48 protein-coding genes (2 of these 48 only partly in view) are annotated in these 57,671 nt (G+C 72.2%); 23 read left to right on the top strand and 25 right to left on the bottom strand.

Annotation, left to right across the window (positions count from 1 at the left end):
* The 3 genes from AB0C12_RS05185 to AB0C12_RS05175 all read left to right on the top strand — a co-directional run.
* On the top strand, positions 1-1,006 hold the 3' portion of the coding sequence (locus AB0C12_RS05185; RefSeq protein ID WP_360544323.1) for a sugar-binding protein. It extends 95 nt beyond the left edge of the window; the window shows 1,006 of its 1,101 coding nt (coding positions 96-1,101); the start codon falls outside the window, past its left edge; the stop codon is at positions 1,004-1,006.
* Positions 1,007-1,161: 155 nt separating this feature from the next.
* Positions 1,162-2,358, top strand: a complete 1,197-nt coding sequence (locus AB0C12_RS05180; RefSeq protein ID WP_360544946.1) for an ROK family protein — start codon at positions 1,162-1,164, stop codon at positions 2,356-2,358.
* A gap of 42 nt (positions 2,359-2,400) precedes the next feature.
* On the top strand, positions 2,401-2,802 hold the full coding sequence (locus tag AB0C12_RS05175; RefSeq protein ID WP_360544321.1) for a hypothetical protein: 402 nt from the start codon (positions 2,401-2,403) through the stop codon (positions 2,800-2,802).
* Between the two features lie 154 nt (positions 2,803-2,956).
* Here AB0C12_RS05175 and AB0C12_RS05170 read toward each other — a convergent pair whose 3' ends face one another.
* A complete protein-coding gene (locus tag AB0C12_RS05170; RefSeq protein WP_360544319.1) occupies positions 2,957-3,580 on the bottom strand; it encodes a hypothetical protein in 624 nt (207 codons plus the stop codon).
* Between the two features lie 282 nt (positions 3,581-3,862).
* On the opposite strand from AB0C12_RS05170, the gene AB0C12_RS05165 reads away from it, so the two are divergent.
* The 4 genes from AB0C12_RS05165 to AB0C12_RS05150 all read left to right on the top strand — a co-directional run bounded on the left by AB0C12_RS05165 (position 3,863) and on the right by AB0C12_RS05150 (position 10,402).
* A complete protein-coding gene (locus AB0C12_RS05165; RefSeq protein ID WP_360544317.1) occupies positions 3,863-6,166 on the top strand; it encodes an EAL domain-containing protein in 2,304 nt (767 codons plus the stop codon).
* 353 nt (positions 6,167-6,519) lie between these two features.
* The gene (locus AB0C12_RS05160) at positions 6,520-7,440 is read left to right on the top strand and encodes a sugar phosphate isomerase/epimerase (protein WP_360544315.1); all 921 of its coding nucleotides are present in this window, start codon (positions 6,520-6,522) and stop codon (positions 7,438-7,440) included.
* A 12-nt stretch (positions 7,441-7,452) separates the two neighbouring features.
* Positions 7,453-9,540: a PQQ-dependent sugar dehydrogenase gene (locus tag AB0C12_RS05155; RefSeq protein WP_360544313.1), complete on the top strand. Its 2,088-nt coding sequence runs from the start codon at positions 7,453-7,455 to the stop codon at positions 9,538-9,540.
* 94 nt (positions 9,541-9,634) lie between these two features.
* Positions 9,635-10,402, top strand: coding sequence for a hypothetical protein (locus tag AB0C12_RS05150; protein ID WP_360544311.1), 768 nt, complete (start codon positions 9,635-9,637; stop codon positions 10,400-10,402).
* 57 nt (positions 10,403-10,459) lie between these two features.
* Here the strand turns inward: AB0C12_RS05150 and AB0C12_RS05145 are convergent, their stop codons facing one another.
* Genes AB0C12_RS05145 through AB0C12_RS05110 form a run of 8 tightly spaced genes read right to left on the bottom strand, consistent with a single transcriptional unit; the run spans position 10,460 to position 18,774 of the window.
* On the bottom strand, positions 10,460-11,596 hold the full coding sequence (locus AB0C12_RS05145) for an ABC transporter substrate-binding protein (RefSeq protein WP_360544309.1): 1,137 nt from the start codon (positions 11,594-11,596) through the stop codon (positions 10,460-10,462).
* An 8-nt stretch (positions 11,597-11,604) separates the two neighbouring features.
* On the bottom strand, positions 11,605-12,369 hold the full coding sequence (locus AB0C12_RS05140) for an ABC transporter permease (RefSeq protein ID WP_360544307.1): 765 nt from the start codon (positions 12,367-12,369) through the stop codon (positions 11,605-11,607).
* Positions 12,366-13,211, bottom strand: coding sequence for an ABC transporter ATP-binding protein (locus AB0C12_RS05135; protein ID WP_360544305.1), 846 nt, complete (start codon positions 13,209-13,211; stop codon positions 12,366-12,368). The genes AB0C12_RS05140 and AB0C12_RS05135 overlap by 4 nt, the downstream gene beginning before the upstream one ends.
* Positions 13,208-14,050 (bottom strand): ABC transporter permease subunit, encoded by an 843-nt coding sequence (locus AB0C12_RS05130; RefSeq protein WP_360544303.1) that lies wholly within the window; start codon positions 14,048-14,050, stop codon positions 13,208-13,210. Before AB0C12_RS05130 ends, AB0C12_RS05135 begins: the two co-directional genes overlap by 4 nt.
* The gene (locus tag AB0C12_RS05125; RefSeq protein ID WP_360544301.1) at positions 14,047-15,042 is read right to left on the bottom strand and encodes a TIGR03842 family LLM class F420-dependent oxidoreductase; all 996 of its coding nucleotides are present in this window, start codon (positions 15,040-15,042) and stop codon (positions 14,047-14,049) included. Before AB0C12_RS05125 ends, AB0C12_RS05130 begins: the two co-directional genes overlap by 4 nt.
* A 2-nt stretch (positions 15,043-15,044) precedes the next feature.
* On the bottom strand, positions 15,045-16,529 hold the full coding sequence (locus AB0C12_RS05120) for a CoA-acylating methylmalonate-semialdehyde dehydrogenase (protein WP_360544299.1): 1,485 nt from the start codon (positions 16,527-16,529) through the stop codon (positions 15,045-15,047).
* A gap of 8 nt (positions 16,530-16,537) precedes the next feature.
* Positions 16,538-17,938 carry a dihydropyrimidinase gene (gene hydA, locus AB0C12_RS05115; RefSeq protein ID WP_360544297.1) on the bottom strand — a complete coding sequence of 467 codons (1,401 nt, stop codon included), beginning with the start codon at positions 17,936-17,938 and terminating at the stop codon, positions 16,538-16,540.
* Complete coding sequence (locus AB0C12_RS05110) at positions 17,935-18,774, bottom strand: nitrilase-related carbon-nitrogen hydrolase (protein WP_360544295.1); 840 nt, start codon at positions 18,772-18,774, stop codon at positions 17,935-17,937. The genes hydA and AB0C12_RS05110 overlap by 4 nt, the downstream gene beginning before the upstream one ends.
* A gap of 193 nt (positions 18,775-18,967) precedes the next feature.
* Here AB0C12_RS05110 and AB0C12_RS05105 point away from each other — a divergent pair, with 193 nt between their 5' ends.
* The 5 genes from AB0C12_RS05105 (at position 18,968) to AB0C12_RS05085 (ending at position 23,703) form a co-directional block, all read left to right on the top strand.
* On the top strand, positions 18,968-20,344 hold the full coding sequence (locus AB0C12_RS05105) for a PLP-dependent aminotransferase family protein (protein WP_360544293.1): 1,377 nt from the start codon (positions 18,968-18,970) through the stop codon (positions 20,342-20,344).
* Between the two features lie 17 nt (positions 20,345-20,361).
* Entirely contained in the window at positions 20,362-21,663 is a 1,302-nt protein-coding gene (locus AB0C12_RS05100) for an aspartate aminotransferase family protein (RefSeq protein WP_360544292.1), read from the top strand.
* A 156-nt stretch (positions 21,664-21,819) separates the two neighbouring features.
* Complete coding sequence (locus tag AB0C12_RS05095; protein ID WP_360544290.1) at positions 21,820-23,046, top strand: inorganic phosphate transporter; 1,227 nt, start codon at positions 21,820-21,822, stop codon at positions 23,044-23,046.
* A gap of 13 nt (positions 23,047-23,059) precedes the next feature.
* Positions 23,060-23,371 (top strand): hypothetical protein, encoded by a 312-nt coding sequence (locus AB0C12_RS05090; protein WP_360544288.1) that lies wholly within the window; start codon positions 23,060-23,062, stop codon positions 23,369-23,371.
* A gap of 8 nt (positions 23,372-23,379) precedes the next feature.
* The gene (locus AB0C12_RS05085; protein ID WP_360544286.1) at positions 23,380-23,703 is read left to right on the top strand and encodes a DUF3349 domain-containing protein; all 324 of its coding nucleotides are present in this window, start codon (positions 23,380-23,382) and stop codon (positions 23,701-23,703) included.
* A 45-nt stretch (positions 23,704-23,748) separates the two neighbouring features.
* Here AB0C12_RS05085 and AB0C12_RS05080 read toward each other — a convergent pair whose 3' ends face one another.
* Positions 23,749-25,524, bottom strand: a complete 1,776-nt coding sequence (locus AB0C12_RS05080; protein ID WP_360544284.1) for an NAD(P)/FAD-dependent oxidoreductase — start codon at positions 25,522-25,524, stop codon at positions 23,749-23,751.
* Positions 25,525-25,644: 120 nt separating this feature from the next.
* Here AB0C12_RS05080 and AB0C12_RS05075 point away from each other — a divergent pair, with 120 nt between their 5' ends.
* Together AB0C12_RS05075 and AB0C12_RS05070 are read left to right on the top strand one after the other, a co-directional pair.
* Entirely contained in the window at positions 25,645-26,838 is a 1,194-nt protein-coding gene (locus tag AB0C12_RS05075; RefSeq protein ID WP_360544282.1) for a hypothetical protein, read from the top strand.
* A gap of 137 nt (positions 26,839-26,975) precedes the next feature.
* Positions 26,976-28,094, top strand: coding sequence for a hypothetical protein (locus tag AB0C12_RS05070; RefSeq protein WP_360544280.1), 1,119 nt, complete (start codon positions 26,976-26,978; stop codon positions 28,092-28,094).
* 51 nt (positions 28,095-28,145) lie between these two features.
* Here the strand turns inward: AB0C12_RS05070 and AB0C12_RS05065 are convergent, their stop codons facing one another.
* Complete coding sequence (locus tag AB0C12_RS05065; protein WP_360544278.1) at positions 28,146-28,676, bottom strand: RNA polymerase sigma factor; 531 nt, start codon at positions 28,674-28,676, stop codon at positions 28,146-28,148.
* A 172-nt stretch (positions 28,677-28,848) separates the two neighbouring features.
* Between AB0C12_RS05065 and AB0C12_RS05060 the strand changes: the two genes are divergently transcribed.
* The gene (locus tag AB0C12_RS05060) at positions 28,849-30,159 is read left to right on the top strand and encodes a hypothetical protein (protein ID WP_360544276.1); all 1,311 of its coding nucleotides are present in this window, start codon (positions 28,849-28,851) and stop codon (positions 30,157-30,159) included.
* Here AB0C12_RS05060 and AB0C12_RS05055 read toward each other — a convergent pair.
* Positions 30,137-30,802, bottom strand: a complete 666-nt coding sequence (locus tag AB0C12_RS05055) for a helix-turn-helix domain-containing protein (RefSeq protein ID WP_360544274.1) — start codon at positions 30,800-30,802, stop codon at positions 30,137-30,139. The two genes, AB0C12_RS05060 and AB0C12_RS05055, sit on opposite strands and share 23 nt — an antisense overlap.
* A gap of 99 nt (positions 30,803-30,901) precedes the next feature.
* Between AB0C12_RS05055 and AB0C12_RS05050 the strand changes: the two genes are divergently transcribed.
* A complete protein-coding gene (locus AB0C12_RS05050) occupies positions 30,902-31,996 on the top strand; it encodes a saccharopine dehydrogenase NADP-binding domain-containing protein (protein ID WP_360544271.1) in 1,095 nt (364 codons plus the stop codon).
* Between the two features lie 116 nt (positions 31,997-32,112).
* Here AB0C12_RS05050 and AB0C12_RS05045 read toward each other — a convergent pair whose 3' ends face one another.
* The 4 genes from AB0C12_RS05045 to AB0C12_RS05030 form a co-directional block, all read right to left on the bottom strand.
* Positions 32,113-32,469 carry a hypothetical protein gene (locus AB0C12_RS05045; protein ID WP_360544269.1) on the bottom strand — a complete coding sequence of 119 codons (357 nt, stop codon included), beginning with the start codon at positions 32,467-32,469 and terminating at the stop codon, positions 32,113-32,115.
* A 169-nt stretch (positions 32,470-32,638) separates the two neighbouring features.
* Positions 32,639-34,345: a glycerol-3-phosphate dehydrogenase/oxidase gene (locus AB0C12_RS05040; RefSeq protein WP_360544944.1), complete on the bottom strand. Its 1,707-nt coding sequence runs from the start codon at positions 34,343-34,345 to the stop codon at positions 32,639-32,641.
* Positions 34,338-35,855 (bottom strand): glycerol kinase GlpK, encoded by a 1,518-nt coding sequence (gene glpK / locus AB0C12_RS05035; protein WP_360544267.1) that lies wholly within the window; start codon positions 35,853-35,855, stop codon positions 34,338-34,340. The genes AB0C12_RS05040 and glpK (AB0C12_RS05035) overlap by 8 nt, the downstream gene beginning before the upstream one ends.
* Complete coding sequence (locus AB0C12_RS05030; RefSeq protein ID WP_360544265.1) at positions 35,848-36,687, bottom strand: MIP/aquaporin family protein; 840 nt, start codon at positions 36,685-36,687, stop codon at positions 35,848-35,850. Before AB0C12_RS05030 ends, glpK (AB0C12_RS05035) begins: the two co-directional genes overlap by 8 nt.
* Before the next feature lie 127 nt (positions 36,688-36,814).
* On the opposite strand from AB0C12_RS05030, the gene AB0C12_RS05025 reads away from it, so the two are divergent.
* The 3 genes from AB0C12_RS05025 to AB0C12_RS05015 all read left to right on the top strand — a co-directional run bounded on the left by AB0C12_RS05025 (position 36,815) and on the right by AB0C12_RS05015 (position 41,388).
* The gene (locus AB0C12_RS05025; protein WP_360544263.1) at positions 36,815-37,570 is read left to right on the top strand and encodes an IclR family transcriptional regulator; all 756 of its coding nucleotides are present in this window, start codon (positions 36,815-36,817) and stop codon (positions 37,568-37,570) included.
* Between the two features lie 15 nt (positions 37,571-37,585).
* Positions 37,586-39,079: a glycerol kinase GlpK gene (glpK, locus tag AB0C12_RS05020; protein ID WP_360544261.1), complete on the top strand. Its 1,494-nt coding sequence runs from the start codon at positions 37,586-37,588 to the stop codon at positions 39,077-39,079.
* 92 nt (positions 39,080-39,171) lie between these two features.
* Positions 39,172-41,388, top strand: coding sequence for a LuxR C-terminal-related transcriptional regulator (locus AB0C12_RS05015; RefSeq protein WP_360544259.1), 2,217 nt, complete (start codon positions 39,172-39,174; stop codon positions 41,386-41,388).
* A 99-nt stretch (positions 41,389-41,487) separates the two neighbouring features.
* Here the strand turns inward: AB0C12_RS05015 and AB0C12_RS05010 are convergent, their stop codons facing one another.
* On the bottom strand, positions 41,488-42,603 hold the full coding sequence (locus tag AB0C12_RS05010; RefSeq protein WP_360544258.1) for a glycerophosphodiester phosphodiesterase: 1,116 nt from the start codon (positions 42,601-42,603) through the stop codon (positions 41,488-41,490).
* Positions 42,604-42,921: 318 nt separating this feature from the next.
* Between AB0C12_RS05010 and AB0C12_RS05005 the strand changes: the two genes are divergently transcribed.
* Positions 42,922-43,650 (top strand): hypothetical protein, encoded by a 729-nt coding sequence (locus AB0C12_RS05005; protein WP_360544256.1) that lies wholly within the window; start codon positions 42,922-42,924, stop codon positions 43,648-43,650.
* A gap of 12 nt (positions 43,651-43,662) precedes the next feature.
* Here the strand turns inward: AB0C12_RS05005 and AB0C12_RS05000 are convergent, their stop codons facing one another.
* Positions 43,663-46,599: a glycine--tRNA ligase gene (locus AB0C12_RS05000; RefSeq protein WP_360544254.1), complete on the bottom strand. Its 2,937-nt coding sequence runs from the start codon at positions 46,597-46,599 to the stop codon at positions 43,663-43,665.
* Between the two features lie 44 nt (positions 46,600-46,643).
* Between AB0C12_RS05000 and AB0C12_RS04995 the strand changes: the two genes are divergently transcribed.
* Positions 46,644-47,795 carry an acyl-CoA dehydrogenase family protein gene (locus tag AB0C12_RS04995; RefSeq protein WP_360544252.1) on the top strand — a complete coding sequence of 384 codons (1,152 nt, stop codon included), beginning with the start codon at positions 46,644-46,646 and terminating at the stop codon, positions 47,793-47,795.
* A gap of 47 nt (positions 47,796-47,842) precedes the next feature.
* On the opposite strand, the gene AB0C12_RS04990 is transcribed toward AB0C12_RS04995, so the two are convergent.
* From AB0C12_RS04990 to AB0C12_RS04970, 5 genes are all read right to left on the bottom strand, one after another.
* On the bottom strand, positions 47,843-51,817 hold the full coding sequence (locus tag AB0C12_RS04990) for a hypothetical protein (RefSeq protein ID WP_360544251.1): 3,975 nt from the start codon (positions 51,815-51,817) through the stop codon (positions 47,843-47,845).
* Between the two features lie 21 nt (positions 51,818-51,838).
* Positions 51,839-52,192, bottom strand: coding sequence for a hypothetical protein (locus AB0C12_RS04985; protein WP_360544249.1), 354 nt, complete (start codon positions 52,190-52,192; stop codon positions 51,839-51,841).
* A 304-nt stretch (positions 52,193-52,496) separates the two neighbouring features.
* Positions 52,497-53,315, bottom strand: a complete 819-nt coding sequence (locus AB0C12_RS04980) for a hypothetical protein (RefSeq protein ID WP_360544247.1) — start codon at positions 53,313-53,315, stop codon at positions 52,497-52,499.
* Positions 53,312-54,190, bottom strand: a complete 879-nt coding sequence (locus tag AB0C12_RS04975) for an ATP-binding cassette domain-containing protein (RefSeq protein WP_360544245.1) — start codon at positions 54,188-54,190, stop codon at positions 53,312-53,314. Before AB0C12_RS04975 ends, AB0C12_RS04980 begins: the two co-directional genes overlap by 4 nt.
* Positions 54,180-54,590, bottom strand: a complete 411-nt coding sequence (locus AB0C12_RS04970; protein WP_360544243.1) for a GntR family transcriptional regulator — start codon at positions 54,588-54,590, stop codon at positions 54,180-54,182. The genes AB0C12_RS04975 and AB0C12_RS04970 overlap by 11 nt, the downstream gene beginning before the upstream one ends.
* 148 nt (positions 54,591-54,738) lie before the next feature.
* Here AB0C12_RS04970 and AB0C12_RS04965 point away from each other — a divergent pair, with 148 nt between their 5' ends.
* A complete protein-coding gene (locus AB0C12_RS04965) occupies positions 54,739-55,341 on the top strand; it encodes an SAM-dependent methyltransferase (RefSeq protein WP_360544241.1) in 603 nt (200 codons plus the stop codon).
* On the opposite strand, the gene AB0C12_RS04960 is transcribed toward AB0C12_RS04965, so the two are convergent.
* Together AB0C12_RS04960 and AB0C12_RS04955 are read right to left on the bottom strand one after the other, a co-directional pair.
* A complete protein-coding gene (locus AB0C12_RS04960) occupies positions 55,241-56,497 on the bottom strand; it encodes a sugar efflux transporter (RefSeq protein ID WP_360544239.1) in 1,257 nt (418 codons plus the stop codon). The two genes, AB0C12_RS04965 and AB0C12_RS04960, sit on opposite strands and share 101 nt — an antisense overlap.
* Positions 56,498-56,527: 30 nt before the next feature.
* Positions 56,528-56,674 carry a hypothetical protein gene (locus AB0C12_RS04955; protein WP_360544237.1) on the bottom strand — a complete coding sequence of 49 codons (147 nt, stop codon included), beginning with the start codon at positions 56,672-56,674 and terminating at the stop codon, positions 56,528-56,530.
* Between the two features lie 104 nt (positions 56,675-56,778).
* Here AB0C12_RS04955 and AB0C12_RS04950 point away from each other — a divergent pair, with 104 nt between their 5' ends.
* Positions 56,779-57,671 carry the 5' portion of a LacI family DNA-binding transcriptional regulator gene (locus tag AB0C12_RS04950; protein ID WP_360544235.1) on the top strand. Its footprint extends 121 nt past the window's final position, so only the first 893 of its 1,014 coding nucleotides appear in the window; it begins with the start codon at positions 56,779-56,781; the stop codon falls past the right edge of the window.

Raw genomic sequence — 57,671 nt, 5'->3', positions numbered from 1 at the left:
GGACGCCCCGGCCAAGGGCTTCGCGGCCAACTCCCTCATCGGTGTGGCCCTGCCCGCCAAGACCTCGGAGAACTGGGTTCTCGCCGGTGACCTGTTCACCAACGGCCTGAAGGAGGCCGGCTTCCAGAGCGACGTGCAGTACGCCGGCGCGTCCACCACGGTCGCCGACCAGCAGGCGCAGATCACCGCCATGGTGACCAAGGGCGCCAAGGTCATCGTCATCGGCGCGACCGACGCCGCGCAGCTGTCGACCCAGGTCGCCGCGGCGCACCAGGCCGGCGCGAAGGTCATCGCGTACGACCGCCTGATCACCAACACGCCGGACCTCGACTACTACGTCGCGTTCGACAACTTCAAGGTCGGCCAGCTCCAGGGCCAGGCCCTGCTGGACGGCATGAAGGCCAAGAAGCCGGCCGGCCCGTACAACATCGAGCTGTTCTCCGGCTCGCCGGACGACAACAACGCCGGTGTGTTCTTCAACGGTGCGATGGACGTCCTCAAGCCGGCCATCGACAAGGGCGACGTCGTCGTCGCGTCGAAGCAGACCGACGTCAAGCAGACCGCCATCCAGGGCTGGAAGGCCGAGGGTGCGCAGGCCCGCATGGACCAGCTGCTGACCTCGACCTACGGCAACAAGGAGCTGGACGGCGTCCTCTCCCCGAACGACACGCTGGCCCGCGCGATCATCACCTCGATCAAGGGTGCCGGCAAGAAGGTCCCGGTCGTCACCGGTCAGGACTCCGAGGTCGAGTCGATCAAGTCGATCATGGCCGGCGAGCAGTACATGACGATCAACAAGGACACCCGCAACCTGGTCAAGGAGACCATCAACATGGTCAAGGCCCTGCAGGCCGGCAACACCCCGCAGGTCAACGACCAGAAGTCCTACAACAACGGCAGCAAGGTCGTCGACACCTTCCTGCTCCCGCCGGTCGCCGTGACCAAGGCCAACGCGGCCGAGGCGTACGCGAACGACCCGAAGCTCGCCCCGCTGACCAAGGCGTGACGGCTGGGTAGCACCTGACAGCGCTGGGTCCCCGGAGTCCTTCTCCGGGGACCCTTCGTCGTCTGCGGTACCGACAAAACGGACGATCGGGAGGAGGCGGGACGGTGGCGACACCCGTACGGTCCAAGCCGTCCGGCCCGGGGCGCCCCGCGGAGCTGCCGCTGCCGGCCGCGCCCGGGGCCAGCCAGGAGGAGATCCGCCGGCAGAACCTCGGCGCGGTGCTGCGCTTCGTCCACGTGCACGGCCCCACCTCCCGGGCCGAGCTCACCGGCCGGCTCGGGCTCAACCGCAGCACCATCGGCGCGCTCGCCGCCGACCTGGCCGCGGCCGGCCTGGTCACCGAGGAGGCCGAGGCGCCCACGGCCGCGCGCCGCGCCGGCCGGCCGTCGCTGGTCGTGAGCCCCCGCTCGGGACGCGTCTACACGTACGCGCTCAGCATCGAGGCCGACCGGCTGCGCGCGGCCCGCGTCGGGCTCGGCGGCCGGATCCTCGACCTGCGGGAGATCGCCCGCCCGCCCGGCATGCCGATGCTCGACGCCGTCGCGCCGCTGACCGGCTTCCTCCGCGCCATGCGGGACTCGGCCGCGCCCGACGCCCTGCCCGCGATCGGCGGGGCCGTCGCCGTGGCCGACACGAGCCGCGACGCCGAGGGCCGGACCCGGATCGGCGCCACCGACGAGCGGCTCGGTGCCGCCCTGGACGAGGCGCTGCCGGCCGGACCGGGCTTCGTCACCGGGGACATGGCCGACATCGCCGCGCTCGCCGAACACGTCCGGGGCGTGGCCGCGGGCATCAACGACCTGATCTACCTGCACGGCGACCTCGGGATCAGTGCCGGCATCATCACCGGCGGCCGGCTCGTCGCCGGCCACCGCGGGCACGGCGGCAAGGTCGGTCACATGGTGGTCAACCCGCACGGCCTGCGCTGCGGCTGCGGGTCACGCGGCTGCTGGGAGACCGAGATCGGGGAGAACGCGCTGCTGCGCCACGCCGGCCGCGGGGCGGGGGACCGGGCTGCCGTCCTCGAAGTGCTGGGGTCGGCGGCCGGCGGTGAGCCCGTGGCCCGCGCGGCGGTCCGCCAGGTCGCGGACTGGCTCGGCTTCGGGGTGGCCAACCTGGTCAACGTGGTCAACCCGGACCTGGTGGTCTTCGGCGGCTCGCTGCGCGAGGTGTACGCGGCCGGCGCCGGCGAGGTCCGCCGCCGCCTGGACGCGATGGCTCTGCCGGCCTCCCGCGAGCACGTGCAGCTGCGCGCCGCGACCCTGGGCCGCGACGCCGCCCTGATCGGCGCGGCCGAGCTCGCCTTCGAGCAGCTGCTGGCCGACCCACTGGGTGCCGGGGATGCGGGCTAGCGGCAGAATGGGCACGGTAACGGGCGACGAAGGCGGCTGCGGATGACGGAAACACCGGCTGGCGCTGCCACTCTGCGCTGGGTCGCCACGCTGGCCTGGCTGCTGCCGCCGCTGGTCGAGCTGCCGCTGCTCGCCGGGCTGTGCTCCGGCATCCCGGAGGTCGGCCGGGCCGCCGTCTTCGGCATCCCGGCCACCCGGGTGGCGGTGCTGTTCGCCCTGCTCGCCGCGCTGGCCGGGTTCGTGGCCGTCGTGCGCGGCGCGACCGGGCTGACCCGGGCGGCCGTCGCGGGGGCGCTGTCGATCGCCGCCGGCATCGTGGCCGCCCTGGCCGCGGGTTTCCTCTTCGACGGGGAGTTCCCGATGGTCGCGCTGCTCCCCGCCCACTCCGCGCTGGCACTGGCCGTGCTGGCCCGCGCCGCCCTGCGCGAGCCCGCCGAGTCCTAGCGACGGCGCTGCGCCGCCGGGCCGGCCGCAGCGACGGCCCGCCGACTTCTGACGCCGGCCGCGTGCCGCCGAGCCGGGCAGTACCGACAGCCCGTCGGCTTTCTGGTATCGGCGGCGTGCCGCCGGCCGGCCGCAGCGACGGCCCGTCGGCTTTCTAGTACCGGCGGCGTGCCGCCAGGCCCGGCAGCAGGGACAGCCCGGCGATGATGGCGCCGGCGACCATCCCCAGGTAGGCCAGCAGCACCGCCGCCTCACCCCCGCCGAAGGCGGCCGCCCCGATCACCAGCACGAAGCCGAGCAGCACCGGCAGCCCGGCCAGCACCCAGGCGGCGGTCTTCTGCGCCGGGCTCCACCGCGGCGAGCCGGACACCAGCATCAGCCCGGCCAGCGGACTGATCACCGGCAGCACCACCGAGCCGGCGGTGAGCAGGGCGATCCCCGCGTACTCGGGTCCCGCCGAGGGGGTCGCGGCCGGTGGCGGCAGCGGGGCGGGCATGACCGGCCGGCGCAGGTGGGCCGGCATCCGGCCACGGCGGGCCGCCGCCGCGAGCGCCTCCGGCGGGCCCAGCCGGTGCAGGATGTGCCGCGGGTCCTCCAGCGGGTCGGCCACCGAGGTACGCCGCATCGCGATGTAGTCCGCGACGGTGGTCATCAGCTCGTCACGCAGCTCGGGGGCGAGATCGTCGCTGGCGCCCCAGAGCGCGGCCAGGTAGTCCAGGACGAGGACGTCCGTGTGCGCCAGCGGCGTGGTGTCGTAGTGGTGCGGTACGGACGTCATCCGGATCCCCCTGAGCAGAGTGCGACAGTGCAGCCAGCATCGCGGCGGCCCACCCCGGCGCACATCTGGCCGGGGACTGATCCCCTGGCCGGCTCTCTGTCTTTCGGCCGATCCGGTCCCGCCGTGGTGCTCAGGGCCGGTCCGGGGCGATGGTCCGTTTCGCGGATGGCCCGCGGGCCGTTCGTACGGCAGCCTGGTCCGGTGGACCACGGCGATCTTGTGCGCGCTCCCGGTCAGCCCGGTTTTGCTACATCCGAGCCGTTCAGCGCCGATGCTTTCAGCATGGCCGAGGACACCCGCGCACCCGCACGCTACGTGTGGATCACCGCTAGCCTCGCCGTCGCCAGCTGGCTGTGGTACCTGCTGTTCAGCACCGTCGGCGCCGGGCACGTCGCCATCGCCTACCTGGCGGTGCCGCTGGGCGGTGTCTTCGCGGTGGTCGGGCTGTTCCAGCTCTGGCGCACCGTACGCGGCGACCGCACAGCCAGCCGCTTCTGGCTCACCCTGCTCATCGCCGCCTCGTTCATGACCGCCGGTTACGTGCTGATGGCGGTCAACGCCGCCCTCTACTCGGTCGGCGACATGCCGCCGGACATGACCCTGTCCGCCGCCGGCTGTGTCGGGCTCGGCTTCGCGCTGGCCATGTGGGCCGTCGCCCGGGTGCCGGTGGGCGCGATGGATCCGGCCGAGCGCTGGCGCATGCACCTGGACCGGCTCGTCGCCTTCCTGGGCTGCGCGACGGTGCTGTGGCACTTCGGGCTCGCCCCCATGCTGACGGCCACCGAGCGCTGGGCGCCGCAGACTCTGTCGCTGGTGGGGCTGGCGTTCCTGCTGACCGTCGGCGGCATCACCAAGGTGTCGTACCTCGGTGACGGCCCGGTCGACCGGACGGCGATGCGGCTGGTCGCGGCCATGGGCCTGACCGCCGCCGGGGTGGCCGTGCTGGCCACCACGTTCGGCAACGCCGGTGGGGTGCCGTCGCAGGCCGTGGTGCTGCCCATCGCGCCGGTGCTGCTCACCCTGGCCGTACGCGCGCAGGCCCGGGCCACGCTCGGCGGTCGCCGGGTGTCCCGCCGGTCCTCGCCGCTGCTGCCGTACCTGGCCATCGCGGCCGCGGACCTGCCGCTGGTCGCCGTGGCCGCCGGGCCGCTGCAGTGGCCCGGCCGGGTCTCGCTGATCGCCGCCGTGCTGGTCAGCGTCCTGGTCACGGCCCGGCAGTTCGTGGCCTTCCGGGACAACAAGCGGCTGCTCAGCGACATCCGTGGCCAGGAGGTGCGGCTGCAGCACGAGGTCAGCCACGACAGCCTGACCGGACTGGCCAATCGGGCCCGGTTCCGCGGCGTGCTGCACGCCGCGCTGGTCAACGGGGCCTCCGCCACCGTGCTGCTGGTCGACCTGGACGATTTCAAGACGGTCAACGACTCGCTCGGCCACGACGTCGGTGACCGCCTGCTGGTCGCGGTGGCCGACGTGCTGCGCGAGCAGTGCGGGGCCGACGGCCTGCCGGTGCGCATCGGCGGCGACGAGTTCGCCGTGCTGCTGACCGGCGGCTCCACGGTGGGGGAGACCGTCGCCCAGCGGGTGCTGGACGCGCTGACCCGGCCGATCAGCGAGCACCGGCTGCTGGTGCAGGCCAGCATCGGCATCGCGACCGCGGCGCCGGGCGCGACGCTGGACAGCGTGCTGCGCGACGCCGACGTGGCCATGTACGCCGCCAAGGGCCACGGCAAGGCCGGCTACGTGCGCTACGTGCCGGGCATGGAGGAGCCGATCCTGGCCCACATCCAGCTCGGCGGCGAGCTGCGCCGGGGCCTGGACGAGGGTGAGTTCCGGGTGGTCTACCAGCCGGTGGTCGCGCTGGCCAACGGCAAGATCGTCGGGGTCGAGGCGCTCGTGCGCTGGGACCACCCGGTGCGCGGCCCGGTGTCGCCGGTCGAGTTCATCCCGGTCGCCGAGCGCACCGGCCTGATCGTCGAGCTGGGCCGGTTCGTGCTGCGCGAGACGTGCCGGCAGATGGCCGCCTGGCTGGCCGAGTTCGGCCCGGACGCGCTGCAGAAGCCGGGCGTCAACGTCTCGGCCCGCCAGCTGCACGATCCCGACTTCGTCAGCGACGTGCTGGCCGCGCTGGCCGATTCCGGACTGCCCACCGACCGCCTGGTGCTGGAGCTGACCGAGTCCGCGGTGCTGCGCGGCAGCCAGGTGTCGCGCACCCTGCACGAGCTCGACCGGCTCGGCGTGGCGCTGGCCCTGGACGACTTCGGCACCGGCGAGTCGTCGCTGAGCCTGCTGCGCTCGTTCCCGGCGGCGATCGTCAAGCTCGACAAGTCCTTCGTGGACGGTATCGAGATCGAGGACGCCGAGGCCGGTGGCCGCGACGCCCGCCAGGCGGTCGCCCGCGCGGTCATCCAGCTGGCGAACGCGCTGGGCCTGGACACAGTGGCCGAGGGCATCGAGAACGAGGCCCAGGCCGAGCAGCTGCGCCTGCTGGGATACACCCTCGGCCAGGGCTACCACCTGGCCCGCCCGATGCCCGCCGAGGACTTCACCCGGCTGCTCGCGGCCCAGCGTCGCGCCGTCACGGCTTGACGTATACCGCTTGTCCCGGACAGCCCCGCCGGGCACGGTGAGAGATGTGACCGTCCACAACCACCGGTGAGCTGGGCGAAGCCCTTCGGAACGGGCGATGTCCGGCCTGTCCACATCGTCTGATCCACGGCTTTGGCGCGGGCTTATCGCTTGTGGCCGTAAAACTTTTGCATATTTCGAAGATTCTTTTCGCCACTTGAGCGAAACAAACCATTAACATCAGCAAGCGAACGACTTCGATGCAACAAAAGTGCTCCGACGTGGCGCAGGGCTCCCCGAGAGCCGCCGCCCGAGCGGCCGATGCCGTGCGCCCACGTCATTCCCGCACCACCTACCGGGAGGCAGTGCAAGCGATGCAGAACGAGTCCACCGTCAGCCGCCGTCATCTTCTGGGCGCCGCCGCGGCCGGTGCCGCCGTGGTCGGCAGCTCCGCCGTCCTGGCCTCACCGGCCGAGGCGTCCAAGGGCGGCCGCCGGCTCGCCCGGGTGCCGCGCGACAAGATCAGCGTGCAGCTCTACACCCTGCGCGACCAGCTCACCATCGACCTGGACGAGAGCCTGGCCGAACTGGCCGAGATCGGCTACACCCGGGTCGAGCACGCCGGCTTCGTCGGCCGCACGGCCGCCCAGTTCCGCGCCGCCCTGGACGCCGCCGGGCTGCGCGCCACCTCCGGGCACGTCGGCATCCCGCAACCGTTCAACGCCTCGACCTGGCAGGCCGCGCTCGAGGACGCCCAGATCGTCGGCAACAAGTACATCGTGCACCCGTACTTCGGCACCGACGCCAACGGCCCGATCCGCGACGGCTCCGTCTACAAAGCCTTCGCCAAGGACCTGAACAAGGCCGGTGCGCTGGCCCGCAAGGCCGGGCTCAGCTTCGGCTACCACAACCACCACAACGAGTTCCTGCCCCAGGACGGCGGCAAGCGCACCGGCTTCGACATCCTGACCCGCGAGACCGATCCCGGGCTGGTGCACTTCGAGGTCGACTTGTACTGGGCCTTCCGGGGTGCCAACGACCCGGTGGACCTGATCCACGAGAACCGGGGGCGGATCCGCCAGGTGCACGTCAAGGACATGGCGGTGTCCAGCAGCTTCGCCGACCCCGGCACCGGCCTGATCGACTTCGGCCGCATCTTCGAGCACTCCCGCGAGGCGGGCCTGGTCGAGTACATCGTGGAACGAGACGACGCCGGCACCCCGCCGCGCACCCCCGCCGACGCGCTGACCACCGCCGAGGTCGGCTTCCGTTACCTCGACAACCTCCGGTTCTGAGGGGACTGCCCTATGAAGAAGCGATTGCTGACCGCCGTACCGGTGCTGGCTCTGCTCACCACGGCCCTGACCGTCCCGACCGGGCCGGCCGCCGCGAAGGCGCCGGCCGAGCCGCCGGCCGACGCGAACTTCCAGAAGGTCACCCTGGACGACTTCCCGGGCGAGCCGATCGCGCTGGCCGTGCTGCCGGACCGCCGGGTGCTGCACACCGCGCGCACCGGTGAGGTACGCATCAACGACCCCAAGAGCGGGCGCAACATCCTGGCCGCCAAGATCCCCGTCTACCAGCACGACGAGGAGGGTGTGCAGGGCGTCGCGATCGACCCGAACTTCAAGCAGAACAAGTGGGTCTACATCTACTACTCGCCGCCGCTGAACACCCCGTCGGACAACCCGGCGACCCCCGCGGTCAACGAGGGTGACGCGCCGGAGAACGGCACCGCCGCCGACTTCGCCCCGTACAAGGGCGTGATGCGGCTGTCGCGGTTCAAGCTCAATGGCAACACGCTGGCGCTGGCCAGCGAGCAGAAGATCATGGAGGTCGGCACCGACCGGGGCATCTGCTGCCACGTCGGCGGCAAGATCGACTTCGACAGCAAGGGCAACCTGTACCTGTCCACGGGTGACGACACCAACCCGTTCGCCTCCGACGGCTACACGCCGATCGACGAGCGGGCCGACCGCAACCCGGCCTTCGACGCCCAGCGCACCGCCGGCAACACCAACGACCTGCGGGGCAAGCTGCTGCGGATCAAGGTCGGCGCCAACGGCAGCTACACCATCCCGAAGGGCAACCTGTTCAAGCCGGGCACCGCGTACACCCGCCCGGAGATCTACGCGATGGGTCTGCGCAACCCGTTCCGCTTCGCGGTCGACAAGAAGACCGACGTCGCGTACGTCGGTGACTACTCGCCGGACGCGAACAGCCCCAACCCGGCGCGCGGCCCGGCCGGGCACGGCCGCTGGATGGCCATCGACAAGCCCGCCAACTACGGGTGGCCGTACTGCGTCGCGCCCGACATGCCGTACGTCGACTTCGACTTCGCCACCCGGACCTCCGGCCAGCCGTTCAACTGCGCCGCGCCGGTCAACGACTCGCCCAACAACACCGGTAAGCGCAAGCTGCCGCCGGTGCAGAAGGCGGAAGTCATCTACACGTACGCGGCCTCGACGGAGTTCCCGGAGCTGGGCACGGGCGGCATCGGCCCGATGGGCGGCCCGGCGTACGACTTCGACGCCAAGAACAAGTCGGCGACCAAGTGGCCGAAGTACTACGACGGCAAGCCGCTGTTCTACGAGTGGACCCGCGACTACGTGCAGGAGTTCACGCTCGGCGCGGACAACGAGGTCACCGCGATCCGTGAGGTGCTGCCGTCGGTCATCTTCGACAACCCGATGGACCTGGAGTTCGGCCCCGACGGCTCGCTGTACGTGCTCGAGTACGGCGACGGCTACTTCTCCGAGAACCCGGAGGCGCAGCTGGCCCGCATCGACTACGTCCGCGGCAACCGCACCCCGCTGCCGAAGATCACGGCCACGCCGACCCGGGGTGAGGCGCCGCTGACGGTGACCTTCTCCAGCGCCGGCACCACCGATCCCGACGGCGACAGCCTGCGCTACGCCTGGGACTTCAACGCCGACGGCATCGTCGACTCCCGGGCCCCGAACGCGGTCTACACGTTCACCGAGAACGGCAACTACCGGCCGACACTGAAGGTGACCGACCCGACCGGCCGCTGGGCGTCCGCGGAGGTGCTGCTCCCGGTGGGCACGGCAGCCCCGCAGGTCACCCTGACCACCACGCCGAACCCGGACCAGCCGTTCGCCTTCGGTGACACGGTGAGCTTCCAGGTCACCGTGGTGGACGACCAGCCGGTCGACTGCTCGAAGGTCACCGTGACCTTCATCCTGGGTCACGACCAGCACGGTCACCCGCTGTCCACGGCCACCGGGTGCAGCGGCTCGATCCAGACGTTCCTCGACCCGGGTCACGCCGGGGCGGAGAACCTGAACGCGGTGTTCGTGGCGTCGTACACGGACTCCGGCACCCCGCCGCAGACCGGGACCGACGAGGTCGTCCTGGACCCGACGGAGAGCTGAGGTAACAAGCGACCGAGGTCACCGCCGTCACCCACGGCGGTGACCTCGGCCGTTCCGCCCGCATCACGGCCCCGATTGCGTCACCCTGGTAGGCGTGGGGGTGCACCTGGAGCAATGGTGGGCGCAGTTCCTCGAAGCGTCCGACCGTTTCGACGCCGCCTACCTGGTCGAGGGGCTCAGCGACCTGGTCGGCCCGTACATCAAGGCTCCGCTGCTGCGCCGCGAGGTCAAGATCGCCGCGGACGCGGTGGTCCGCCAGCTGGAGCGGCCGGCGAGCGCCGAACGCGCCGAGCACGGCCGTGAGGCCGCCGAGCGGCTGTCGCGCACCCTGGACCGGATCCGGGAACGCGCCACCGGAGCCGCGATCGCCACGGAAGAGGCGGCGATCGTCGACCTGGCCCTGCGCGGCGAGTACGCGGCAGCGGCCGCCGCGGCCGAGGCCCTGGTGGACGAGAAGAAGCTGTACCGCCTGTTCGTCACGGCGCTGCGCCTGGAACGCTTCGACATCCCGATGGCTCTGCGCCTGCTGGAGGCCGGCCAGACCCCGCGCGAGGCGATCCGCTCGGGCCACCTGCTCGGCAAGTACAGCTGGTGGCCGTCCTGGCTGCTGCGCATCGTCACGGAACGGGCCCTGGCCGGCACCCTCGACGAGGAGACCATCGCGGCGCTGGACAAGTGCGCGTACGCGGAACTGACCCCGCTGCAGGCGAACCTGGCCCGCAAACTGCTGGGCGGCAACGAGGCCCTGATCAGCACGGCGGCCCACCGCCTGATCACCCTGGGCGAGGCCGACGCGGCCGAACGCCTGCGCGAGGGCGACATCGCGGCGGTGGCGTTCGCGGCCCGGCTGAGCACGCAGTAGAGCGTGAAAGGGCCCGGCCGTCGGGTGACGACCGGGCCCGGGGGAGAGTGACAGCGACTACGCGCCGCCGGCCGTCAGGGTCACCGTCTGCGGCTGGAAGCCCGCCCCGTTGATGTCCACGCCGGCCGCCTTGGCCTGGTCCTGGGCCTGCTTGATGTAGTCGTTGGTGAACGCCAGGCCCTCCGGCTGCTTGGTCAGCACCGTGTCGCCGGTCTGGTTCTTCGTGGTCAGGGACAGGTCGACCGTCCGCTTCCAGTCGGCCTCGTTGATCGTGCCGACCCCACCGGTCGCCGGCCAGACCAGCTTGTTCACCTCGTTCATCTGCCAGAGCTGGTGGCTCTTGCCGAGCTTGGAGCCCTTGGCCACCACCAGGTCGCGGCACTTCTCGGCGTTGTCGCGGCAGTACGCCCAGCCTTTGATCGTGCCAGCCAGGAACTTCACCGTCTGCTGCTGGTACGCCGGGTCGTTGAGCTTCTCCGTGTTGGCCCACACCGCGTCCTGCAGCATCGACGAGCCTTCGGTCTTCCAGTCGATGATGGCGAAGTCCTCCGGCGTGTAGAGCTTGCCGGTCGCCGGGTTCGTCGCCTCCAGCAGCTGGGCGTACTCGTTGTAGCTCATCGCCTGGGCGGCGTCGATCTCCTTCTTGAGCAGCGCCTGCATGTCGAACTGCTGCTGCACCAGGGTGACGTCCTGGCCCGGGTCGAGCCCGGCCTTGGTCATGCCGGCGAACAGCTCGAACTCGTTGCCGAAGCCCCAGTTGCCGACCTTCCTGCCCTTGAGGTCGGCGGCCTTGGTGATGCCGCTGTCCTTCCAGGCCACCTGGTACGTGCCGGAGCGGGCGAAGATCTGCCCGACGTCGGTGATGCCGGCGCCCTGCTCGCGCGACGCCAGCGCCTTGGGGACCCAGGCCACCGCGTAGTCGGCCTTGCCCTGGGCCAGCACGGTCTGCGGCACGATGTCGACGCCGCCTTCGAGCAGTTGCACGTCGAGGCCCTGCTCCTTGTAGAAGCCCTGGTCCACGGCGGCGATGTAGCCGGCGAACTGGGCCTGGTAGAACCACTGCAGCTGCAATTTGATCGGGGTCGGGGCGCCGCCGCTGGCGCCCGGGGTCGTCGTCGTGGGGGTGTCGGCGGTGCCGCAGGCGCTCAGCGTGAGCACGGCGGCGATGAGGGTGGCGAACAAGGGACGACGCACACGAACTCCTAGGAGATGAGGCGGGTTTTCCAGGGCATCGCGATCCGCTCCAGCAGGAGCGTGGCCAGGTAGAAGAACAAGCCGAGCAGGCAGGCGCCGACCACGAAGGCCCAGGCCCGGGGGTACGCGGTGAACGCGGCGGCGGAGGTGATCCGCGCGCCGAGCCCGTCCTGCAGCCCGCCGAAGTACTCGGCGACGACCGCGGCGATGACGGCCAGCGACGACGCCTGTCGCAGACCGGTGAAGACGAAGGGCAGCGCGCCGGGCAGCCGGACCAGCCGGGTGAAGGTCCAGCCGCCGGCGGCGTAGCTGGTCATCAGCTCCCGCTGGGTCGGGTCGACCTCGCGCAGGCCGCGCAGTGTGTTGATGAAGACCGGGAAGAACACGATGATCCCGGCGACCAGCCGGCGCGGCACACTCGAGGTCGACTCGAACATGTTGTTGAGGATCGGGGCCAGCGCGATGATCGGCAGCGCGTTGAGCACCGCCGCGAGCGGGACGGAGACCTCGGAGAGGATCCGGAACCGGCTGGCCGCCATCGCGGCGAGCACCCCGGCGACCGTGCCCCAGGCCAGCCCGACGAGCGCGTTGAGCCCGCTGGCCAGCCCGGCCTCCCACACGTTCTGGCGCTGCACGACCAGCTCGTGCCAGATCGCCGACGGCGCCGGGAGGATGAACGGCGCGATCCGCCCGAACGTGACGGTCAGCTCCCACGCCACCAGCGCCAGGATCCCGAGCAGGACCGGCGGGGCGACGCGGCGCAGGAGATTCACGGCGCGGTCGCTTCGGAGGTACGGGGCGACGGCGCCACAACCGCACCGGCGCCCTCCGCCCCCACAGATCCCGGCACCGTCCCCGTGCCCCGCAAGGCGCGGCGGACCGAGGTGATCGCCGCGAAGTACGCCGGGGACTGCCGGGCCGCGTCGTCGCGGGTGCCCAGCTCGACGTCGATCGTCGCGGTGATCCGGCCCGGCCGCGGTGACATCACCACGACCCGGTCGGACAGGAACACCGCCTCCGAGATGGAGTGCGTGACGAAGACCGTGCTGGTGCCGGTCTGCGCGCAGATCGCCAGCAGCTCCGACTGCAACCGCTCGCGGGTCATCTCGTCGAGCGCGCCGAACGGCTCGTCCATCAGCAGCAGCGGCGGGTGCACGGCCAGGGCGCGGGCGATCGCGACGCGCTGCTGCATGCCGCCGGACAGCTGAGCCGGATAGTGCCCGGCGAAGTCGGCCAGCCCGACCAGTGCCAGCATCTCCGTGGCCCGGGCCCTGCGCTCGGCCCGGGAGGCGCCCCGCAACTCCAGCGGCAGCTCCACGTTGCGCTGCACGGTGCGCCATTCGAAGAGGCCGGCCTGCTGGAACGCGATGCCGTACTCCTGGTCCAGCCGGGCCCGGGCGGCCGGTTTGCCGGCCACCTCGACCGTCCCGGTCGTCGCCGGGATCAGGTCGGCGATCAGCCGCAGCAGGGTGCTCTTGCCGCACCCGGACGGCCCGATCAGGGAGACGAACTGCCCGGCCGGGATGGCCAGGTCGATGCCGGTCAGGGCGGTGACCTCGTCGGGCCGGCCCTGGTTGAAGACCTTGGAGACTCCGGAGAGGGACACTGCGGTCACATCGTCACCACCGAGACGCGTCGTCGGTGCCGCATCAGCGGCAGTTCCAGCAGGCTGACCAGGGCGGCGACGACGAGCCCGAGCAGGGCCGCGCCGAGCATGGCGGTGTAGACCTTCGCGGGATCACTGGTGGCCTCCCGGGAGTACTCGATGATGAGCCGGCCGACGCCGCCGCGCGTACCGGTGGAGATCTCGCCGACCACCGCGCCCACGACGGCGGCCGCGCCGGCCAGCCGCAGCGCCGGGAAGAGGTACGGCAGTGCGGCCGGCAGGCGCAGCTTGACCAGCGTGCGCCACCACCCGGCGGCGTAGCTGCGCATCAGCTCGACCCCGGCCGCCTGCGGTGACTGCAGACCACGCAGCATGCCCACGGCGACCGGGAAGAAGGCCAGGTACGCCGCGATCACCGCGACTGTCATCCACTCCGGCCAGACCGTGCCGCCCCAGCCGGCGATGAGCGGCGCGAGCGCGACCAGCGGCACGGTCTGCGACAGGATCACGTACGGCAGCAGGCCCCGCTCGACGATCCGGAAGCGCTGCATGGCCACCGCCAGCAGCAGGCCGATCACCGCGCCGGCCGCGAAGCCGACCGTGGTGATCCCCAGCGTGAAGACACTGGCGCTGAGCACCGCCTGCCAGACCGGCCGGCCGCCGGTGAGTTCCGGACGGCCGAGCCGGCTGAGCATCTCCCACACGTGCGGCATCGACAGGTCATCGGCCCGGGGCAGGATCCGGACGCCGAACAGCACGGTCCCGTCCGGGTTCCCGACCGCCTTGTAGCCCTCCCAGAGGGCGATGAGCACCACCAGGCCGGCGCCGGCGCTGAGCACACGTCTCACGCGACCTCCGGGATGATCTTCTCGCCGTACGCCCGCAGGGTCGCCTCTTTGTCGTCGTGCTGCAGGTAGAGGGCGAACTGGTCGACGCCGATGGCCCGCAGCTCCTCCAGGCGTTGCCGGTGCGCCTCGACCGGGCCCAGCACACAGAACCGGTCCACCACCTCGTCCGGCACGAACGAGGTGTGCGAGTTGCCGGCCCGGCCGTGCTCGGCGTAGTCGTAGCCCTGCCGGCCCTTGATGTAGTCGGTCAGCACCTGCGGCACCGCGCCGTCGGCGCCGTAGCGGGCGACGATGTCGGCGACGTGGTTGCCGACCATGCCGCCGAACCAGCGGGTCTGGTCCCGCTGGTGGGCCAGGTCGTCACCGACGTAGGCGGGCGCGGCGACGCAGAACTTGACGGCCGCCGGGTCGCGGCCGGCCCGCTCCGCGGCGGCCCGGACCGCCTTGATCATCCAGGCCGCGATGTCCGGGTCGGCGAGCTGCAGGATGTAGCCGTCACCCACCTCACCGGTCAGGGCCAGGGCCTTGGGCCCGTACGCGGCCACCCACACGTCCAGCCGGCTGTCGGGGGCCCAGGCGAACCGCAGCTCCTGACCGCGCAGCGACACCGTCTCCCCGCTGGCCAGGCCGCGGATCACCCCGATGCTCTCGCGCAGCTGGGCCAGCGAGTTCGGTTGCCGGCCCAGCACCCGCAGGGCCGAGTCGCCGCGGCCGATCCCGCAGATGGTGCGGTTGCCGTACATCTCGTTGAGGGTGGCGAACTGGGACGCGATCACGGTCCAGTCCCGGGTGCCCGGGTTGGTCACCATCGGGCCGACGACCACCCGCTCGGTGTCGGCCAGGATCTTGCTGTAGATGACGAACGGCTCCTGCCACAGCACGTGCGAGTCGAACGTCCACACGTGGCTGTAGCCCAGCTCCTCCGCCTTCTTGGCCCACTCCACCACCTCCAGGGCGGGTGGGTCGCACTGCAGGACGACGCCGATGTCCATGCTCACCGCACCTCCGGGAAGCCCAGGTCGACCGTGGACGAGGCGGGGTCGGGCCAGCGCGCGGTGACCACCTTGCTGCGGGTGTAGAACTGGAGGCCCTCGGGGCCGTACATGTGCAGGTCGCCGAAGAGCGAGGACTTCCAGCCGCCGAAGCTGTAATAGGCCACCGGTACGGGCACCGGCACGTTGACGCCGACCATGCCGCAGTTGACGTCGTACTGGAACCGGCGCGCCGCCCCGCCGTCGCGGGTGAAGATCGCCGTGCCGTTGCCGTACTCGTTTTTGTTGACCAGCTCGAGCGCCTGCTCGTAGGTGTCGGTCCGGACCACCGACAGCACCGGGCCGAAGATCTCGTCGGTGTAGAGCGGCGAGTCGGTCGGCACCTTGTCGACCAGCGACGCGCCCAGGAAGAACCCCGGGCTTTCGCTGATCGGCGCGTCCCGTCCGTCGACGACCACCTCGGCACCGCCGGCGCCGGCCAGATACCCGGCCACCTTGTCGCGGTGCTCGCGGCTGATCAGCGGACCCATCTCGGCGGCTGGATCACTGGCCGGGCCGACCGCGATCCGAGCGATCCGGTCCTTGATCGCGGCGACCAGCGGGTCCCCGACGGCGCCGACCGCCACCACGACCGAGACCGCCATGCAGCGCTCGCCGGCCGAGCCGTACCCGGCGCTGACCGCGGCGTCCGCGGCCGCGCCGACGTCGGCGTCCGGCAGCACGACCATGTGGTTCTTCGCGCCGCCGAGCGCCTGCACCCGCTTACCTTTTCCGGACGCGGTCTGATAGATGTGGCGAGCGATCGGGGTGGAGCCGACGAACGACAGCGCCTGCACGTCCGGATGGTCGATCAGCGTCTCGACGGCCTCCCGGTCACCCTGCACGACGTTGAACGCACCGTCCGGCAGCCCGGCCTGGCGCAGCAGATCGGCCAGCAGCAGCGAGACCGACGGGTCCTTCTCGCTGGGCTTGAGCACGAAGGTGTTGCCGCAGACCAGGGCGTTGCAGAACATCCACATCGGCACCATGGCCGGGAAGTTGAACGGCGTGATGCCGGCGACCACCCCGAGCGGCTGCCGGATCGAATAGACGTCCACCCCGGTCGAGGCCTGCTCGCTGTAGCCGCCCTTGAGCAGGTGCGGCGCGCCCGCGGCGAACTCGATGTTCTCCAGCCCGCGGGCCAGCTCGCCGCCCGCGTCGGCCACGGTCTTGCCGTGCTCCTGGCTCACCAGCGACGCGATCTCCTTGCGGTTCGCGTCGACCAGCTCGCGGAAGCGGAACATGACCTCGGCCCGGCGGGACAGCGACGCCGCCCGCCAGGACGGGAAGGCGGCCTTGGCGGCGGCCACCGCGTGCGCGGTCTCGGCTGCGGTCGCCGCGACGACGTACGCCTGCTGCTCGCCGGTGGCCGGGTCCCAGACCGGCAGCTGCCGGCCGCTGGTGCCCGCGACGGCGGCGCCGTCGATCCAGTGTCTGATCTCGCGCATGTGGCCTCCTAGACCAGGTAGTCCGAGAGTCCCCGGCGGACGTATCGGCCATGGCCCTTGCGGCCCAGGTATTCGCCGCCGCGCACGACGACGGTGCCGCGGGAGATGACGGTGTCGACCTTGCCGTCGATCTCCCAGCCCTCCCAGGCCGAGTGGTCCATGTTCATGTGGTGGGTGGCCGCGCTGATCCGGGTCCGGCCGGCCGGGTCGTAGAGCACGATGTCGGCGTCCGAGCCGGGGGCGATGACGCCCTTGCGCGGGTACATGCCGAACATCCGGGCCGGGGTCGTGGCGATCGTCTCCACCCAGCGGGCCAGCGACAGCTTGCCGTCGACCACACCTTGGTAGAGCAGGTCGACGCGGTGCTCGACGCTGCCGATCCCGTTGGGGATCTTGGAGAAGTCGCCCAGGCCCAGCTCCTTCTGGTCCTTCATGCAGAACGGGCAGTGGTCGGTGGAGACCACGGCCAGGTCGTTGGTGCGCAGGCCGCGCCACAGGTCGGCCCGGTGGCTCTCGTGCTTGCTGCGCAACGGCGTCGAGCAGACCCACTTGGCGCCCTCGAAGCCCGGCGCGCCCAACTGGTCCTCCAGCGTCAGGTACAGGTACTGCGGGCAGGTCTCGGCGAAGACGTTGCGGCCCTGGTCCCGGGCCGCCGCGACCTGTTCGAGCGCTTTGGACGCGGACAGGTGCACGATGTACAGCGGGCAGTCCGCGGCCACACTGGCCAGCCAGATCGCCCGGCTGGTGGCCTCGGCCTCCAGCTCCTGCGGACGGGTCAGGCCGTGGTGGACCGGGTCGGTCTCGCCGCGCTCCAGGGCCTGCTTGACCAGCACGTCGATGGCCGGCCCGTTCTCCGCGTGCATCATGATCATGGCGCCGTTGTCGCGGGCCTTCTGCATCGCCCGCAGGATCTGCCCGTCGTCGCTGTAGAACACCCCCGGGTAGGCCATGAACAGCTTGAAGCTGGAGATGCCCTCGTCGGTGACGAGCTGGTCCATGGCCTTGAGCGCGTCGTCGGTGACGCCGCCCAGGATCATGTGGAAGCCGTAGTCGATGTGGCAGTTGCCCTCGGCCTTGGCGTGCCAGGCGGCCAGCCCGTCCTGCACGACCTCGCCGTAACGCTGCACCGCGAAGTCGATGATCGTGGTGACGCCGCCGAAGGCCGCCGCCCGGGTGCCGGTGTCGAAGGTGTCGCTGGCGTGCGTACCGCCGAACGGCAGCTCCATGTGGGTGTGCGCGTCCACCGCGCCCGGGATGACGTACTTGCCGGTGGCGTCGACGGTCTCGACGTCGGCCGGACCGCGACCCGGCGCGAACACGGCGGCGATGGTCTCCCCGTCGACGAGCACGTCCGCGGGGCTCGCGCCGGTCGGCCCGACGACCGTGCCGCCTTTGATCAGGTAGGTCACGGTGCCACCAGCCCGTCGTAGCTGTCGGGGCGGCGGTCGCGGTAGAACTGCCAGCGGTCGCGGACCGTGGTGAGCAGGTCCATGTCCAGGTCGCGGACGATCAGCTCGGGGTTGTGGGTGTCGCCGACCGCGCCGACGAACTTGCCCTCCGGGTCGACGAAGTAGGACTGGCCGTAGAAGTCGTTGTCGCCGAGCTCCTCCACGCCGGTGCGGTTGATCGCGCCGATGAAGTACTCGTTGGCCACCGCGCTGGCCGGCTGCTCCAGCTGCCACAGGTACGACGACAGGCCCCGGCTGGTCGCCGACGGGTTGAAGACGATCTGCGCGCCGTTCAGGCCCAGGGCCCGCCAGCCCTCGGGGAAGTGCCGGTCGTAACAGATGTAGACGCCGACCTTGCCGACCGCGGTGTCGAACACCGGGTAGCCCAGGTTGCCCGGCCGGAAGTAGAACTTCTCCCAGAAGCCGTTGACCTGCGGGATGTGGTGCTTGCGGTACTTGCCGAGGTACGAGCCGTCGGCGTCCACCACGGCCGCCGTGTTGTAGAGGACGCCGGGCTGCTCCTGTTCGTACATCGGCAGGATCATCACCATGCCGAGCTCGGCGGCCAGGGCCTGGAAGCGTTCGGTGGTGGGGCCGGGGACGGACTCGGCGTACTCGTAGTAGGCCTTGTCCTGCACCTGGCAGAAATAAGGGCCGTAGAACAGCTCCTGGAAGCAGATCACCTTGGCGCCCTGGGCGGCGGCGTCGCGAGCGTAGTCCTCGTGCGCCTTGATCATCGATTCCTTGTCGCCCGTCCAGTTGGTCTGGACGAGGGCGGCCCGGATGACGTTGCTCATCGGTGCAGCCCCTCTCTGTGGGTCACGAGATGTGCGGTGGCGTAGGTCACTCCAGCATTGTGATCGTCTCTCCACCGGCTGTCACCGTCCCCAGCTCATCGCTTGACACCAGGGGCCGATGTAGGAGGACACTAATGACACAGCTGCGGGCGGACAATTGCCTGGCTGTAACCAAATGTTTCGGAGAAGTAATTTGCTGAACGCCATCGTGGGCGCCGTCGACGACCGCAGCGCCCGGGGGATCGCCGCGGCCGTCAGCCGGCTCGTCACGTCCGGTGACCTGCCGGTCGGCGCGCGGCTGCCCACCGTGCGCGACGTCGCCCGAGAGCTCGGCGTCAGCCCGACCACGGTCAGTGAGGCCTGGCGCAGCCTCTCCCGGGCCGGCGCCATCCAGACCCGCGGCCGGTCCGGCACGTTCGTCAACGCCCCCGTCCTGCCCCGCCGGCGCCTGCGGTACGCCCAGCTCAGCGGCCTGGTGTCCGGCGCCGCCCGGGACTTCTCCACCGGCGTGCCCGACTACGACCTGCTGCCCTCCCTCGCCGACGCGCTGCGCCGGGTGGGCGACGCGAGGCTCACCACCAGCTACCTCGAGGACCCGGTGCTGCCGCCGCTGGAAAGGGTCCTCCGGCAACGCTGGCCGTACCCGGTGGAGCAACTGACCGTGGTCGACGGGGCCCTGGACGCGCTGGACCGGGTCACCGCCACGCTGGTCCGCTACGGCGACCACGTGGTGGTGGAGAACCCGGCCTTCCCGCCCGTGCTCGACCTGCTCGAAGCGGTCGGCGCGACGGTGGTCGGGGTACCGGTCGACGACCACGGGATGTCCGCGGAAGCGCTGGGGGAGGCGCTGCGGACGTACGAGCCGGTCGCGGTCTTCCTGCAGCCGCGCGCGCACAATCCGACCGGTGTCAGCATGACCGCGCGGCGGGTGGCGGAGCTGGCCGACGTACTGGCCGCCTACCCGGACGTCACGATCGTCGAGGACGACCACGCCGGGGACATCGCCACCGCGGCCCCGGTCAGCCTGGGCACCCGGTTGCCGGACCGCACCCTGCACATCGCAGGCTTCTCCAAGAGCCACGGCCCGGATCTGCGCCTGGCCGCCCTGGGCGGCCCGGCGGCGGTGATCACGGCGGTCGCCGACCGCCGGCTGCTCGGCCCCGGCTGGTCCAGCCGGCTGCTGCAGGCGGTGCTGCTCGACCTGCTCACGTCGGCCGAGGCCACCGCCCAGGTGGCCACCGCCCGCACGGTCTACGCCGAACGCCGCGCCGCGATGCTCGCCGCGCTGGCCCGGCACGGTGCCACCGCCACGGCCGCGGACGGCATCAACCTCTGGCTCACCGTCGACGACCAGCAGATGGCCATGCTGGCGCTCGCGGCGCACGGCATCGCGGTGGCGCCCGGCGCGCCGTTCGAGGTCACCGGCACCGGCGCCGAGCACGTCCGGGTCACCGTCGGCCTGATCCGCGACGACGTCGACGCCGTGGCCGCCGCACTCGCTTCCGCCGCCGGCGCGTCCGCGCGCGGCAGTGGTCCCCGTTCCCGCCCGCACCCGCGGGGCTGGCGCTGACTCCCTTGGAGGACCCCGTGACCGATGACCTGCTCGCCCGGCACCAGGCCGTGCTGCCCTCCTGGGTGACGACCTACTACGGCGACGACGCGATCGAGCTCGTGCGCGGCTCCGGCCGCCGGGTGACCGACGCGAACGGCCGCAGCTACCTGGACTTCTTCGGCGGCGTGCTGACCAACATGCTGGGTTACGACATCGCCGAGGTGCGCGAGGCCGTGGAGCGCCAGCTGGCCACCGGCATCGTGCACAGCTCGACGCTGTACCTGATCCGGCAGCAGGTCGAGCTGGCCGAGAAGATCGCCCGGGTCTCCGGCATCGCGGACGCGCGGGTCTTCTTCACCAACTCCGGCACCGAGGCCAACGAGGCCGCGCTGATGTTCACCACCAACTTCCGCCGGTCCAACCAGATCCTGGCCATCCGCAACAGCTACCACGGCCGGTCCTTCGCGGCGATGGCGATCACCGGGCACCGCAGCTGGTCGGCCAGCGCGCTGAGCCCGATCTCGGTGTCCTGGCTGCACTCCGGCGAACGCCTGCGCGGCCGGATGAAGGGCCTGTCCGACAGCGAGCACATCGACGCCGCGGTCGAGGACCTGCGCGAGGTGCTGGCCACCACGACCGCGGGCGACGTCGCGGCGCTGATCGCCGAGCCGATCCAGGGCGTCGGCGGCTTCGTGCACGCCCCGGACGGGCTGCTCGGCGCGCTGAAGAAGGAGCTCGACAACCACGGCATCCTGCTGATCGCCGACGAGGTGCAGACCGGCTGGGGCCGTACCGGTGAGCACTTCTGGGGTTATCAGGCGCACGACGTGCAACCGGACCTGATCACCTTCGCCAAGGGCATCGGCAACGGCTTCGCGCTGGCCGGCGTCGTGGGCCGCGCGGAGCTGGTCAACGCGGTCCCGGCGACCAGCTTCTCCACCTTCGGCGGCAACCCGATCTCCACGGCCGCGGGCAACGCCGTGCTGGACTACGTGCTCGACCACGACCTGCAGGCCAACGCGAAGCGCACCGGCACGATCCTGCTCGACGGCCTGCGCGCCGCGGCCGGCGGGACGAAGATCGTGGGGGAGGTCCGCGGCCGTGGCCTGATGATCGGCATCGAGTTCGTCCGGCCGGGCACCACCGAGCCGGACCCGGCCGCGACCATGCGGGTCTTCGACGAGTGCCGCAAGGGCGGCCTGCTGGTCGGCAAGGGCGGACTGTACGGCAACGTGCTGCGGATGGGACCGCCGCTGACGCTGACCGAGGACGAGGCCCGCGAAGGTCTGGGCATCCTGGTCGACGCGATCCGCACGGCCGACGCCGAGGCTTTCTGAGCCGGCGGCCACCGGGCGATCAGCCGTCCCGAGACGATGGCGAGGGGTGATCGCCCGGTGGCGCTGCGGCGACCGGCGGTGTGCCCGGGATGAGATTTCCCACGTGTTACCGAACTACCTCTGTTGCTGCTTGATCCGGGGCGTCACCATCTGCGTGTGACAGACACTTCCGTGATACTCGCCCTGGTGGTCATCGCCGCCCTCGGGTTCGATTTCACGAACGGGTTCCACGACACCGCCAACGCGATGGCCGGCTCCATCGCCACCGGGGCCCTGCGGCCCAAGACCGCCGTCGCGCTCTCCGGCGTCCTCAACCTCATCGGCGCCTTCCTGTCCGTGGAGGTCGCCCTCACGGTCACCAACGCCGTCGTCAAGATCCAGAGTTCCTCCGGTGCCCCGCGGCCGGAGCTGCTGGCCGACGGCGGGACGGCACTGCTGCTGATCGTCCTGGCCGGCCTCGTGGGCGGCATCGTCTGGAACCTGCTGACCTGGCTGCTGGGCCTGCCCTCCAGCTCCTCGCACGCGCTGTTCGGCGGCCTCATCGGCGCCAGCGTCGCGGGCCTGGGGTGGGCCGGGGTCAACTGGACGGGCGACGGCAGCAAACTGGACGGTGTCGTCGGCAAGGTCATCCTGCCCGCGCTCATCTCGCCGGTCATCGCCGGTGTGGTCGCCGCCGCCGGCACCTGGCTCGTCTACCGGGTCACCGTCGGGGTGGCCCAGCGCTTCACCGACAACGGCTTCCGCTGGGGTCAGGTCGGCAGCGCCTCACTGATCTCCCTCGCCCACGGCACGAACGACGCCCAGAAGACGATGGGCGTGATCACCCTGGCCCTGATCGCCGCCGGCGACTGGACCGACACCGCGACCATCCCGTTCTGGGTGAAGGCCGCCTGCGCCGTGGCGATCGCGCTCGGCACCTACCTCGGCGGCTGGCGGATCATCCGGACCCTGGGCAAGGGGCTGGTCGAGATCGCCCCGCCGCAGGGCCTCGCGGCCGACTCGGCGTCGGCGACCGTCATCCTGGCCTCCAGCCACCTCGGCTTCGCACTGTCCACCACGCACGTCGCGACCGGCTCGATCCTCGGCTCGGGCGTCGGGCGCCCCGGTGCCCGGGTGCGCTGGCGGGTGGCCGGCCGCCTGGTCGCAGCCTGGCTGATCACCCTGCCCGCGGCCGCGATCGTCGGCGCCGCGATGTGGTGGGTGGGCCACCTGCTCGGCGGTGGCCTGGCCGGCTCGGTCGTCATCTTCGTCCTCCTGGTCGCGCTGGCCGGGTTCATGTATCTGCGCTCGCGCCGGGAGCGGGTCGACCACCACAACGTCAACGACGACTGGGGCGGCGCCCCGGCGGTGACCGAGCCGGTGCCGGCCGGCACCGCGAGCTGAAGGGGGTCCGGAGATGCACAACCTGGGATTCGCTCTCGAGGGCGCCTGGAAGGTCCTGCTCGCCGGCCTGCTCCTCGGCGCCGGCCTGCCGATGCTCTTCGCCCTGGGGGTCCGCTCCCTGGCGTACGGCGCCGGCCGGGCCGCCGAGGTGGACGACTCCGGCGTGACCGGCGCGACGACCCGCCCGGCCGGCACGGTCGTCGGCTACGCCCTCTTCGGTGTCGTGGTGCTCGGCGTGCTGCTGGGCATCGCGTTCATCGTGGCCGGCGGCTTCGGCAAGACGCTGAGCTTCACGCACGTCTTCCCGGCCATCGTGGACAAGTAGCGCTCGCGATGGGTGACCTGCGCGCGAACTTCATGACCCGGGCCGTCGAGTGGCTGCGCGCCGGCTACCCGACCGGGGTGCCGCGCGGGGACTACGTGGCGCTGCTCGGGGTGCTGCGCCGCAAGATGACCGAGGAGGAGGTCCGCCGGATCGCCGTTGATCTCGCGGACCAGTCCGTGCTGGCCGGTGACGACCCGATCAGCACCGCCGACATCGAGCAGATGATCAGCTCTTCGCTGCTGCAGGAGGCCACTGCCGAGGACGTGGTCCGGGTCTCGGCCCGGCTCGCCGCCGGAGGCTGGCCGCTGGTCGACCCGCCCGAGGGAGACTGACCCGGCGGACGCCGGGCCCGGATCGTCCGGGCCCGGTGCGCCCGGTCAGCCCGGGTGGTGCACCTCGGCCAGCCGGTAGACCGGTGTCGGCAGGCCCTCGTAGCGGGCTTTGAGCTGCAGGGCCAGGTAGAGCGAGTAGTGCCGCGACTGGTGCAGGTTGCCGCCGTGGAACCAGAGGTTCTCCTGCCGGGTCGGCTTCCACATGTTGCGCTGCTCGCCCTCCCACGGCCCCGGGTCCTTGGTGGTGCCCGAGCCCAGGCCCCACACCTTGCCGACCCGGTCCGCGGTCTCGCGGTCGACCAGGTCGGCGACCCAGCCGTTCATCGAGCCGTAGCCGGTGGCGTAGACCACCAGGTCCGCCTCGAGCTCGGTGCCGTCGGCCAGCACCACGGACGTCTCGGTCAGGTGGTCGACCTGGCCGTGGGCCAGCTTGATCCGGCCGTCGGCGACGAGCTCGGCGGCGCCCACGTCGATGTAGTAGCCGGAGCCGCGGCGCAGGTACTTCATGAACAGCCCGGACCCGTCGTCGCCCCAGTCGTGCCGGAAGCCGGCCTTCTCCAGGCGGGTGTAGAAGTCGTGGTCGCGCTCGGCCATCTGCTCGTACAGCGGGATCTGGAACTCGTGCATGATCCGGTACGGCAGCGACGCGAAGATGAGGTCGGCCCGTTCGGTGCTGACCCCCGCCTCGACGGCCTCCTCGGAGTAGAGCGCGCCCAGCCCGATCTCCATCAGGGACGCGGACTTGACGATGTGCGTCGAGGAACGCTGGACCATGGTCACGTCGGCGTCGTGCTCCCACAGCGCCCCGCAGATGTCGAAGGCGGAGTTGTTCGAGCCGATCACCACCACCTTGCGCCCCCGGTACGCCTCCGGGCCGGGATGCCGGCTGGAGTGGTGCTGCTCGCCGCGGAACACGTCCTGGCCGGGCAGGCTCGGATAGTTGGCCTTGCCGGACATCCCGGTGGCGAACACCAGCTGGGCCGGGCGCAGCACCACCGATTCGCCGTCGCGATCCACCGTGACCTGCCACCGGCCCGCCGCGGCGTCGTAGCGGGCCGAGCGGACCTCCGCCTTCGACCAGTACGGCACCTCCATGACCCGGGTGTACATCTCGAGCCAGTCGGCGATCTTGTCCTTGGGCGCGAACACCGGCCAGTTCTTCGGGAACGGCAGGTACGGCAGGTGGTCGTACCAGACCGGGTCGTGCAGGCAGAGGCTCTTGTAGCGGCCGCGCCACTGGTCGCCGGGGCGCTCGTGCCGGTCCAGCACCAGCGCCGGTACGCCGAGCTGCCGCAGCCGGGCACCCAGGGCGATGCCACCCTGCCCGCCGCCGATGACGACCACGTACGGCTGCTGCTCGTACCCCAGGGTCTGCTCCTCGGTCTCCCGCTCCTCGCGCCAGGACCGGCGCCCGGGCCGCAGCTCGTGCTCGACCCCCTGCGGCCGGCCCTCCTCGAAGCCCTTGAGCTCGCGCAGCGTGGTCAGCAGCGTCCAGGCCCGGCCGTCGCGCAGCCGCAGGTGACCGGTGCCGCGCCCGACGCGGGTCTCGAAGCGCAGCCACGCCTCGGTGACCCCGTCGGCCTCGGCCGGTTCGCCGTCGATCGTGAAGCCGCCCGGGTCCACGTCGGCGAGGCGGGTGGTGAGCAGGTCGGTCACGCCGTCCGGACCCTCCACCGTGGTGATGTTCCAGGAGAACGCGACCAGGTCGCGCCAGAAGCTGTCGGCGCCGAACAGGGCGGCGGCCCGCGGGACGTCCCGGTCGTGCAGCGCGGCCTCGAACGCCGTGAGCCACGCCTGGACCCGCTCTCGTGTCTCTGTCATGCCTGCCAGCACACGACCGAAGCCCCGGGCCGCACCAGGGTTGCAAGGAGTTGCACACGGCGGGTGTGGCGGCGGTCACAGAGAGCGGGTTACGCTCCCCGGGTCGGAAGGAGGCCGGGCGTGGGTGAGCTGAGCGCGGTCCGGCCCGGCACGGACCTGTCCCGGCACGCCCGTGAGCTGGTCCGGGTGCACGACGCGGTGCTCGGTGGCCGCAGCGCGCCCGCCCGGCCCCGGGCCGTGGTCGCCCGTTCCTGGTCGCGGGTCCTGCGCACCGGGCTCGACCCGGACGGCGCCAACGCCCGCGACCCGCATCCCCGCGAGGAGGTCGAACGCCGCCGCCGCGAGTCCCCGCTGCACCTGATCGTCGGCGAGCTGGCCCAGGTGATCCAGCACGTCGCCCTGCTGGTGGTGACCGACGCCGACGGGGTGATCCTGTGGCGGGTCGGCGGACCGGCCGTGCTGCGCCGGGCCGACACGCTCGGGTTCGGTGAGGGCGCGACCTGGACCGAGTCCACAGTGGGCACCAACGCCATCGGCACCGCGCTGGTCGAGGCGGCGCCGGTGCAGCTGTTCTCCGCCGAGCACTTCGAGCAGGCCCAGCACGCCTGGTACTGCAGCGCCCACCCGATCCACGACCCGCGTACCGGGGAGCTGCTGGGCATCGTCGACGTCAGCGGTCCGGCGCTCACCCTGCATCCGGCGATCGCGGCGCTGGTCGAGACCGGCGTACGGCTGGCCGAGTCGCGGCTGTGGCGCCACCACGCGGCCCGGCTGGACCGCCTGCGCCGCTCGGCCGAGCACGTCGTCAGCACCGCCACGGGCCCGCTCCTGGTCGTCGACGACCACGGCTGGGTCGCGCACCACGCGGGCGTGGCCGTCCGCGACCGGATCGCCGTGCCCCGGGCGGACACCGCCCTGGCCGTGCCGGGTCTCGGACTGTGCCTGCCGGAGCGGCTCGCCGAGGGCTGGATCGTGCGCCCGGCCGGTCCGGCGGCCGGCATCCGGGCCTCGTTGGACCGCACGGGCGCGCCGGTGCTGTCGGTGGCGGGGGAGGACTCGCTGTGGCGCGCGCCCCTGACCCGCCGGCACGCCGAGATCCTGACCCTGCTGCACGCCGCCGGGCCGCAGGGGTTGAGCGCCGGCCGCCTCAGTCGCGCGCTCTACGGCGACGACGCCCACGTGGTGACCGTACGGGCCGAGGTCTCCCGGCTCCGCAAGGCCATCGGTGCCCTGGTGGCGACCGGTCCGTACCGGCTGGCGCCGGGCGTCAGCTGGGAGGTCGTGGGTGCGGCCGGCCCGCTGCCGGAGGTCTGAAAATTGTTTTGATCCATTCTGGGAGCGCTTCCGTATTGAGGACCGAGGTCCTACGACAGGAAGGCTCAGGCGACAGAATGAATCGCTCCCGTACTCCCGCCCGGCGCTGGCAGATCGCCGGTGTAGGCGCAGTCGCCGTGGCACTCGTCGGCGTCGGCCTGGGTGTGGCATCCGCCGACGAATCCACCGCCCCCACGGTCAACTGCCCGGCCGTCGCCGGTTCTCTCGGTGCCGTGCCGGCGCAGGCCCAGGCGGAGATCCAGCGCAATCTGGCCCTGCTGAACACGCAGATCGCCGAGGCCAACAAGCGCCTGATCACGAGCCAGGGTGAGGGTGGCAAGAACTTCATCCAGAACGCGATTCTCGGGCCTCTGAAGGACAAGCGGGTCGCGACCATCAACCGGATGGCCACCGCGATCGGCCGCAACGCGGCCAAGCCGCAGCTCGACGTGCAGACGCTCGCCACGTGCTCGCTGAACGCGAACGGTGGCGGTGCGGCCGCGACCGAGCCCACCGAAGTGCCCGCGGGCAATGGCAATGGCAATGGCAATGGCAACGGTGCCGGCAACGGCAACGGCAACAATGCTGGCGGCGCCCCGACCGTGAACTGTCCGGCGGTCGCCGGTGAACTGGGTGCCGTGCCGGCGCAGGCCCAGGCGGAGATCCAGCGCAATCTGGCCCTGCTGAACACGCAGATCGCCGAGGCCAACAAGCGCCTGATCACGAGCCAGGGTGAGGGTGGCAAGAACTTCATCCAGAACGCGATTCTCGGGCCGCTGAAGGACAAGCGCGCCGCGACCATCAACCGGATGGCCACGGCGATCGGCCGTAACGCCGCGAAGCCGGTGCTGAACGTGAACGCCCTGGCGACGTGTTCGCTCAACCAGAACGGGGGCGGCAACGCGGCTCCCGAGCCGGCGACCGTCCCGGCCGGCAACAACGCCGGTGGCAACAACGCGGGCTCCGTGCCGACCGTCAACTGCCCCGACGTGACCGGCCTGCCGGCCATCCCGGCGCAGGCGGCGGCCGAGGTCACCCGCAACCTGGAGCTGCTCGACACCCAGATCGCCGAGGCGAACGCGCGGATCGCGTCGAGCGTCGGCCAGGGCGGCCCGGCGTTCATCCAGAACGCGATCCTCGGCCCGCTGGCCGACAAGCGGGTCGCGACCCTCAACCGGATCGAGACGGCGATCGGCCGCAACGCGCCGAAGCCCGAGGGTCTCGAGAAGTTCGGCACCTGCTCGCTGAACGAGTAACCAGACGGCACAGCACTGCCGATGATGGGGTCACCGCTCGCGGTGGCCCCATCAGGCTGTCAGCAGCTTGCGCAACTCCCGCCGGGCCTGGTGGATCCGGGACTTGACGGTGCCCTCCGGCACCTGGTGCAGCGCCGCGATCTCGGCGTAGCTCAGGTCCAGCACGTCGCGCAGCGCCACCGACTCGGCCAGTTCCGGCCGCAGCCGGGCCAGGGCGTCCAGCAGGTCCAGCCGGGTCGTCGCGACCATGCTGGTCCGGCGCGGATCGGCCACGTCGGCCAGCACGTCGGTGCTGTCGCCCGCCGCGGCCGGGCGGCTTCTGCGGTACGCCGAGCGGGCCCGGTTGGTGGCCAGCCGGTACATCCACGTCCGGAAGGCGCTGCGGCCCTCGAAGCGGGGCAGGCCCCGGGCGACGGCCAGCAGCGTGTCCTGGCACGCCTCCTCGGCGTCCTCGCGGTTGGGCAGCAGCCGGGCGCACACCCGCAGGACCTCGGGGCGGACCGTCACCAGGAGCACATTGAGGGCGGCCAGATCGCCGGCGGAGGCGATGCGGGCCAGGTCTTCGACATCGGGAGCGTGCATAGCGCGTCCTCTCCGCGCTCAGTATGCATCCGGGGTGCACGGCCCGATGTCCTCCACTCGTGCCACGTTCCGTAGCCGTACGGCGACAGTCAGGTAGGCGACAGTAGCGAACCAGGCCGGGCGGACCGGTGGACCAACTTGCTGACCGTCCACCGATGAAGCGGAGCTCGACATGTACGTACCCGCACCGAAATCCCTCGCCCTGGCCGTGGTGTTGTCCGGGGCCCTGGTCGTCACCGCGACGCCGCCCGCCTGGGCCGGCGCCACGGCCTACCGCCCGGCCCTGGTCTCGGCGGACAAGTCACCGCCGCAGATACGTGACGTCCGGTTCTCCCGTACGGCTGTCGCGGTCCGGGGCCTCGCCGTGGTCCCCGTACGGGTGTCCCTGCGGCTCACCGACCCGTCCGGTGTGCTGGACAACCCGCACGACATGAACCCGTCCCCGCAGCTGACCATCGGGCCGGTCCCGGGTTTCCAGTCGAAGCTGCGCCCGGTGCTGACCCGCACCTCCGGAACGGCGACCGACGGCACCTGGAGCGCGACCGTCAACGTGCCGTCCACCTGGAACGGCACCGTGCGGATCGTCTCGGCCGGGGCGTCGGACACGGCCGGCAACACGGTCACCACGGCGCTGTCCGGGGCCGCGTCCCCGAAGCTGCGGGTACGGGGCACCCACCGGCCCGCGGTGACGTTGCGTTACTCGCTGCTGGACGGGGGCGGGTTCCGGATCCACGGGCGCGCCTCCTACACCGACACCGGGCGGCCGCTGCGGTCGAAGGCGCTGGCCACCGCGTACGACAGCAACTGTGACTTCGACGGTGGTGCGGCGAACAACGTGGTCACCGACGCTCAGGGCAACTACGAGAAGCTGTTCCGCAACGGTGACCCGGGTGCTGCCGGTTGTGTCGCGCTGATCGGGCCGGCCGCGCGCCACCAGCGCCCGACGATGCTCACCTACCGCATCGCCTCCGCGCCGAACCACGCCGTGCCCGCCGCCGCGATGCTCCAGCCGGCGGATCTGAACGGGGCGGACACCACGACGGTCACCGACGACTACTGGGCCGCGTTGCAGCCGCCGCAGCCGTGTGGTCCGTACTCCTCGGCCGGGCTGCGCCGGGAGCACCGGACCGTGCAGGCGATGATCGGGGTGGACAACCGACCGTCGGTGATCGTGAACGACGTGGCGACGTACGCGTCCGACGGTGCCCACCGGTATCTGACGCAGCTGCGCAGGGCTGTGGCGACCTGTGGGCACGGATGGTCCGTCGTCGGCACCGGCGTGGCCGGCGACGAGTCGCTGCTGCTGCGGCGCCGGGAACACATCGACTACGCCGGGACGGACAAGGACACCTATGTGGTGGTGGCCCGGACCGGTCGCGCCGTCGTGGTCGTGGCCGACACCGGCTGGGAGACCGGCGACGGGCACGAGGCAGTGGCCCGGCGGCTGAGCGTGGTGGCAGTCAGGCGCGCGGCCGTTCTCTAGGCCGTCCTGATCGGACAGTGGATCCACCGGTGAGCGTGGCCGCGGCGGACATTCCCGTCGCGGTCACTGCCGGGTCCGGGACGTGCAGCACCGCCCGCAACGCGGCCAGCGCCTCCTCGGCGAAGTGCCCCAGGGGCCGGTCGCCGTCCTGGTCGAGCCACTGCTGGATGGACACGTGCAGCAGGGTCACGCCGGTCTCGGCGAGCAGCGCCGCGGTCATCGCCGGGACCCCACGCTCGCGAAAGCCCGCGCTGATCGCCTCGCAGATGCCCGCACGCTTGCGCAGCTCCCGCTCGCCCAGGCCCGGGTCGGAGCGCACGATCTCGCGTCGCCGGCGCACCTCGTCCCGCCGACCCTCGAACCAGGTGTCCGCCACGGTCCGCAGTGCGCCGACGATCAGCCCGAGGGGGTCGGCCGCCGGGGGCGCCTCGGCGATCATCCGGCGGGCCAGCTCGGGCAGCTCGTGCTCGCCGGCGAAGAGAACCTCGCGCTTGTCGGCGTAGTGCCGGAAGAAGGTGCGGGTGGTGAGCCCGGCCCGGGCGGTGATCTGCGGGACGGTCGTGGCGGCGAAGCCCTGCTCGGCGAAGAGCTCGAGAGCGGCCCGCTCGAGCCGTTCCCGCGCGTCCGGACGCCATCTGCTCACCGGGCCGATCCTACCCTGATGACACGCGATGTCATGGCCGTGTACGTTGACGACATCGCGTGTCATCAGTAGGCGCCGGTGAAGAGTAGGGACAACGTCATGGATGCAGAGGTCTGGATTCTCGGCGGCGCCGGTCGCAGCGGTCGCGCCGTCGCGGCTGAGCTGGCCCGGCGCGGGGTGCCCGCGGTCCTGGTCGGGCGGGACGCCGGCCGGCTGGCCGCCGCCGCGCGGCCGACCGGCGGCCGGACGGTGGTGGCGGACTCGGTCGACGCCACCGCCGCCGAGATCAGGCGGCAGCGCCCGGCCGTGGTCATCAGCACGCTCGGGCCGTTCACCACGACGGCCGGGCCGATCATCGACGCCTGTTTGCCCGGCAGCCACTACGTCGACCTGGCCAACGACGTCGCCGCGGTCTCCGCCACGCTCGGCCGGCACGACGAGGCGACCGGCGCCGGGCGGACCCTGGTCACCGGGGCCGGATTCGGCGTGACCGCCACCGAGAGCGTCGTCGTGAAGCTGTGCGCGGACCGTCCCACCCCGCTGCGGATCCGGGTCGACATGGTGCCCTCGCTGGCGATCGAGGCCGGCGTCGTCGGGGCGGCCCTGGCCGGCACCATCCTGGACGGCCTGCCCGGCGTCCCCGGCGGAGGCCGCTTCCAGGGCCGGCAGATCGCGGACGGCCGGCTGGCCCCGGCCCGGATCGGCGGCGAGGCGCGGCCCCTCACCCTGCCGGACGGCACCGAGGTGACCACGGCGAGCATGCCGCTCGGCGAGCTGCTCGCGGCCCAGCGGGCGAGCGGCGCCCGCTTCGTGGTCTCCGCTTCCAGCGAGGCGCCCTCCACGCCGCTGCTCCGGGCAGTGCTGCCGGCCGCCCTCGCGCTGCTGACGTGGACGCCGCTGCGCGAGTTCGCCAAGCGCCGGCTCGCCGGGGTGCGGATCAAGGCGGCGGACCGCCCGCGCGAGCACTCCTGGGGGCACGCGGTCGTCACCTGGGCGGACGGTGAGACCCGGGAGGGCTGGCTGCGGCTCGGCGAGGCTCAGGCGTACACCGGCGCGGTGCCGGCGGAGATCGCCCGCCGGCTGCTGGCCGGCGACGGGCGGCCGGGCGCCTACACCCCGGCCGCTCTCTTCGGCGCCGAGCTGGCCGAGGCCTGCGGCGGCGACTACCTACCGGCCGGTTCGGGCGCGAGCTGACCGGGCGTGGGCGTCACCACCGGACCGTACGGCACCAGCGCGCACGGGGTTGCCCGGCGCGGTCGGCGGAACGGTGTCCTCGCCGGTCCTCGGGAAACTCGGCGGCCGCGGGATCGTCACCCGGGACGACGGTGGTGACAGGTTGCCGGCCGCGTCCCGGGCCGCGACCGAGAAGTGGATCGAGGCGACGGCCGGGTCGAGATCGAGCGTGACCGGGCCGGTGCCGGTGACCGTCCGCACCGATACTGCTGGTAGAACTGCTCACCCTGGTAGACCACGTACTCGGTCACGCCGACGTTGTCGACGGTCGGCGGCCAGGTGAGGGTCGCGGTGGTCGGGGTGACGGTCACGGACGGCCGGCCCGGAACGAGCGGGGCCTGGGTGTCCGGCGTGCTCGCCGCGTACGACTGCACCCGCACGTCGTCGGACGAAGCGGTCGTGGACGTGGTCGCCAGCCGGTCGCCCTTGACCACCAGCCGCGCCGGCCGCTTCGGGCCGCAGCAGCGCGGCCGCCGACGAGCAGCAGTGCGACCAGGCCGGCCCCGAGCAGCCGGCGGTCGACGGGGGAACGACCGGTCCTGCGGACGCGCCCCTGTCGCGCACTGTAGGACCGGCCATTCATTTCCGTCAATCAACCATCCGTCACTGCACCTGCAGCGGCACGACGTCCGGGGCGCCCAGCCGGGCGGCGTCCGCGGTCTCGTCGTCGGGCTGTTCCTGCGAGGCCCGTTCGGCCTCCACCCGGAGCCGGTAGTGCTCGACCTCCCGGTGCTGCTGCTCCTCGGACCAGCCGAGCACCGCACCCATCAGCTCCGCCGCCACCGGCGCCGCGGCCAGACCGCGGTCGAAGGTCTCGATCGAGATCCGGGTACGCCGGGTGAGCACGTCCTCCAGATGCCGGGCCCCCTCGTGGCTGGCCGCGTACGTGAGCTCGGCGCGCAGGTGGTCCTCCGCGCCCTCGACCGGCCGGGCCAGGTCCTTGTCGCCGGCGATCAGCTCCAGGATCTCGTGCACCAGCGAGCCGTAGCGGCCCAGCAGGTGCTCGATGCGGGCCACGTGCAGCCCGGACTCCTCGGCCAGCAGCCGGCGGCGGTTCCACAGGGCGGTGTAGCCCTCCGCCCCCAGCAGCGGCACCCGTTCCGTGCAGGACCGCGGCACCGAGCGGCCCAGCCCGTGCACCGCGGCGTCGACCGCGTCGCGGCCCATCACCCGGTACGTCGTGTACTTGCCGCCGGCCACCACGACCAGTCCCGGCGTCGGGCTGGCCACGGTGTGCTCGCGGGACAGCTTCGAGGTCGACTCCGACTCGCCGGACAGCAGCGGGCGCAGTCCGGCGTAGACGCCCTGCACGTCGGTGCGGGTCAGCGGGGTGGCGAGCACCTTGTTGACCAGGTCGAGCAGGTAGTCGATGTCCGTGCTCGACGCCGCCGGGTGGGCCTTGTCCAGCGCCCAGTCGGTGTCGGTGGTGCCGATGATCCAGTGCCGGCCCCACGGGATGATGAACAGCACGCTGGTCGGCGTACGGCTGATCAGCCCGGTGGTCGACTGGATCCGGTCGCGGGGCACCACCAGGTGGATGCCCTTGGAGGCGCGGACGTGGAACTGGCCGCGCTCGCCGACCAGTGCCTGGGTGTCGTCGGTCCACACCCCGGTCGCGTTGATCACCTGCTGGGCGCGGACCTCGAAGGTGCGGTCGTGCTCCAGGTCGTGCACCCGTACGCCGGTGACCCGCTCACCCTCGCGCAGGAAGCCGACCACCTCCGTACGCGACGCGACGTGCGCGCCGTACGCGGCGGCCGTCCGGGCCAGGAACATGGTGTGCCGGGCGTCGTCGATCTGCGCGTCGTAGTACTGCAACGCGCCGACCAGCGCGTCGCGGCGCAACGCCGGGCAGGCCCGCAGCGCACCACGCCGCGACAGGTGCCGGTGCCGGGGGAGGCCCGGTGCCGCCGCGGCCATCGTGTCGTAGAGCAGCACGCCGGCGCCCGCGTACAGGCGCTCCCAGCCGCGGTGCTGCAACGGATAGAGGAAGGGCACCGGCCGGGCCAGGTGCGGCGCCAGCCGGGTGAGGATGAGGCCGCGTTCCCGCAGCGCCTCACGGACCAGCCCGAAGTCCAGCATCTCCAGGTAGCGCAGACCGCCGTGGATGAGCTTGCTGGACCGGCTGGACGTGCCCGAGGCGAAGTCGCGCGCCTCGAGCAGGCCGACGGAAAGACCGCGGGTGGCGGCGTCGAGGGCGCTGCCGGCGCCCACCACCCCGCCACCCACGACGAGCACGTCGACCTCGTCGCCGGCCAGGGCGGTCAGTGCCGCTTCCCGGCCGGCCGGAGAGAGAGTCGTGTCAGTCAACGTCAACCCAATCGAGAGTGCGCTGGACGGCCTTCTTCCACTGGCCGTATCCCTTTTCCCGCTGTTCGTCGGACCAGGCCGGCTGCCAGCGCTGCGACTCGTTCCAGTTCTCGCGCAGCTCGTCGGTGTTCTTCCAGAAGCCGACGGCCAGCCCGGCGGCGTACGCGGCACCCAGTGCGGTGGTCTCGGCGACCACCGGCCGGCTCACCGGCACGCCCAGCACGTCGGCCTGGATCTGCATGCACAGGTTGTTGACCGTGATGCCGCCGTCCACCTTCAGCACGTCCAGCGTCACGCCGGAGTCCTGGGCCATCGCCTCGACCACGTCCCGGCTCTGGTAGCAGATCGACTCCAGGGTGGCCCGGGCGATGTGCGCGTCGGTGTTGAACCGGGACAGCCCGACGATCGCACCGCGCGCGTCCGAGCGCCAGTACGGCGCGAACAGCCCGGAGAACGCCGGCACGAAGGACACGCCACCGTTGTCCGGCACCGACGACGCCAGGGTCTCGCTCTCGGCCGCCGAGTTGATGATGTGCAACTGGTCGCGCAGCCACTGCACGGCCGAGCCGGTCACCGCGATCGAGCCCTCCAGGGCGTAGACCGGGGCCGAGTCGCCGAACTTGTAGCAGACCGTGGTGAGCAGTCCGTTGTCCGAGCGGACCAGTTCCGTACCGGTGTTGAGCAGCATGAAGTTGCCCGTACCGTAGGTGTTCTTGGCCTCGCCGGGGGCGAAGCAGACCTGGCCGAACATGGCCGCCTGCTGGTCGCCCAGGTCGCCGGTGAGCGGGACGTCGCCGCCCAGCGGGCCCGGCGCGTGGGCCATGCCGTAGGTGTTCGGGTCGGACGACGGCCGGATCTCGGGCAGCATGCTCCGCGGGATGTTGAAGAACCCGAGCAGCTCGTCGTCCCAGTCCAGGGTCTCCAGGTTCATCAGCATGGTCCGGCTGGCGTTGGTCACGTCGGTGATGTGATTGCCACCGTCGACCCCGCCGGTGAGGTGCCACAGCAGCCAGCTGTCGGTGTTGCCGAAGACGGCGTCGCCGCGCTCGGCCGCCTCCCGGACCCCGTCGACGTTCTCCAGGATCCACTGGATCTTGCCGCCGGAGAAGTACGTCGCCGGCGGCAGCCCGGCCTTGCGGCGGATCACGTCGCCGCGCCCGTCACGGTCCAGCGCCGAGGCGATCCGGTCGGTGCGGGTGTCCTGCCAGACGATCGCGTTGTAGTAGGGCCGTCCGGTGCGCCGGTCCCACACCACGGTGGTCTCGCGCTGGTTGGTGATGCCCAGCGCGGCCAGGTCGCTCGCCTGGAGGTTGGCCTTCTGCATGGCGGTCCGGATGACCGAGACGGTCCGGTCCCAGATCTCGATGGGGTTGTGCTCGACCCAGCCGGCCTGCGGCAGGATCTGCTCGTGCTCGAGCTGGTGGCGGCCGACCTCGTTGCCGCCGTGATCGAAGATCATGAAGCGGGTGCTGGTGGTGCCCTGATCGACGGCACCGACGAAATCAGCCACGGTTTGCCTCCACACGCTCGGGTTCGGGGGTCGGGAGCTCGCCCGGCTCCTGGGGGGCCGCGGACGGCAGGAACCGGCCGACCAGGCCCTGGTAGAGCCCGGCGCCGAGGATCCCGCCCACGATGGGCCCGACGATCGGGATCCAGAAGTACAGATAACCCGTCTGGTCGCGGAACGCGCCACCGTAGCCGGTGAAGAAGCTGGCGAGTCGCGGTCCGAAGTCACGCGCGGGGTTGATCGCGTAGCCGGCGTTGGTGCCCCAGGCCATGCCGATGGCCACGATGAGCAGGCCGATGACGAACGGCGCCAGGTTGGCCGCCGGTGGGGTACCGGCCGCGTCGGTGATGGCCAGGATGAGGAACAGCAGGATGGCGGTGCCGATCACCTGGTCGCGCAGCGCACCCCACTCGCTGACCGGTAATGTCCCGTTGCCCGGCAGGGTGGAGAAGACGCCCTGGGTCTTGACGGTCAGTCCGGGGTCGGCCGCGTGCAGGACCTCGGTGTAGTTCCACCGCACCAGCAGGGCGGCGACGAAGGCGCCGAGGAACTGCGCGAGCGAGTACGGGGCCACCTTGCGCCACTCGAAGCCCTTGAAGACCGCGAGCGCGATGGTGACGGCGGGGTTGAGGTGCGCGCCGCTGATCCGGCCCGCGACGTAGACGCCGAGCATGACGCCCAGCCCCCATGCCCAGGCGATGCTGTCGTGGTCGCCGATGCCGCCGCCCGCCACCTGAGCGACGACGCCGACGCCGAAGAGGATGAGGATCATGGTCCCGGCGAACTCGGCGGCGCATTCGCCGAGTAGTCCCGGGATCTTCAGACGTTCTGCCATGTGCCCTCCAGGGTCTGATGTGCTCAAACGCTAGGGAGGGGCATCGGGGGCGGGCAATGAACGCCGTTCGGCATTGTCGAACGTCGGACGTGACCACGCGGTAACGGATTGGCATAGCATCCGAAACATGCCGGGGACGGTGCAGTCCATCGAACGAGCAGCCGCGATCCTGCGGATGCTCGCCGGCGGCACGGGCCGCCTCGGCCTCGGGGAGATCGCCCGGTCCCTCGATCTGGCCAAGGGCACCACCCACGGCATCCTGCGCACGCTGCAGGTCGTCGGCTTCGTCGAGCAGGACAAAGCGTCCGGGCACTACCAGCTCGGCGCGGCCCTGCTGCACCTGGGCACCAGCTATCTCGACATCAACGAGCTGCGTTCCCGCTCGATCAACTGGGCCGACCCGCTGGCCGCGCGCAGCGGAGAGGCCGTCCGGATCGGCACGGTCCTGGAGGGGCAGGTGCTGGTCGTGCACCACGTGTTCCGGCCCGACGACACGTTCCAGACCCTGGACATCGGCACGCTGCTGCCGCTGCACGCCACCGCCCTGGGCAAGGTGCTGCTCGCGTACCGGTCGGCCGGGGCGCCGGGGGAGCTGGAGCAGTTCACCCGGCGCACGGTGGTGGCCCCGCGCGAGCTGGCCCTCGCCCTCGACGAGGTGCGCGCGGCCGGCTGGGCGGCCGAGATCGAGGAGCTGACCCTCGGGCAGGCGGCGATCGCCGCGCCGATCCGGGGGTACGGCGGCCTGGTGGTCGGCGCGATCGGCATCTCGGGGCTCGTCGAACGGATCTGCGACACCAGGTACCGGCCGCACCCGCGACTGGTCGGTTACGTCCGGGACGCCGCCCGCGCGGTCTCCCGGGACCTCGGAGCCGCCCGGCACTGATTGCAGGGAGAGACCATGACCGAGCGCTACGTCATCGCGATCGACCAGGGCACCACGTCGACGCGGTGCATCGTCTTCGACCGGCGCGGCCAGCTCGTCTCCCTGGCCCAGCAGGAGCACAAGCAGTACTTCCCGCGGCCCGGCTGGGTCGAGCACGACGCGGCGGAGATCTGGCGCAACGTGGAACGGCTGGCCCCGCTCGCGCTGAGCCGGGCCGGGATCAGCACCGACCAGGTCGCGGCGGTCGGCATCGCCAACCAGCGGGAGACCACGGTGCTCTGGGACCGGCGCACCGGGGTGCCGATCGGGCGGGCCGTCGTCTGGCAGGACACCCGGACCGACACCCTGGTCAACACCCTGTTGGGCGAGCCCGGGGCGGACGAGGTGCAGCACCGCAGCGGGCTGCCGCTGGCGACCTACTTCTCCGGCCCGCGGCTCAACTGGATCCTGAACCACACCCCCGGCCTGCGGGAACGCGCCGAACGCGGGGACGTGCTGTTCGGCACGATGGAGACCTGGCTGATCTGGAACCTGACCGGCGGGCTGCACGTCACCGACGTGACCAACGCCAGCCGGACCATGCTGCTCGACGTGCGCACGCGGCAATGGTCCGAGCAGGCGTGCGAGTTCTTCGGCGTGCCGCGGGCCATGCTGCCCGAGGTGCGCCCGTCGGTCGGGGTGTTCGGCACGGCCACCGCGGCGTTCCCCGGGGTGCGGATCGGTGCGGCGCTGGGCGATCAGCAGGCGGCGCTGTTCGGGCAGACCTGCTTCACCCCCGGTGAGGCCAAGTGCACGTACGGCACCGGCAGCTTCCTGCTGCTCAACACCGGTACGGAACTCGTCCGCTCGACGCACGGGCTGCTCAGCACGGTCGCGTACCAGCTCGCCGGCGAACCCGCCCAGTACGCCCTGGAAGGCTCGATCGCGATCACCGGATCGCTGGTGCAGTGGTTCCGGGACCAGCTCGAACTGATCGCCACCGCGCCCGAGATCGAGACGCTGGCCCGCACGGTCGACGACAACGGCGGTTGTTACATCGTCCCGGCCTTCTCCGGCCTGTACGCCCCGCACTGGCGCAGCGAGGCGCGCGGGGTGATCGTGGGCCTGACCTCGTACATCACCAAGGGTCACCTGGCCCGGGCGGTACTGGAGGCGACCGCCTGGCAGACCCGCGAGGTGGTCGACGCGATGAACGCCGACTCCGGCCTGGCCATGACCACGCTCAAGGTGGACGGTGGGATGACGGCCGACAATCTGCTCATGCAGTTCATCGCGGACGTCCTGGACGTGCCGGTGGTCCGCCCGCTGGCCAGTGAGACGGTGTCGCTGGGGGCGGCGTACGCGGCCGGCCTGGCCGTCGGGCACTGGCCGGACCTGGAGGACCTGCGGCGCAACTGGCACCGCGCGGCCCAGTGGATGCCGGCGATGGACCCGGCCGTCCGCGACCGCGAGTACGACAACTGGCGGCGGGCCGTCGAGCGCACCTTCGACTGGATCAAGCCGGCCTGATCGGCAACACTTTTGACACATCGATGAAATCAGCGGTCTTGCCCGCCCGGGAGGACCGGCCGACACTGGGTCCCATGGTAATTGCACCAATAGTGCAAGAAGCCTTCCGGTACGGCCGGGACGCCGCGCGTGACGACGTGGCGCTCCGGACCCTGCTCGCCGACCTGGTCCCGGGCCTGCCCGCCGAGGTCGCCGCCGCGGTGCTCACCCTGGCCGGAGGCGACCCGGCCGTGCTGCACGAGGTCGCCGGGACCCTCACCCCCGAGCAGGTACGCGGCACCCGGCCACCACCGTGCACCCTGCCCGCCGCCGGCCTGCTCGGCCGCCGGTGCCGGGCCGCCCTCGCTGTGCTGCCGGCGCGCACCCGCCAAGCGCTGCTGCTCGCCGCCTCGGACCCGGACCTGGCTCCCGGCGAACTGCTGGCTGCCGGCGCCGCGGAGGCCCTGGCGGTCGCCGAACAGGCCGGCCTGGTCTCGGTCACCTCCGGCGCCGTGCAGTTCACGCCCGCGGTGCTGCGCGCAGTCGTCTACTACGACGCTCCACTGGCCGCCCGGCGCGCGGCCCACAGCCTGCTCGCCGAGGTGCTGGGCGGGCGGGGCGAACGGCTGCGCGGGCTCGTGCACCGCGCCGCCGCAGCTGTGGGAGCCGACGAGGACCTGTCCCGCGACCTGCTCGCCGCCGCAGCCGACGGTCCACCGCGGACGGCGTCGGCCGCGTACCGGTATGCCGCCGAACTGACCGCGGACCCGGACGCGGCCGCCGGCTCGATGGTCGCCGCCGCCCGGCAGGCGTGGCTGGCGGGGGAACGGCACCAGGCCGGGCTGCTGCTGCGCCGGGTCAGCCGGCGACCGGAGGCGCGGGCCCGGGCCGGCGGCCTGACCGGCGAGATGGAACTCCGCGAGGGCGATCCGGCCACCGCCCGCGACATGCTGCTCGACGCCGCCGCGTACCTGGTGCCGGACGACGTCCCGGCCGCACTCGAAGCCCTGCTGCTCGCCGGGGAAGCGGTGCACCTGGCCGGCGAGCACGGTCGCTACCGCGTGGTCGCCCGGCGGGCCCTGGCCCGGCGCCGCGGCGACGAACCGGCCCCGGTGGCGCTGGCCTACCAGCAGGTTGCCGGCCTGGCCGACATGTACGCGGGCGAGCACGACACCGCGTTCGCCCGCCTGCGCGACGTGCTCCGGCTCGCGGCCCGCGTCGACGAGCCCGCGGCCCTGATCCGCGCCGCCGGAGCCGGGATCCTGGTCGGCGACGACTCCCGCGCCCGCGCGCTGGCCGGCCGGGCGATCGCCCTGGCCCGCGACCGCGGCGAGGTCACCCTGGTGCCGCAGGCCCTGGAGATCACCGCGTACGCCGGGCTCGCCGAGGGGCACTACGAGGCCGCCACCACCGCCGCCACCGAAGGTGCCGTCCTGGCCCGGGCCACCGGCCAGCCTGCCCTGGTGCGCAGCCAGCTCGGCGTCCTCGCGGTCCTCGCCGCGCTGGTCGGCGACCGGGAGAGCTGTGTGCTGCGGGTCCGCGAGGCCGGCGCGGGGGACACCGTGCAGGGCCCCGGCGAGGCGCGGGCACTGTGCCAGTGGGCGCTGGCGCTGCTGGACCTGGTCGAGGGCCGGCCCCGCCGGACGGTCGAACGGCTGGGCGCCCTGGTCGTCGCGGCGTCCGCCCGGGGCAACCTGATCGTGCAGGTGGCGGCCACCCCGCACCTGGTCGAGGCGGTGTGGCGGTGCGACCCGCCCACCCGCGCGCCCGGCTCCGACGCGCGTACGGCGGCGCTGGACCGGGCGTTCGAGCCGTTCGACCGGTGGACCGCCGGGACCGGGCAACCGGCCTGGCTGGCTCTGCGGTCGCGGTGCCGGGCGTTGCGCTCGGCGGACCCCCAGGCCGCCGAGGAGCACTTCCGCGAGGCGCTGCGTCAGCACGACCGCGGCGACGCCGACTTCGCCCGGGCGCACACCGAGCTGCTGTTCGGCCGGGACCTGCGGCGCCGCCGGCGACCGGGGGCGGCGCGCGAGCACCTGCTCAGCGCGGTCGAGACGTTCCGGCTGCTGGAGGCCGGGCCGTGGGCCGCGCAGGCCGATGTGGAGCTGCGGGCGGCCGGGGCGCCCGTACCGCCGGATCCGGCCGGGACCCGGGAGCTGACCGCCCAGCAGGAGCGGATCGCCCGGCTGGTGGCCGACGGGGCCACCAACCGGGAGATCGCCCAGCAGCTCTTCCTCAGTCCCCGCACGATCGACCACCACCTGCGGAACGTCTTCGCCCGGCTGGGGGTGCGCTCCCGCACCGAGCTGGTCCGCCGCCTGGCCGGCTGACCTCGCCCCCGCCCGGCCCCACCGGGACTCGTCCCGCCCCACCGCGGCCAGGCCGCCCCACCGCGGCCGGGCCGCGGGCGGGATCGGACCCGGGCGGGCTCAGACGCGGGCGAAGGCCGCCGCGCGGGCCAGCACCCCGATGTCGGGCTGGTCGGTGAACAAGCCGTCCAGGCCGGTCCGCAGGAACGTCACCTGCTCGTCGATGGCCCGGCCGTAGGCCGCCGGGTCGGCGCCGGTCCGGTAGTCGGCCGGCAGGAACTGGTTCTCCGCCCGGAACGTGTACGGAATGACCTTGAGCCCGGTCGCGTGGGCGTCGGTGACGAGGCTGGTCGGCGTACCCAGGGTGTCGTCGGCCCGGCGCGGGATCACCTGGTTCTTGTCCGGTCCGATGCCGTCGACGTAGCGGGACAGCCCGCGCAGGCCCGCCGGGGTGAGGTATTCCGCGTAGGTCTTCGGATCGCCGAACGGCCGGCCGGACGCACCGGTCAGGAACACCTGCGGCGCCCGCAGCTTGTACCGGGTGCGCAGCGCGGCCAGGTTAGTCGCCTCGAACGACTGCACGAACACCTTGGCGTCGGCCCGGTCCAGCCCGTTGCGGCGCAGGGCGCGTACCAGCGGCGCCTCCAGCTCCAGGCCCAGGCCGCGGAAGTAGGTCGGGTGCTTGGTCTCCGGGAAGACGCCGATCTCGCGGTCCAGCTCCCGGGAGAGCCGCTCGCGCAGGTCCAGCACCTCCTGGAAGGTCGGCACCTCGAACAACCCGTTGTACAACGTGTTGTGCTGGCGCAGCTGGGGGATGCGCTCGACGGCCCGCAGCGTCTTGAGCTCGGCCAGGGTGAAGTCGTGGGTGAACCAGCCGGTCACCGGCACCCCGTCCAGCAGCACTGTGCGCTTGCGGGCGGCGAACTCCGGCCGCGACGCGACGTCGGTGGTGCCGCCGATCTCCGGCTCGTGCCGGGCCACCAGCACGCGGTCCTTGGTGATGACCAGGTCGGGCTCGATGAAGTCGGCACCCGTCCGGGCGGCCAGCTCGTACGAGGCCAGCGTGTGCTCCGGCCGGTAACCCGACGCACCCCGGTGGCCGACGACCAGCGGGCCCCGGCCGCCGTGCCCGCCGAGCTCCACGGTGGCCAGGGCGGGCGTGGCCGCCGCCCCGAGCACGGCCGGTACGCCGGCGGCCAGCGCGCCGAAGCGCAGCACCTGTCGGCGATCTGCCACGGTTCCTCCACGGGATCCGCCGGCGACCGTCGCCGGGCCTCCCCGCAGCGAGTTCAGGCGATCACTGCGACAGGGAGGCGACGTCGCCGTGGCGAAGGGGCGAACGCCTCGTGAGAAACCAACCGTGCGGATCCTCGGCGAGGCGGGGTGTACCGGGCCGGGGTCCGGGGAACGTCTTGTCCAGCAACGCCGGATGTCTGCCGTGGTCGTCCGGAAGGTCCGGTCCGCTGCCCCTTCGTCCCCTTGAGGTTCCGGCGAAGATCGGCTTAGGGTTGTGGTCCGAACGCTCACAGTGAAAAGCCTTCGTGGAGAGTCACCATGGGATTTCTCGAGCGTCGCGCCGATCGGCATCGGCAGGCCGGCGAGGCCGTGACCAGGCCCGCCCGGCCCGAGGACCGGTACGGCACCAAGACCGGCCCGCGTCCTGGCGGTTCCAACGAGCCCCTCTTCGAGCCCACGCATGTGCGCCGGGCCAACGCCGACCCGGTGGGCCTGCCCACCTCTCCGGCCGCCCCGCCGTCACCCGCACGGGTGGTTCCCGCCGCGACCGTCCCGGAGCAGCCGGCCACGCCCCGGCCGGTCGGGCGCACCGACCTGACCCTGCTGCTCGGCCGCACCGTGCTCGAGGCCCGCGTCCAGCAGATCTGCCAGGAGTACGGCCTGATCCCGCGCTCCGGCGCGGCGGTCGGCTCCGGGCTCTCCCGCTCCTACCTGTCCCGCGACGCCGGGGTGGAGCTCGCCGCCGACGCCCACGGCCTGGTCACCACCGTCTTCCTGCACTTCCACGGCGACGACGGGTTCACCTCGTACCAGGGTGAGATCCCGGGCGGGGCGGGCAGCATCCCGCGACGCACCCAGCTGTGGGCGGCCCTGGGTCACCCCGACGAGCAGGGTGACCCGTACCGGGACCGCTTCCTGGGCGACTACGGCCCGTGGGACCGCTGGATGCTGGCCGGCTTCGCGCTGCACGCCCAGTACGCGGTGGACGGCGAGCGCCTCGACCGGGTCACGCTGACCCTGCCCGACCGCCTGCCCCGCGCCGCCTGACCGGACCGGCCGTCAGAGGCGCAGCTGCGGCCAGTCGAGCAGCCCGGCGCCCAGGTCGCGGACCGTGGCCAGCAGGCCGAGCCGGGCCGCGCGCAGCGCCGGGTCGTCCGCCATCACGAAGACGTCGTCGAAGAACGCGTTGACCGGGGTGGTGAGCGGCCCCGCGACCGTGGTGAAGCGGCTCAGGTCGGCGTCGGCGGGCAGCTCGGCGCGTACCGCCTGGACCGTCTCGTGCAGCGTGACCTCGGCCGGCTCCTTGAGCACCGCCGGGTCGTACCCGGCCGGCGTGCCGTCCGGCACGATCCGCCGGGCCCGCTGGATCGCCTCGGCCAGGGCCAGGAACTGCGGGTCGGCGATCAGCCGGCCCAGCTGCGCGAGCAGCAGGTCCGCGAAGGACGGCCGGCCCGCGTGCGGGAGCACGGCCCGGACCCGGTCCACCGGGTGGCCCTCCTCGACCAGCACCTGCTCCAGCCGCTTGGCCAGGAACTCGCCGGCGTCCGCGAGCACCGCGGCCGGCACCTCGACCGGCTGCAGCGCGCCCGCGGCGGCCAGCGCGGCGGTGAGGTCGATGCCGGTCAGCTCCGGGTGCGCGCGGTGCACGGCCAGCAGGCCGAGCACGGCCCGGCGTACCGCGAACGGGTCGCTGCTGCCGGTCGGCAGCCCGACCGTCGCGGCCAGCCCGGCCACCAGGTCCAGCCGGTCGGCGAGCGACAGCAGCGCGCCGGGCACCGAGGCCGGCAGGTCGTCGCCGGCGCTGCGCGGCAGCTCGGCCTCGTAGACCGCCTGCGCGACCGCGGGGGTCTCGCCCGCGTTGAGCGCGTAGTCGCGGGCCATGACGCCGGCCAGGCTGGTCATCTCGGTGACCAGCTGCGAGCCGAGGTCGAACTTGACCAGCTGCGCGGCCCGTTCCAGGGTGGCCGATGGCCGCGGGGCCAGCGAACCGGCCAGCTCGGCGATCCGCGCGGCCCGGTCGGCCATCGAGCCGAGCTTGTCGGTGAAGGTCAGCCGCTGGAGCTTGTCGCGCATCGCCGCGAGCGGGATCTGCCGGTCGGCGCGGTAGAAGAACGCCGCGTCCTCGTACCGGGCGCGCAGCACGGCCTCGTTGCCGGTGCGGACCCGCTCGACGTCGACCGGGCCGTTGGCGACCGTGACGAACATCGGCAGCAGCGTGCCGTCGGCGTCGCGGACCGGCAGGTATCGCTGGTGCTTGCGCATCACCGTGGTCAGCACCGCGGCGGGCAGCTCCAGATACTTCTCGTCGAACGTGCCGAGCAGCGGCGTCGGCTGCTCCACCAGATAGGTGATCTGGTCGATCAGCGCGCTCTCGCCGGTGACGTCGATCCGGCCGGTGTTCCAGACCAGGTCCTGCGCGCCGGTGACGATCAGCTCGCGGCGGTCCTCGGCGTCGGCGACGATCCCGTTGACCGCGAGCGTCTCCATGAACGTCTCCGCCGAGGCCACGCTGATCGCCGGCTGCGCGGCGGTGCGCAGCACCCGGGTCTCGCGCCCGGCCAGCAGCGCCGACACGGCGAGCGGGACGACCTCGTCGCCCCACAGCGCGACCAGCCAGCGGATCGGCCGGGTGAAGGCGAGCTGCGGGTCGTTCCAGCGCATGTTCTTGGCCGAGCGCAGGCTGCCGGCCACCCTCGCCAGCACGTCGGCGAGCACGGCGGGTGCCGCGCGACCGGCCTCGGGCCGCCGCACGACCAGATGCTGTACGCCGTTGAGCTCCGCGGTTTCCAGTGACTCCACCGGCACACCCTGGGAGCGGGCGAAACCCTCGACGGCCTTCGCCGGCGCACCGGCCTTGGGGCCCTTGACCGTACGGACGTGGTCCTGCTCGCGGGCGACGACCTCGGTGACCACGGCGATCAGCCGCCGCGGCGTGGCGTGCACCCGGACGTCGCCGTGCGCGAGCCGGGTGCCGCCGAGCCGTTCGGTGAGCTCGCGCTGCACGTGGGCGCGGGCGGCGCGGGCCTCACTGGGCGGCATCTCCTCGGTGCCGACCTCGAAGACCAGGGTCCGCGGCGTGTCACCGGCCGGGGCGGCCTCGAACGCGGCGGCCGGGGGCAGCGGGCTGACCAGGCCGAGCGGGTGACCGAGCTCGTCGCGGCGGGCCATCCACAACCGGGCGACGTCACCGGCGAGGCGGCGCATCCGGGCGAACTCGGCGGCGCGGTCGGCGGTGGACACCGCGCCGCGCGAGTCGAGCACATTGAACGCGTGCGAGCACTTCAGCACGTACGTGTGGGCCGGCACCGGCAGGCCCTCGTCGATCAGCCGCTGCGCCTCGGCCGCGTACAGCTCGAGCAGCTGGCGGTTGGTGGCCACGTCGGCGTCGTCGAGGTAGTAGCGCGACATCTCGTACTCGGCCTGGCCGAAGACCTCGCCGTAGCTGACGCCCCCGGCGTACGCGATGTCCTTGAAATGGGTGACGCCCTGCAGCGCCATGATGATCCGCTCGATGCCGTAGGTGATCTCCACCGACGGCGGGTCCAGATTGATGCCGCCGGCCTGCTGGAAGTAGGTGAACTGGGTGATCTCCAGCCCGTCCAGCCAGACCTCCCAGCCCAGGCCCCAGGCGCCCAGCGCGGGCGAGGCCCAGTTGTCCTCGACGAACCGCACGTCGTGCGCGGCCACGTCGATGCCGAGCGCGGTGAGGCTGCCCAGGTAGAGCTCCTGCGGGTTGCCGGGGTCGGGCTTGAGGATCACCTGGAGCTGGGTGTGGGTCTGCAACCGGTTCGGGTTCTCGCCGTAGCGGGAGTCGTCGGGGCGCACGGACGGCTCGACGTAGACGACCCGCCACGGCTCCGGCCCGAGCACCCGCAGGAAGGTCGCGGGGTTCAGGGTCCCGGCGCCGACCTCGGTGTTCATCGGCTGCACGACCAGGCAGCCCTGATCGGTCCAGTACGCGGTGAGGCGGGCGAGGGCGTCCTGCATGGTGAGCATGACCTCACAGTCTAGTGAGGCCGCCACCTGGGTATACGAACCCCATGTCGGAGCTGCTGGTAGGAGATCTGTACCGCTTTCAGGACCTGCTGAACGCCGAGGAGGCCGCCGTCGTCGAACGGGTCCGCGCGTTCCTGGCCGCCGAGGTCGTGCCGATCGCGAACGACCACTGGGCCCGCGCCGAGTTCCCGTACCAGCTGATCAAGGGTTTCGCCGGGCTGGGCCTGGCCGGGCGCAAGCAGTCGAACCTGCTCTCCGGCTGGCTGGCGATGGAGATGGGCCACGCGGACGCCTCCATGGCGACCTTCTTCGGCGTGCACGCCGGGCTGGCGATGGGCAGCATCGAGACCTGCGGCTCGCCCGAGCAGCGGGAACGCTGGCTGCCGGCGATGGCCGGCTTCGACCAGATCGGGGCGTTCGCGCTGACCGAGCCGACCGGCGGCTCGGACGTGGCCGCGGGCCTGCGCACGACGGCCCGCCGCGACGGCGACCACTGGGTGCTCAACGGGCAGAAGCGCTGGATCGGCAACGCCACCTTCGCCGACCTGACCGTGGTCTGGGCCCGTGACGTCGCCGACAACCAGGTCAAGGGTTTCGTCGTCGGCAAGGACACCCCGGGCTTCACCGCGACGAAGATCGAGAACAAGATCGCCCTGCGGATCGTGCAGAACGCCGACATCACGTTCACCGAGTGCGTGGTGCCCGAGGCGGACCGGCTGCAGAACGCGAACACGTTCAAGGACACCGCGAAGATCCTGCGGCAGACCCGCAGCGGGGTGGCCTGGCAGGCGGTCGGGGTGATGCTGGCGGCGTACGAGATCGCCTTGAGATATGCCCGGGAGCGCGAGCAGTTCGGCCGCCCGATCGGCTCGTTCCAGCTGGTCCAGGACCTGCTGGTGCGCATGCTCGGCAACGTCACCTCGTCGCTGGGCATGGTGGTCCGGCTGACCCAGCTGCAGGACGCGGGCGAGTTCCGCGACGAGCACTCGGCGCTGGCCAAGGCGTACACGACGACCCGGATGCGCGAGGTGGTCGGCTGGGCCCGCGAGATCCTGGCCGGCAACGGCATCGTGCTGGACTACGACATCGGGCGCTTCGTGGCCGACGCCGAGGCGCTGTACTCCTACGAGGGCACCCGCGAGATCAACACGATGATCGTGGGCCGCGCGGTGACCGGCCTGAGCGCCTTCGTCTAGTACCGCAACGGCACTTGTCGTTCCTGAGCCGACTGTGGCCCGGCAGGTCAGGCCGCAGCGGGAGCCGGCGGGGTGGTGGTCAGCTCGTGAGCGAGAGCGAGCACCGCCTGAGGATCGACCGTGGCCAGCGCGGGAATGACCGACGGCCATTCCGTGGTCCGCAACCCGCGGGCCAGGTCCCGGTGTGAGACGGGCACATCCGTCTCGTCGGGGGATGTCGGCAACGCCTCGCCGTCGCGGGACGGCAGCGTTGCGGCCACCATCGACCGCCGGCTCTTGACAGCGGTGTGCGCCTGAGCCCGGATCGTCGCGTCGCTGATGCTCTCCACGAAGGCGGTCGCCGCATCCCACCGCGAGTCCCGGGCCAGCGCGGCCGCGACCGCGATGTGTGCCGCCACCCGCCGGTTCGGGGCGCCGATACCGGAAAGGATGTCCTGCGCGACGGCGTGGTGGCCCTGCTCGGCCGCTTTGGTGGCCAAGGCGAACAGGCCGGATCCACGCTGATGCGGATCCATGACGAGCCTCATCAGCGCGATCGCATGGGCGAGGTCACCGTTCTCGGCGGATCCGACGGCCACGACTGTCAGGGCTTGCTCGCGCCACTCCGGAAGCACGATCGCCCGGGCCCGGCTCTCGGCCGCGGGAAGGTCGTGCTGACGGACGTGATGCTCCGCCACCGCCGCCAGCGCCCGGCTGCGGACTCCGAGGTCGGTGATCGCGCCGGCGACCGTCTCGGCTCCGCCAACGTCACCGAGGGCGAGGCGGCTCTGGACCGAGATGAGCCAGGCCTGCGGTCCGAGCGTGTCGGGGAAGCGGGCGAGCAGCTCGTTGACCCGCCTCTGATCGCCACGCCGCGCCGCCTCCAGGATCATGGACTCCAGGACCTCGACCCGCCGGGTGCGATCCCGGATCGACGGCACCATTCCCTCCGCCAGACCGTGTTCGCCGATTCCCTCCAGAGCCCGCACCACAGCCGACAATGCGGTCTGCCGCCACGTCTGGTCCTCGATCGAGCGCGCCTCCGCCTCCGCCTTGACGGCCAGCCGGGCCGCCCAGTCGTTGGCATCACAGGCGAGAGCGGTCAGCGCCAGCTCGGTCAGCAACGTGGCCTGCCCGTAGGGCCGGTCGATCAGCGCGGCAAAGCGCTCGGCGCCCTCGAAATCGGTCGCCGTGGCCAGCAGCCCGGCGACGGCCGAGGCGATGTCCTCACGCCTCGGTCCGTCGACGACATTCTCCAGCCACTTCTCCAGCGCGTCGTAATAGGCGGCGCGGCGCTCGGCCGGCGGCTTGTCCTTCACCGCCAGGGCGACGCCGGTCAAGCCGACGACGTTGTCCCGATTTCGTGAGGCCACCATGTCCCGGACGGCGGCATCGATGAAAGGCGTCGCCTGTTCGAACTGCCCGTCCCGGCGCAGGACGACGCCGAGCGACCTGGCCTCCGACTGCCCCAGATGCTCCGGCGGGATGGTCGCCGCGAGAACAGCGGCTCCTCCGACGTCGCCCCGGGCGGCACGCCGGAGCGCGACATGTGCCAGCAGGAGGGAACGCTGCGCCGCGGACGGATGGAAGCCGGCCAGATGGACGGCCTGGTCATCACGACCGGGCCTTTCCGCGCCGCGCTTGACCTGGCTGGTCAACCAACTGTCGAAGTCGTGCGGTCGCAAGGCCCTGCTGATCCGGCCGACGATCTTTCGTTCCATCGCCACGGCTCGATCGGGATCGGTGCGCCGGGTCTCGGCGGCGATCCGCAGGAGGACGGTCGCTCGCCCGGCCGAGCCGGGCAGCCAATAGGCGACCGATGCCGCGTCCCGGAAGCGTCCGTTGGCGGCGAGCGCGCCACCGATGGCCATCGCCGCATCGGCCTGTACCTCGGAGCCGGTGATGGTCTTCCAGGCTTTCTTGGCCTTGGCGAAGTCATACGGCGCGAGCACCGTCGCGCCGGCGGCCACGGCCTGATCCTGGCCCGACGATATGAGCAGTTCAGCCAGCTCCAGCGCCGCACTCCGACGACCGGATGCCTCGAGAGCAGCGATCAGCCGTACCGTCGCTCGGACCATCGCCGGCGGCGTCGCCTCACCGGCGATGGCGACGCGCCAGGCACCCTCGTCGAACAGCTTCCGAGCCGGCTCGAGCTGGTCGCTCGCCAGCGCCGCTTCGATGATCACCGCCTGCCCGATCCGCTCATCGAGTGGCGTACGGGCGACCAGTGACCTGGCGAGGCCGACATCGTCAGCGGCGGCCCTCCGGATCACGGCGACACCGGCGCTGTCTCGCTGACCCGCGGGTAGCTCGCCGATCAGGTCGAGCGCGCCCGACACGTCACCGATGCGAAGCCTCGCCGTGAACACCGCCAGGTAGACCTCCTGCCGCGCGACACTGTCTTCCACCTCGCCGATCGCCCGGCCGGCGGCACCCAGCAGATCCTCGGCCAGCTCGGACTTCCCGAGCTGATGAGCGTGAATCGCGACCTCGGCGAGGGCCAGAACCTTGGGAACCGGCAGATCGACAGCAACGGCGGCTGAATGTGCAGCCGTCAGCTCTCCGTGCCGGGACAGCTCCCGGGCAACCGTTCTCAACGCGGTGGCGCGGCGTACGACATTGGCGATCGACTCGGCCAGCGACTCCGCCCGCGCCACGTGGCCGAGCTGGGCCCACACCGACGGCAGATTCGTCGGAATCCCGGTGTTTCGTTCGACCAGGCGCTGTCGGTACACCGACAGACGGGCCATGGCGGACAGGTCGGGCTCGGGCGCGGCGAGTATCGCGTCCTGAGCGGTGGTTATCTCGACGAGAGCGGCCACGTCGCCGCCCGTGACGTCGAGGAGCCGCTGATGGCGATGCCGATCGAGCCCGAAGCGGATCAGTTGCTCGTCGTCGCCGCCGGCGCGTAACAGCCGGGTGTAACCGCGCAGGAGGTATTCCGGAGTGTCTGCCGGCCATCCCCGTCCCTCGTACAGCTCGGCCCACTTGTGGATCGACTCGCGGTACGCGGCCAGACGCGACTCGCCCAGGAACTTGGCCGAGGCGTTCTGCAGCTCCTCATGCCCGAGGAGGTAGATCTCCGGCGCCTCGGACGGACGCCAGCGGCTGAGCCGGCGGGTGAACGTGCGCCCGCCGGTCGCGCCCAGATACTCCCGGACCTCCCACTCCATGGCCCCCGTCATCTCGGCCAGGTCGGCCGCGCTGAGACCACCGCCGGCGGAAGTGAGAACACCGAGCAGGTCCTGTTCCGTGCGGGTCCCGTGCAGAAGCCGGCGCAGCTCCCGCTCCGCTTCCGACTTGAACTCGTCAGCCCACGGGGAACGCTCCAGCTCCCACACGACGGACCGATCGCGCAACGGGTGTCCCGCACCGACGTCGGCCGGCATCGGCGGGTTCGGCCGGCTGGCGACCAGCACGCGCATGCCCGCCTGCGGCTGCGCCGGAAGAAGCCCGGCCACGCTCTGCGGGTCCGGCCCGGCGACGATGCCGCGGTCCTCGTCCAGGCCATCCACGATGAGCAGGAGCCGCCTGCCCCGGGTACGGCAGGCCCGAGCCGCCTCGTCGAGCATGCGCCACAGATGCGGCCCCCGGGTGGCATCGCTGAGATACGCGGGCATCGGCTCGCCGAGAAGCTCGGCCAGCTGCTCCAGCACCACGTCGGTGAAGGCGATCCGGTCGCTCTGCCCGGGGAAGCGGGCCGTGATGAAGAACGAAACGACGTCGACGCCGTCCGGGGGTTGAAGCACGAACGTCGAGAGCAGGGCCGATTTGCCGGCCCAGGCCTCGGCCCGGTACCACCGGTACGACGGCCCGTCGTCCGCCGTGCTGAAGGCCGCGAGCTGCTCCAGCTCGGATTCTCGGCCCCTGAGTTCCGCGGGCGCGATGCGCCGGACCTGCTCGAGGTACGCGGACTGCGGCACCGGCAGCGGGTTGACCACGATGTCGCCGTGAACGATGCCGGTGTTCGCCACCGAACCACCCGACGCCGAGGCGGCCCCCGACCGCTCTACCCGCTCCTCGCCGTTCTCCTCGTGGCCCAAGCGGTCACCTCGTGCCGTGGTTCACGAGCGATCGGTGGGTGTACGGCGAACGCCTGTGTTGGCAACCGAGCCCGGTCCCTCCGCCTTGGCGTCGCCGGTGTCGATCGCGCGCGCCGGGCGATCGTCGCCCGCGGCCTGCACGCCGGAATTGGCCTCACCACCGTCGCTCGCGGTGGCCGTGCCGGTCTCTCGTGCCTCATCGGCCTCGGTCACGGTCGTCGACTCTCCCTTCGGCGGGCTCGGAAGCAGGTAGGGAGCGAGCAGCGCGGCCAGAGCGAGCACTGCCGCGATGCAGCTCGCCAGCTTGTCGGCCCGCTCGATACCGGTTCGGGCAAAGTAGACGATCAATGCGGCGGCCACGACGACAAACGCCATCCGGCCCGACCAAATCCAGAATGCTCGGCGGAGTGACACCCGACCGTCTCCTCACCTGGACCTTGGTCGCCGTGTGACAACCATCTTTGCGCTGGGCCACCGAGGTGGCAACCGGACGTCTGGTCGGATCGGCACGCGTACGGGCGCGGTTCGCGCAGATGCTGCGGCCGTCCTTCGTCGGCGGCCTGACTGGCAGTACGCGTACTTCACGACCGGCTGAGGCCGGCACCCGAGCCCCACCTCACCGTCGCCGACCGGTTCCGGACACGTTTCCGTCGTATGCCTGTTCCCGCGTACGCCCGGACTAGGGGCGCTTCGTGGTCCCGGCCAGGATCCGCCGCCCGATCAGCACGGTGACGACGGTGCCGGCGGCGAGAGCGAGGGCCGCGAAGGTGGCCGTCTCGTTCTCGGTCTGCGTCCCGAGCATCTGCGAGAGGGTCTCGGACCAGGAGGTCAGCAGGTAGGCCAGCACCCCGAGCAGCAGGCCGCCGAGCTGCGCGGCGACCAGCGTCACCGGCCACGCCACGACGGACACCACCAGGGTGCGCAGCGTGCGACCGCCGGCCAGCCCGACGATGGCGGCCAGGGCGGTGATGAAGACGGTCTGCATCACCATGAAGCCGATGCTGTTCTTGTGGGCCTCCCGCAGCAGGCCGTAGCCGAGACCGTCCACGACCAGCACGTACCGGGCAGCCGCCAGGCGGAAGGCGACCGCCACCGCGGCGGTGCCGAGCGCGCCGGCCGTCAAGGCCCAGAAGAGCTTGGCGGACAGCCAGCGCAGCCGGGGCACCGACTGGGTGAGGACGAAGGCGTCGGTCGACTCGTCGCGTTCCCGGGCGAACAGTGGCACGCCCAGGATCAGCGCGATCAGCAACGGCACGAACGCGGCGACCAGCGCGATGGCCTGTCCCAGGTTTGTCGCCGGGCCCGGGGGCAGACAGCTGACGCCCTGCTCGCACAGCCCGGTGCGGTCCGGCGCGTAGTCCTCGATCACGATGCCGCGCGCGTGGACCTGCTGCTGGATGACGCGGGCGCCGACGAGGACGAACGCCGTCGAGACCGCGCTCAGAGCGGCCGCGACGATCAGGTACGGCCGCAGCAGACGCAGGGCGAGCCAGTTCATGCGGTGGGGACCTTTCGCGCCGGTGCCCTCAGATAGCCGAGGAGCAACTCCTCCAATGTCGGCCGGTGCCATGCCAGCCCGCCGTCCGGAGCGGACCCGGCCGGGCGGATCAGGGCGGTGGCGTCAGGGCCGGCGGCGCGCACCTCGACGACCTCCGAGCTGTCGAACGCGCTGAACTCGATGCCGGCGCCCACCGCGACCAGATGGCCCGCCAGCGCCGCCTCCACGTCGGCGGCCAGGCGCACGCGCCCGTCGGCCAGCACCACCACGTGGTCGCAGACGCCGTCGATGTCGGCCACCACATGCGACGACAGCAGCACGGTCGTGCCGCGCTCGGCGACGTCGGCCATCAACGTCCCGGCGGCCTCCGCGCGGGCGACCGGGTCGAGCGGGGCCAGCGGCTCGTCCAGCACCAGCAGCTCGGGGCGCTTGGCCAGCGCCATCACCAGCGCCAGGCGGCTGCGGTGCCCCGGCGGGAGGGTGCCCACGCGAGCCGGGCCCGGCAGTGCGGCCTCGTCGGTGAGCCGTTGGGCGTACGCGGTGTCCCAGCGCGGGTTGAGCCGGCTGCCCAGGGCGAGCGTCTGCGCCACGGTCAGCATCGGATACAGCGGTGCCTGCTGCGCCACGTACCCGATCCGGGGGAGCGAGCCGTCACCGGCGGGCTCGCCGAACACCCGCACCTCGCCGCCGTCCGGGCGCAGCAGCCCGGCGGCGGCGCGCAGCAGCGTGCTCTTACCGGCTCCGTTGCGCCCGACCAGCGCGGTGACCGCACCGACCGGCACCGTGAACGAGCAGTCGTCCAGCGCGCGGCGCCGGCCGAAGCTGTGGGTGACCCCGGCGACTTCCAGCGCGGGCGTCGTCCGGTCAGCCGACATGGTGGGCCTCCGGCACGGCCGCCACCTCGGCGACCAGAGCCTGCATGTCCGCGACGTCGAGACCCGCCGCGCGGGCCCGGCCGGCCCAGGCCGCCAGCTCACGCCGCAACACCCCGAGGTTGTCCGGCAGCGGCGCCAGGTGTTCCCGGACGTACGTGCCGGAGCCCTGCCGCGCCTCCACGAGCCCGGCCAGCTCCAGCTCCCGGTAGGCCTTGAGCACGGTGTTGGGATTGATGCGGGCGCTCTCGGCCACCTCGCGAGCGGTCGGCAGCTGGTCACCGGGCGCCAGCCGGCCCATCCGGATCGCCTGGCGCACCTGCTGCATGAGCTGGGCGTACACGGCGGTACCGGTCCGGCGATCGATCCGGAAGATCACGGCGACAACCAATCCCTTAGTCAACTAGTGGACTTCGGCTTCGTACGCTATCGCGTCCTGTCAAAATCCGCCCCTGGACGTGGCGCGAGGACGACGCCGACGCGGGGCATGACGCACCTGGGTCGCACGGGGTGACCGAGGACCGGGCCCGGGCTTCGGGCACAATCTCGGCGTGACAGAAGCAGACACAGCCCGGCCGCCCGCCGAGACGGTCTCCCAGGAGCACTTCATCGGCCTGTACCTGGCCAAGACCGACCCCTGGGACGTCGCCACGAGCTGGCACAACCGGCGCAAGTACGCGGTGACCATGGCCAGCCTGCCCCGCGAGCGGTACCGCAGCGCGTACGAGCCGGGCTGCTCGATCGGGCTGCTGACCCGGATGCTCGCGGAGCGGTGCGACGGAATCCTGGCTGTCGACTGCGTGGACGAGGCCGTGGAGTCAGCCCGTGATGAGGTCCGCGACTTTCCCCACGTACGGGTGGAGAACGCCATGCTGCCGGCCGGCCTGCCGGACGCCACCTTTGATCTGATCGTGCTCGGCGATCTGCTCTACTATCTGTCCGCCGAGGACCTGGAGGCCACGCTCGACGGCCTGGTGCAGCGCCTGGAACCGGACGGCGACCTGGTCTCGGTGCACTTCCGCGACCAGCAGACCGGCGGCAACCACGACGGCCTCAACGTGCACGCCGCGCTGGCGGCCCGGCCGGGTCTGGAACGCCGGATCCACCACGAGGACGAATGGTTCCTGCTGGACGTGCTGCGCCGGGTCCGCTGATCCGGGCCGCGGCGAACAGGGCACATCCGCCGGCGGCGAGCGCCCCGCAGAGCAGCAGCGCGGACCGGTAGCCGAGGGCCTGGGCGGTGGCGCCGGCCAGGACGCCGGAGATCAGCGAGCCGATGGTCAGGGTGTTGGCGTACATGGTGGTGGCGCGGCCGGTGGCGTGCGGCAACAGGTCCTGCACGTACGTGATGCCGAGCGCGCCCACCACCGCCAGCGCGACGCCGCGGGCGACCTGGGTCGCGATCAGCAGGGGCATGCCGGAGCTGATCGCGACCAGCACGAAGTAGGCGGTGAACAGCAGCATGCCCAGCAGGATGACGCCGCGCTTGGCGACCCGGGCGGGCAGCAGCATGACGCTCAGCGCGGCCGGGATCTCCACCACGGCGCAGATGCTGAACAGCAGGCCCACGTCGCTGTCCGGGCGGGCCAGCGTCCGGGTGACGTAGAGCGGCAGGGCGACCGACCCGGCCAGCATCGCGGTGTGGAACAGCGTGAAGCTGCCGGCGATCAGCAGCATCGACCGGTTCAGCCGTTCCCGGCCGGCCGCGGGCGGCGCGGCCCGGACCGGCGCCGGGGTCGGCCCGAGCGCCACCAGCGGCAAGGCCACCAGCGCGAACGCGGCCGCGGTGAGTGCCATCAGCGCGTCGTAGCCGCGCCAGGCCAGCACGGCCGCGCCGACCAGCGGGCCGATGGCCCAGGCCAGCGACCACACCGAGCGCAGCGCGGGCGTGCGGCGGCCGGCGGCGTCGTCGCCGGAGCGGTCGAGATGGGTCCGGGCGAGTGTGAAGAGCTGCGGGAACGCGGCCATCCCGGCCCCGAGCAACCCGACGCCGATCAGGGCCAGCAGGGCGTAATCGGTGGTGGTGGTCAGGGCCAGGTAGCCGGCGGCGGGGGCGGCGACGGCGACGAACGCCGGCCACCGGCTCGCGGACCGGTCGTAGCGGCGGCCGAGCCAGGTGCTCACCGCGAGGCCGCTGATCGCGACGAGCGACAGGAAGACCCCGACCTGGAACGGCGACAGCCGCGCCTCGTCGGCCCCGAAGAGCACCAGGTACGGCCCGATCATCGAGTCCGCGATGCCGAGCAGCAGCACACCGGCCAGCAGCGGCAGAAATCTGGAACGGCCCCCGGCCCCCGCGACAGTGGTCATTCCCGTCCCGCTACCCAGCGCCCGGCCGCACTATGCACCCCCTCGGGCGAACCGGCGCACGACCGCCCGGGTGCGCCGCCATCTCGCCCGGTGCACCCGCACCTCGGCGCCGGGCAGCGCCGAACGGCTGGTACGCCGGGTCACCAGCACGCTCATCAGCAGAGCCACTCCGTCCATGAGTCGCACCTCCTTGGTCCGTTAACGGTCACGTGACCGTTAACGGGATCGTCGCTCAGGTGCGGCCGGGCCGTCAACCCCCGGCGGTTTACGATGCGGTCATCGTGGGAGACGAACAGCAGGACACCGCCGGTGCGACCGCCGGAAAACGCGCAACCCTGCGGGACGTGGCCCGGCTGGCCGGCGTCTCGCACCAGACCGTGTCCCGGGCCATCAACGACAAGGGCGAGATCGACCCGGAGACCCGCCGCCGCGTCCTGGACGCCGCCCGGCAACTGCACTACCGCCCGTCCCGCTTCGCCCGCGGCCTGGTCCGCCCCGGCGCGACCACCGTCGGCCTGATCGTGTCCGACGTGGTGAACCCGTTCTTCCCCGAACTGATCGCCGGCGTCCTCGAAGCCGCCGAGCAACGCGGCTGGCAGGTCCTGGTGGCCAGCACGCAGGACGACCCCGGCCGCGAACCGCAGCTGCTGCGTTCGCTCGCCGGCCAGGTCGACGCCCTGATCGGCTACCTCTTCCAGCCCGACGACGTGGTCGCCGCCGCGATCGAGGGCGTACCGCTGGTCGTCATGAGCCGGCGCGCCGGCGAGAGAGCTTTCGGCGCCGTCGACATCGACCTGGAGACCGGCGTCCGCGCGGCCGTACGGCACCTGGTCGCCCGCGGCCACCAGCGGATCGGCATGATCGACTGCCCGGACGCGGCCGACCCGGCCCGCAGGGCGATCTTCCTGGCCGAGGCCGCGGACCGGGGCCTGCCGGTGCCGCCGGACGCGATCATCGGCGTCGAGCAGTCCATGGCGGGCGGCGAATCGGGCTTCGAGAAGCTGCACGCGGCCCGCCCCGAACTCACCGCGATGTTCGCCTTCAACGACCTGATCGCGCTGGGCGCGTACCGGGCGGCCCGGCGGGCGGGCCTGGCCATCCCGGACGACGTCGCGCTGCTCGGCTTCGACGGCCTGAACCTGGGCGAGCTGCTGGACCCGCCGCTGACGACCAT

Origin of the sequence: Actinoplanes sp. NPDC048967 (assembly GCF_040649415.1) — a bacterium.
Taxonomy (GTDB): Bacteria; Actinomycetota; Actinomycetes; order Mycobacteriales; family Micromonosporaceae; genus Actinoplanes.
This window is presented reverse-complemented; position numbering and strand designations above follow the sequence as displayed.

What these genes read in the sequence shown, in the direction of transcription:
- AB0C12_RS05155 (WP_360544313.1), top strand. Translation starts at nt 7,453, where the DNA reads ATGAAGAAGCGATTGCTGACCGCCGTACCGGTGCTGGCTCTGCTCACC.
- AB0C12_RS04975 (WP_360544245.1), bottom strand. Translation starts at nt 54,190, where the DNA reads ATGTCGGCTGACCGGACGACGCCCGCGCTGGAAGTCGCCGGGGTCACC.
- AB0C12_RS05005 (WP_360544256.1), top strand. Translation starts at nt 42,922, where the DNA reads ATGGGATTTCTCGAGCGTCGCGCCGATCGGCATCGGCAGGCCGGCGAG.
- AB0C12_RS05160 (WP_360544315.1), top strand. Translation starts at nt 6,520, where the DNA reads ATGCAGAACGAGTCCACCGTCAGCCGCCGTCATCTTCTGGGCGCCGCC.
- AB0C12_RS05080 (WP_360544284.1), bottom strand. Translation starts at nt 25,524, where the DNA reads ATGACAGAGACACGAGAGCGGGTCCAGGCGTGGCTCACGGCGTTCGAG.
- AB0C12_RS04985 (WP_360544249.1), bottom strand. Translation starts at nt 52,192, where the DNA reads ATGGCGTTTGTCGTCGTGGCCGCCGCATTGATCGTCTACTTTGCCCGA.
- AB0C12_RS05090 (WP_360544288.1), top strand. Translation starts at nt 23,060, where the DNA reads ATGCACAACCTGGGATTCGCTCTCGAGGGCGCCTGGAAGGTCCTGCTC.
- AB0C12_RS04995 (WP_360544252.1), top strand. Translation starts at nt 46,644, where the DNA reads ATGTCGGAGCTGCTGGTAGGAGATCTGTACCGCTTTCAGGACCTGCTG.
- AB0C12_RS05030 (WP_360544265.1), bottom strand. Translation starts at nt 36,687, where the DNA reads ATGGCAGAACGTCTGAAGATCCCGGGACTACTCGGCGAATGCGCCGCC.
- AB0C12_RS05065 (WP_360544278.1), bottom strand. Translation starts at nt 28,676, where the DNA reads ATGCACGCTCCCGATGTCGAAGACCTGGCCCGCATCGCCTCCGCCGGC.
- AB0C12_RS05120 (WP_360544299.1), bottom strand. Translation starts at nt 16,529, where the DNA reads ATGCGCGAGATCAGACACTGGATCGACGGCGCCGCCGTCGCGGGCACC.
- AB0C12_RS04955 (WP_360544237.1), bottom strand. Translation starts at nt 56,674, where the DNA reads ATGGACGGAGTGGCTCTGCTGATGAGCGTGCTGGTGACCCGGCGTACC.
- AB0C12_RS05000 (WP_360544254.1), bottom strand. Translation starts at nt 46,599, where the DNA reads ATGCTCACCATGCAGGACGCCCTCGCCCGCCTCACCGCGTACTGGACC.
- AB0C12_RS05125 (WP_360544301.1), bottom strand. Translation starts at nt 15,042, where the DNA reads ATGGACATCGGCGTCGTCCTGCAGTGCGACCCACCCGCCCTGGAGGTG.
- AB0C12_RS05060 (WP_360544276.1), top strand. Translation starts at nt 28,849, where the DNA reads ATGTACGTACCCGCACCGAAATCCCTCGCCCTGGCCGTGGTGTTGTCC.
- AB0C12_RS04980 (WP_360544247.1), bottom strand. Translation starts at nt 53,315, where the DNA reads ATGAACTGGCTCGCCCTGCGTCTGCTGCGGCCGTACCTGATCGTCGCG.
- glpK (WP_360544261.1), top strand. Translation starts at nt 37,586, where the DNA reads ATGACCGAGCGCTACGTCATCGCGATCGACCAGGGCACCACGTCGACG.
- AB0C12_RS05050 (WP_360544271.1), top strand. Translation starts at nt 30,902, where the DNA reads ATGGATGCAGAGGTCTGGATTCTCGGCGGCGCCGGTCGCAGCGGTCGC.
- AB0C12_RS05085 (WP_360544286.1), top strand. Translation starts at nt 23,380, where the DNA reads ATGGGTGACCTGCGCGCGAACTTCATGACCCGGGCCGTCGAGTGGCTG.
- AB0C12_RS05165 (WP_360544317.1), top strand. Translation starts at nt 3,863, where the DNA reads ATGGCCGAGGACACCCGCGCACCCGCACGCTACGTGTGGATCACCGCT.
- AB0C12_RS04960 (WP_360544239.1), bottom strand. Translation starts at nt 56,497, where the DNA reads ATGACCACTGTCGCGGGGGCCGGGGGCCGTTCCAGATTTCTGCCGCTG.
- AB0C12_RS05110 (WP_360544295.1), bottom strand. Translation starts at nt 18,774, where the DNA reads ATGAGCAACGTCATCCGGGCCGCCCTCGTCCAGACCAACTGGACGGGC.
- AB0C12_RS05170 (WP_360544319.1), bottom strand. Translation starts at nt 3,580, where the DNA reads ATGACGTCCGTACCGCACCACTACGACACCACGCCGCTGGCGCACACG.
- AB0C12_RS05175 (WP_360544321.1), top strand. Translation starts at nt 2,401, where the DNA reads ATGACGGAAACACCGGCTGGCGCTGCCACTCTGCGCTGGGTCGCCACG.
- AB0C12_RS05025 (WP_360544263.1), top strand. Translation starts at nt 36,815, where the DNA reads ATGCCGGGGACGGTGCAGTCCATCGAACGAGCAGCCGCGATCCTGCGG.